Here is a 56,420-nt window from a genome sequence, read left to right on the forward strand (position 1 = left end):
GACGCCCTGCGACGTGGTGCTACTCGACATCGCCCTGCCCGGCCAGAGTGGCGTGGACGTGCTGCGGACGATCCGCCAGCACTACGACGCATTGGGGGTGCTGGTGCTGTCGGGCTTTCCCGAGGAGCGCTATGCGATTGCGATGCTGCGCAACGGGGCCGACGGGTATCTGTGCAAGGATTGCGACCACGAGGAGTTGGTGCGTGCGATCCGCACGGTCGCGTCCGGGCGACGCTATGTCTCGGCGCGGACGGCGGAGCTCCTCGCGGCCGAGGTGACGGGCGATGGCGCGGGGCTGCCGCACGAGCAGTTGTCAGAGCGGGAGCTGCAGGTCTTCCTGCGGCTCGCGAAGGGGGAATCCGTGTCCGATATCGCGGAATCGCTCGCGCTCAGCGTGAAGACCGTCAGCACCTACCGCTCGCGCGTCCTGGAAAAGCTCGACGTCGCGAGCAATGCGGAACTCGCGGCGTACGCGATCCATCACGGGCTCATCGTCGCGTAACGCACGGTCGCCGGCAGGCTCGCGACGATGCGTGTGCCGTCGCCGGGCATGCTGTCGACGTGGAGGTCGCCGCTCAGCATCTGCATGCGGTGGCGCATGCCGGCCATGCCGTGATGCCCCTTGGGGGCAGCCTCGGGTTCGAATCCGGTGCCGTCGTCCTCGATGATCAGACGCAGACTGTCGTGCAACGGCTGTAGCGCCAGCTTGACGTGGCGCGCGGCGGCATGGCGGCGGATATTGGTGAGCGCTTCCTGGGCGATGCGGAACAAGGCGAGCGCGGCGTCGGCGGGCAGGTCGAGGTCGGTGTCCGGCAGATCGAGCGTGACCTTCACGCCGGCGCCCTTGGCGAACTCGTCGCCGAGCGTGCGCAGCGCCGCGACGAGCCCCAGTTCCTGGAGCAAGGGCGGACGCAGGTCGTCGGTGATGCGGCGCTTGAGCGCGATGCCGCTTTCGATGGTGCTGATCAACCGGTCGAAGCGCTCGCGGTGCGGCACGAGGGCGGCCGGATCGAGCTTGCGCATGATCCATGCGATGTCCATCCGAGCGGCGGTCAGCAACGCGCCGAGTTCGTCGTGCAATTCACGCGCGAGATGCGCCTGTTCGGCTTCACGGGCGTTGGTGAGGTAGGTGGCGAGATCCGATAGCTCCGCCGTCCGCGCACGGACCAGGCTGTCGAGGCGCCGGTTCTCCTCGTGCAGCAACCCGGCGATCTGTTCGCGCAGGCGCACCTGCCGACGGAAGGTCACGAACAGGATCAGCAGCAGGACCAGCGCGCCGCCGGACAAGGTCGCGACGACCCAGCGCGTATGCTCGACGTGCTCGATCGACTCCTCCAGCGAACGCTGTCCGTGCGCGAGCGTGCGGCGCTTGACGTCCGCCAGCGTCTTGCGGATGCCATCCATGTAACGCCGGCCGTCCCCCGCCGCGGGCGCCTCGTCATCGACGCGTCCGCGCGCGACCTCGTCGGACATGATGCGCATCTTGAGCGCGATAAGTCCGGCGAGCTGGGCGAGGTCGCCTTCGCTGTGCTGCCAGGTCACCGGGTCCTGGCGCAGGTCCTCGAGGGTGTACTTCACGGTCGCGAGGCTGTTCAGGTAGGGCTCGAGGTAGGCGCGGTTGCGGGTAAGCAGGTAGCCGCGCACGCCGCTCTCGGCGTCGACGAGCTGGATCAGCATGCTGTCGAGCCGCCCGGTCCGTTCGGCCTGGAGCTGGAGTTCCTCCAGTGCATCGAGGCTGGCCCCTGCCTGCCCGAAACTCGATACGAGGAGCAGGACCACCAGCCCGCAGCCGAGCGCGAGCAAGGCGTGGCGGCCGTGGCGGGCGATGCGCTCGGCGAGGACGTCGGCACGAGTCGGTTTGATCAGTTTCATGACGAACCTCCGTGGCGGGCACGCTCCTCCCGCGTCTTCCTTGCAGGACTAGTCCTACACGCGATTCCGCCTCGTCCGACAGACGTCGGCCGTGCCGCTTCATACGATGAGTTTGGCTGACCGTGAATCACAAGGGATGCGAGGCAAAAGCCCGTCCCCGCCGCCGGCCCACCGAACACCATCTCATCTTCGTAGAGGAGAACCGTGATGAAAACCGCCCTCAGTATCGTTGCATTGGTACTCGCCGGTGCGCTGCCGCTCGGCGCAAACGGGGCCGATGCGACCAAGTCGGCACCGGCTACGGGTACCGGTTCCACGACCGGGCAAGTCACGCCGTCCCAGACCACGCCTTCCGCCACGACCCCCGCTGAACTGGGCAAGCCGGAAGTGCCGCCGCTGTTCAAGGAGTTGGACAAGAACAGGGACGGCCAGATCACCCGTGACGAGGCCAAGCGCTCGGCCGAAATCCTGAGCACCTTCGACTCGCTGGACACCGATCACAACGGAAAGGTTTCGCTGCTGGAATGGAATGCCGGTGAGATGCAGAAGCCGCATTCCAAGCAGTAAGCAATCGACAGAAGGAGCCCTTTCATGATCCGACAACTTCGAGCCGCATTAGTAAGCCTGCCGCTGCTGTTCTCGCCGCTTGCGTCGATGGCAGCCCAGGAGGCGCCGGATGCGCTGGTCAAGAACGTGACCGACGACGTGCTTTCGATCCTTAAGCAGGACAAGGACTTGCAGGCAGGCGACCATCGCAAGGCGATGTCGCTGATCGAGGACAAGGTCAGCCCGCACTTCGACTTCCCGCGCATGACGAGCCTGGCGGTCGGCCAAGGATGGCGGCAGGCGAACCCGGGCCAGCGTGAAGCGCTGACCCGCGAGTTCCGTACCTTGCTGGTCCGTACTTACGCGAACGCGCTGACGTCCTACCGCAACCAGACCGTCACGGTGAAGCCGTCGCCGGGCGCACCGAAGGACGGCGATACCTCGGTCCATACCGAGATCAACCAGCCCGGCACGAAGCCGATCGCGGTCGATTACCGGCTCGCCAAGAGCGGCGATACCTGGAAGGTCTTCGACGTCGCGATCGACAACGTCAGCCTGGTCACCAATTACCGCGGCAGCTTCGCCACGGAAATCTCCAAAGGCGGCCCTGACGGCCTGATCAAGAGCCTTCAGGACAAGAACCGCGGCGCACCGCCGCAACCCAGCAAGGGCTGAAGCACTTGATGCCCGAAGCTGAGCAGCAACAAGGAGGAAACATCATGCAAAGCATTACTCGAAGGTCTTTCGTGCTTGCCCTGCTCGCCACTGCCATGAGCACTGCCTGCAGCGCGGGCCCGACCAAGGAAAGCACCGGCGAATACCTCGATGACAGCGTGATCACGACCAAGGTCAAGAGTGCATTCGTCGCCGACAAGACCGTGAAGGCGATGGACATCAAGGTCGAGACCTTCAAGGGCGTCGTCCAGCTGTCCGGCTTTGCGAACTCGCAGACGGAAATCGACCGCGCCGTCGAAGTCGCGCGTGGCGTCAAGGGCGTGCAGTCGGTCAAGAACGATATCCGGCTGAAGAGCAGTCAGGGCTGAGGAGCATAGACCATGACATTCAAGACCATTCCCAGGGGCGTACTGGTCGCCCTGCTGACCATGCCGCTGCTCGCGGCGTGTGGCAAGGGCAAGGACGCGGGCATGTCGGCGCCGCCACCGCAAACGAGCACGCCGCCAGCCGCGTCCTCGCCGGCGACGCCGCCTCCGAGCACGACCGCACCGCCAGCCGAAGCGCCTTCGTCGACGGCACCTTCGACGACCGCCCCGTCGAGCAGTACCGAACAGGGGGGTTCAGCGCCCCGCTGACGACCGGCTGACGGCGCTGCGCCCCCCGATCCCGGATCGAACCGGAAGGAGGACATCATGAAACAGCTGATTTCCATTCTCGCGATTGTGACCGCTGCCTTTAGCGTCTCCGCCTGTTCCACCACCGGCGGCACCGTGCTCGGTGCCGCGGCCGGTGCGGGCGTAGGTAGCGCGGCGACCCACGGCTCCACCGCAGGCGCGGTGGGTGGCGCAGCCGTCGGCGGCATCATCGGTCACGAACTGAGCAAGTAAGGCTCAGTTCTCAACAACCGGACGCGCTCCTCGGAGCACGAGCCCCGGCCAGGCGCCGGGGCTTTTCTTTGGGCTGATTCGATACTTGAAGTATCGACAGAAACGATCTCTGCGGCAATTCATCCGGCCGGCATTCCTCCCTATCCTGCATCCAACCCCAATCAACGGCATCAGCCGAAACAGGAACAGGAGGAGACACCATGGCCCGCATGAGAGCAGTCGACGCCGCCGCAGCAGTGATGCGCAAGGAAGGCATCACGACGCTGTTCGGCATTCCCGGCGCAGCAATCAACCCGCTGTACTCCGCGATCCGCAAGGACGGCAGCTTCAAGCACTATCTCGCCCGCCACGTCGAGGGCGCCTCCCACATGGCCGAAGGCTACACCCGCACCAAGGCCGGCAACATCGGCGTGTGCATCGGCACCTCGGGCCCGGCGGGCACGGACATGATCACCGGCCTGTACTCCGCATCGGCCGATTCGATCCCCATCCTCTGCATCACCGGCCAGGCGCCGCGCGCCCGGCTCTACAAGGAGGACTTCCAGGCCGTCGATATCGAGTCGATCGCGAAGCCGGTGACCAAGTGGGCCGTGACCGTGCGCGAGCCGGCCCTGGTGCCGCGCGTCTTCCAGCAGGCCTTCCATCTGATGCGCTCCGGCCGCCCCGGCCCGGTGCTGATCGACCTGCCCTTCGACGTGCAGATGGCCGAGATCGAGTTCGACATCGACACCTACGAGCCGCTGCCGGTCTATAAGCCCGCCGCGACCCGTGCGCAGGCCGAGAAGGCGATCGCGATGATGAACGCCGCCGAACGCCCGCTGATCGTCTCGGGCGGCGGCGTGATCAACGCCGATGCCGCCGCGAAGTTGCAGCAGTTCGCCGAAATCATGGGCGTGCCGGTGATCCCGACGCTGATGGGCTGGGGCAGCATCCCCGACGACCATCCGCTGATGGTCGGCATGGTGGGCCTGCAGACGGCGCACCGCTACGGCAACGCGACGATGCTCGCCTCCGACTTCGTGATGGGCATCGGCAATCGCTGGGCGAACCGCCACACGGGCTCGGTCGAGGTCTATACGGAGGGGCGCAAGTTCGTGCATATCGACATCGAGCCGACGCAGATCGGCCGCGTGTTCGGGCCGGACTACGGCATCGTGTCGGACGCCGGCGCCGCACTCGACCGCCTGATCGAAGTGGCCCGCGAGATGAAGGCCGCGGGCCGCCTGCCGGACCGCCGCCAGTGGGTCGAGGAATGCCAGGGCCGCAAGCGCACGATGCTGCGCAAGACGCACTTCGAGGAAGTGCCGATGAAGCCGCAGCGCGTCTACGAAGAGATGAACAAGAGCTTCGGGAAGGACACCTGCTACGTCACCACGATCGGCCTGTCGCAGATCGCCGCCGCGCAGTTCCTGCATGTGTACAAGGAACGCCACTGGATCAACTGCGGCCAGGCCGGCCCGCTCGGCTGGACCGTGCCGGCAGCGCTTGGCGTGTGCGCAGCGGACCCGAAGCGCAAGGTCGTCGCGATCTCGGGCGACTACGACTTCCAGTTCATGATCGAGGAGCTGGCCGTGGGCGCGCAGTTCAAGCTGCCCTACATCCACGTCGTCGTGAATAACGCCTACCTCGGCCTGATCCGCCAGTCGCAGCGCGGCTTCGACATGGACTATTGCGTGCAGCTCGCGTTCGAGAACATCAACGCGCCGGAGACTGAAGGCTATGGCGTCGATCACATCGGTGTGGTCGAAGGCCTCGGCTGCAAGGCGATCCGTGTGCGCAAGCCCGAGGACATCCAGCCCGCGTTCGCCCAGGCCAAGGCGTGGATGGAGGAGTTCCGCGTGCCGGTGGTGGTCGAGATCATCCTCGAACGCGTCACCAACATCGCGATGGGCACCGAGATCAACGCGATCAATGAATTCGAGGCGCTTGCCGAAAGCCGCGACGACGCGCCGACCGCCATCGCCTTGCTCGACTGAATCCGGAGGAGACGAAAAAATGCCGAAGTTTGCTGCCAACCTGACGATGCTCTTCAACGAGGTCGCCTTCCTCGACCGCTTCGAGGCGGCCGCCGATGCCGGCTTCAAGGGCGTCGAATACCTCTTCCCCTACGCGTTCAAGAAGGAAGAACTCGCCGAGAAGCTGGAACGCTACGGCCTCACCCAGGTGCTGCACAACCTGCCGGCCGGCAACTGGGAAGCCGGTGAGCGCGGCATCGCCTGCGATCCGTCGCGCGTCGGCGAATTCCAAGACGGCGTCGGCCGCGCGATCGAGTATGCGCAGGCGCTCGGCTGCAAGCAGGTGAACTGCCTCGCCGGCAAGACGCCGGCCGGCATCGAGGCGGGGCGCGTCCGCGAGACCTTCATCGAGAACCTGCGCTTCGCCGCCGGCAAGCTGAAGGAAGCGGACATCCGCCTGCTGATGGAGCCGATCAACACCTACGACATCCCCGGTTTCTACCTGAACCGTACGGCGCAGGCGGCGGAGATCCTCGAAGCGGTCGGCTCGGACAACCTCTTTATCCAGTACGACATCTACCACGCGCAGCGCATGGAAGGCGAGCTCGCGAACACGATCGCGCGCTACCTGCCGCAGATCGCGCACATCCAGCTTGCGGACAACCCGGGCCGCAACGAGCCGGGCACGGGCGAGATCAACTACCGCTTCCTGTTCGACTTCATCGACCGCAGCAGCTACCAGGGCTGGATCGGCTGCGAGTACAAGCCGGCCGCCACTACCCGCGAAGGACTGGGCTGGATCGATGCGCTGACACGCTAAGCCCCCGCCCCGACAGAGACACCACGCATAAAGGAGAACACATCATGGCAAACATCGGATTCATCGGACTCGGCATCATGGGCGCGCCGATGGCCCAGCACCTCATCGACGGCGGCCACACGCTGTTCGTGAACACCCACGGCAAGATGCCGCGCCAGATCGTCGACGCCGGCGCGACCGTGTGCGAGACGGGCCGCGAAGTCGCCGAGAAGTCGGACTTCATCATACTGATGGTGCCCGACACGCCGAACGTCGAAGAGGCGCTGTTCGCCGCGAACGGCGTTGCTGCAGGCCTCACGCCGGGCAAGACCGTCATCGACATGAGCTCGATCAGCCCGGTCGCGACGAAGCAGTTCGCGCAGAAGATCAACGACCTCGGCTGCGAATACCTCGACGCGCCGGTCTCGGGCGGCCAGGTTGGCGCGAAGGCCGCGACGCTGTCGATCATGGTCGGCGGCAAGCACTCGACCTTCGAGAAGGCGCTGCCGATCCTGCAGTTGATGGGCAAGAACATCACGCTGGTCGGCAAGAACGGCGATGGCCAGACCTGCAAGGTCGCGAACCAGATCATCGTCGCGCTGAACATTGAGGCGGTCGCCGAGGCGCTCCTCTTCGCCGCGAAGAACGGCGCCGACCCGGCGCGCGTCCGCGAGGCGCTGATGGGTGGCTTCGCCTCGTCGCGCATCCTCGAAGTGCACGGCGAACGGATGATCAAGCGCGCCTTCGATCCGGGCTTCCGCATCGAGCTGCACCAGAAGGACCTCAACCTAGCGCTGAGCGTCGCGCGCCAGATCGGCATGTCGCTACCGAACACCGCGACCGCCCAGGAACTGTTCAATTCCTGCGCCGCCCACGGTGGCGCCGGCCGCGATCACTCGGCGATGGTGCAAGCGCTGGAGAAGATGGCGAACTTCGAGATTGGCCAGTAAGCATCTGCCTGGAAGGCAATACGCGTAATACCGGATGTTCCCCGCAGGGCTCGCGGGCGAACATCCGGCCCCGCTTTTCGCGGCGGACGAATGCCTTCCGGCCAGGTCAAACGAGTGCTCCAGTCCTTCGACCTCCCGTCATCCCATTTTCCGAACCGGATCCTGCCATGACCACTGAAGACGACATCCGCGCCCTGCTGCGCCAGATGTTCACCGCGGCGGTGGACGCCGCCCAGCCCGAGCGCTGCATTCCGCGCCACCTGCCGGCCCTGCCGAAAGGGCGGACGGTGGTCATCGGCGCCGGCAAGGCCTCGGCCGCGATGGCGCAGGCGCTGGAACGCCACTGGCCGGGCGACTTGTCCGGCCTCGTCGTGACCCGCTACGGCTACGCCGTGCCCTGCGAACGCATCACGATCGTCGAGGCCGCCCACCCGGTGCCCGACGCCGCGGGCCTTTCTGCGGCGCGCGCGATGCTGGAGACGGTGCAGGGACTCACCGAAGACGACCTCGTAATCTGCCTCATTTCGGGCGGCGGCTCGGCGCTGCTGCCGCTGCCCGCCAAAGGCATCACGCTCGAAGACAAGCAGGCGATCAACCGCGCGCTGCTGAAGTCCGGCGCGACGATCTCCGAGATGAACTGCGTGCGCCGCCACCTCTCGGCGATCAAGGGCGGACGCCTCGCCGCGGCCTGCCATCCGGCCCGCGTCGTCAATCTCCTGATCTCGGACGTGCCCGGCGACAACCCGATCGACATCGCCTCCGGCCCCACCGTCGGCGACCCGACGAGCTGCGCCGACGCGCTGGAGATCGTCGCGCGCTACGGCATCGACCTGCCGGAAGCCGCCCGCGCCATGCTCGAAAGCGGCGCCGGCGAAACCGTGAAACCCGGCGACGCCCGCCTCGCCCGCGTCACGACGACGCTCGTCGCGACCCCTCAAATGGCCCTCGAAGCAGCCGCGAAGATCGCCGCCTGCGCGGGCTACACGCCGGTCCTGCTCGGCGACAGCATCGAAGGCGAAGCGCGCGATGTCGGCAAGGTGATGGCCGGCATCGCGCTACAGGCCCGCCGCCACCGCCAGCCGGTCGCCGCGCCCTGCGTGCTGCTCTCCGGCGGCGAGACGACGGTAACCGTGCGCGGCAATGGCCGTGGCGGGCGCAACGTCGAGTTCCTGTTGTCGCTCGCAGTCGCGCTAGACGGCGAGCCGGGCGTGCATGCAGTCGCGGGCGACACCGACGGCGTGGACGGCCTCGAAGAGATCGCCGGCGCCTTCGTCACCCCCGACACCCTGAAGCGCGCATGGGCGCAGGGCATCCGCCCGCGCGATAGCCTCGCCAACAATGACGGTCACGGCTTCTTCGAAGCGCTCGGCGACTCGCTCGTGACCGGCCCGACGCTGACCAACGTCAACGATTTCCGCGCCATTCTCATTCGCTGAACGGCGCATTCTTCATCCATCCGGAGCCCATATGAAAACGATCAAAGCCCTCACCCTCGACGACGTCAAGCGCATCGCCGCCGCATCCGAAGCCGAGGCGGCCAATAACAAATGGGCCGTCAGCATTGCCGTCTGCGACGCCGGCGGTCACTTGCTGTGGCTGCAGCGCATGGACGGCGCTCCGGTGATGAGTGCGACGATCGCCCCCGACAAGGCCCGCGCGAGCGCCCTGTCGGGCAAACCCAGCAAGGCGCTCGAAGACATGGTCAATGGCGGCCGCTTCGCGGCGCTGCATATGCCGGTGGCGACACTCGAAGGCGCAGAACCGATTATCATCGACGGCACCGTGATCGGCGCGGTCGGCGTCTCGGGCGTCAAGGCGCCGGAAGACGCCCAGATTGCCCGCGCCGGCATCGCCGCCCTCGCCTAATCAATCTGCAACGTCGGGCGGACAATAATGATTCCCGCCCGACGAATCCCAAAGAACATCGAGGAGACACCCATGAGACGCCACCGCCAGTCGCGCATCCTCGCGACGCTCGGCCCATCGAGTTCCACCCCTGAACGCATCCGCGAACTGGTCGACGCCGGCGCGGACGTGTTCCGCCTCAACTTCAGCCACGGCAGCCATGCCGACCACGCCGAACGCCTGCGCCTGATCCGCGACATCGAGCGCGAGACCGGCCGCCCGATCGGCGTGCTGATGGACCTGCAGGGGCCGAAGCTGCGCATCGGCACGATGGCCGGCGGCAAAGTGACGCTCACGAACGGCAGCCGTTTCCGCCTCGACCTCGACCCCACGCCGGGCGATGCGACGCGCGCGACACTGCCCCACCCCGAGATCTTCGCCGCGCTCGAAACCGGTACCGAGCTGCTGCTCGACGACGGCAAGCTGCGCCTGCGCGTGGACGCCTTCGGCCCGGACTTCGCGGAAACGACGGTGCTCGTCGGCGGGCCGCTGTCGGATCGCAAGGGCGTCAATGTTCCGGGCGTCGTGCTGCCGATCTCGCCGCTGACCGCCAAGGACCGCGCCGACCTCGACTACGGCCTGTCGCTCGGCGTCGACTGGGTGGCGCTGTCCTTCGTGCAGCGCCCCGAGGATATCCGCGAGGCGCGAGAAATCGTCGGCGACCGCGCATGGATCATGGCCAAGCTCGAAAAACCCTCGGCGATCGACCGCCTCGACGATATCGTCGCGCTCGCCGACGGCGTGATGGTCGCGCGCGGCGACCTCGGCGTCGAACTGCCGCCCGAGCGCGTTCCGATGCTGCAAAAGCAGATCGTGCGCAGCGCCCGCAGCGCCGGCCGGCCGGTCGTCGTCGCGACCCAGATGCTCGAATCGATGATCTCGTCGCCCGTGCCGACACGTGCCGAAGCCTCCGACGTCGCGACCGCGATCTACGACGGCGCCGACGCGGTGATGCTCTCCGCAGAATCCGCGTCCGGCCAGTTCCCGGTCGAAGCCGTGACGATCATGGACCGCATCATCCGACAGGTCGAAGAGGATCCCGCCTGGCGGACAAGCCTCGAAGCGAGCCACGTCCCGCCCGAAGCCAATACGCCCGATGCGATCTGCTGCGCGCTGCGCCGCGTCACCGCCCTGCTCTCGCCGGCCGCGACCGTCGCCTACTCCAGCAGCGGCTTCAGCTGCCTGCGCGCGAGCCGCGAACGCCCCGCGACGCCGATCCTCGGCCTGACGCCGCATCTCGCCACCGCCCGCCGACTCGCGCTGGTGTGGGGCGTGCATCCCGTGCCCTTCGAGGACGTCCATGACGTCGGCGAAATGGTCGAGCACGCCCAGACCGCCGCCGTGACGCACGAGTTCGCGCAGCCCGGCGACGACATCGTCGTCATCGCCGGCCTCCCCTTCGGTCGCAGCGGCAGCACCAACCTGCTGCATATCGTGAAGATCCCGGATTGAGACTGCGGCCCGGGCGCACTCCGCGTCCGGGCACTAAGCAATCGCTGCTCCTGTCGACTACATCGGAAGTACACACTCCCGTTTCCGTCGCCAAGGAGAAAAAGATGAAAGACACGGCCACGCTCGCAGTCCGCCTGATGCTCGCGCTGATGTTCCTCATCGCCGGCTGGGGCAAACTCGGCGCCGGATACGCCGGCACGCAGCAGTACATGGCATCGGCGGGCCTTCCCGGCATGCTGCTGCCGCTCGTCATCTTCGCCGAACTCGGCGGCGGTCTCGCCGTCGTGATCGGTCTCTTCACCCGCCTCGCCGCGCTCGGCCTCGCCTTGTTCACCGTGCTCGCGGCACTCTTCTTCCACACCAATTTCGCCGACCCGATGCAGAGCATCATGTTCATGAAGAACATCGCGATCGCCGGCGGATTGCTCCTCCTGGCCGTCCACGGCCCCGGCAGTTACAGTATCGACGCCACGCTGCGACACCGGACCTAGCAACACCTCCGGTTCGCATGCCATCGCGCCCGCGAGGAGCGGTTGCGTCCGGCTGTCTGTAACATGCCCATGCATCCCTGCGACCCCATGGAGGAAATGACGCCGTGACGACGATCCGACTTCTCGCGATGCCCGGCAGCGCCCGCCGCGAATCCCTGAATCGCCGCCTGTTGAAGATTCTCGTCCGCGGAGCCGAACAGGCCGGCGCGACGGTGACGGTCTACGAGCCGCGCGACAACGAAATGCCGCTCTACGACGGCGACCTCGAAGCTGCCGAAGGCATCCCCGCCGCCGCGGCGCGCCTGCAGACCCTGTTCTCGGAACACCACGGCCTGCTGCTCGCCACGCCCGAGTACAACGGCTTCTTTCCCCCGCTCGTGAAGAACACCTTCGACTGGCTGTCGCGGCCGATTCCCGACGGCTCGGGCAAGCCCGGCACGATCCATGTGCGCGGCAAGCCTGCCGGCATGGTCGCGGCGTCCCCCGGCGCGCTCGGCGGCATCCGCTCGCTGCAGCACAGCCGGCAATACCTGTCGAACCTGGGCTTCCTCGTCGTGCCCGATCAGGTCGGTGTGCCGAAGGCCGATTCGGCGTTCGATGCCGAGGGCGAACTCATCGACGCGCGGGTCCGTGCTTCGGTCGAAGGCGTCGGCGCCTCGGTCGCGCGCCTCGCGGCCAAGCTCGCCGCAATGAGCGGCTGATCGACGGGCGCCGGCAGCGGCACGAATTCCGGCGCGGGCAGCGCCGGCGCGCCCCGCCAGCGCACGATCTCCATGCGGCCGTCGGCATGCTCGACGATCGCGCTGCAGCTATCGACCCAGTCGCCGCAGTTCATGTAACGCACGCCTTCGATCTCGTGGTCGGCGGCCCAGTGGATATGCCCGCAGACCACGCCGTCGAAGCCGCGGCGACGCGTCGCATGCGCAATTGACGACTCGAAGTCGAAGATGAAATTCACCGCCCGCTTGACCTTCTGCTTCGCGTAGCCCGCGAGCGACCAGTAGCCCGGCCGCCGCAGCACGCGACGCACGAAGGACAGCCAGTGGTTGATCCGCACCAGCGCGTTGTAGCCCACGTCGCCGAGTACCGCGACCCAGCGATGATGGCGCGTCACCTGGTCGTACTCGTCGCCATGCACCAGCCAATAGCGCCGCCCGTCGGCCGCCTCATGCACCCATTCGGACTCGACGCGGATGTCGCCGAAGGCGATGCCGTCGTACTGGCGCAGCGCCTCGTCGTGATTGCCGGGGATAAAGAACACCTTGCAGCCCTGCCGCGCGCGCCGCAGGACCTTCTGCACGACGGTGTTCTGCGCCGCCGACCACTGGATGCTGCGGTTCATCGCCCAGAAGTCGACGATGTCTCCCACCATGTACAGGTATTCCGACGGATGCTCGCGCAGGAATTCGAGCAGCGGTTCGGCTTGACAGGCGCGCGTACCGAGGTGCACGTCGGAGATGAATACGGAGCGGACCTGTGGCACGACCAGCCTCCTATCTCACCGTCGCCTTGAAGGACAGGAAATCACTTCCCCAGGCCGGCCCCTCGTTCACCACGCCTTGCAGCGCCGCCGCGAAGCGGTCGTGGATGCGTTCCCAATCGAGCATGCGGCTGCGCGTGCAGCCCGATTCCGCGAGCGCTCGGCGCAGCGCCGGGTCCTCGGCCGCGCGGCAGGCTTCGCGCACGAAAGCGGCTTCGTCGCCCGGCGGTGCGACCAGGCCGTCGCGCCCGGCGCGGATCACCTCGGCCGCCGCCGCGCAGTCGTACGCGACCACGCACAAGCCGCTCGCCATCGCCTCCAGCGTCACGTTGCCCCAGGTCTCGGAGAGGCTCGGGAACAGGAAGAGGTCGCCCGACGCATAGTGCGCCGCGAGATCCGCACCGGTGCGCATGCCCGCGAAGATCACGTCGGGACGGCTATCCTGCAGCGACTTGCGCAGCGGTCCGTCGCCGACGATCACGAGCCGCGCATCCGGCCGCTTGGTCCGGGTCGCGTCGAAGGCGGCGAGCACCAGCGGCAGATTCTTCTCCGGCGCGACGCGGCCGACATACACGGCCACGAGCCCGTCTTTTCCGACGCCCCAGGCTTCGCGCAACGCACGGCTGCGCCGCTCGGGGTTGAAGAGCAGGGTATCGACCCCGCGCGCAATCACTTCCACCCTGCGGTAGCCGCGCGCCCGCAGATCCTGCGCGATCGCCCGCGACGGCACGAAGGTCACGGCCGTGCGGTTGTGCATGCGCTTCAACCACGCCGCGACCGGGCGCTCCAGCCAGCCGACACCGTAGTGCGAGCTGTAGTTGTCGAATCGCGTGTGGAAATCAGAGGTGACGGGGATGCCGAGCCGCGCCGCCGCCGACACCGCGGACCAGCCGAGCGGCCCTTCGGTCGCGACATGCACCAGGTCGGGCCGCTGGCGCGACCACAGACGGAAGAGCCTCGCGCGCGCCGGCAAGCCGAAGCGCAGTCCGTCGTACTTGGGAATCTTCATCCCCGGCGACAAGACTTCCTGAAAGCCGGGCTGATCGGCCGCCTGGTCCGAGAGCGTTTGCTTCGGGCGCACGAGCTGCACGCGATGCCCGCGAGCGATCAGGCCATCGACCATCCGGCCGAGCGTCATCGCAACGCCGTTCACCTCCGGCGCCCAGGTTTCGGTCACCAGGGCGATCCGCAAGGAGGGCCGCAGGCAGCGTTCTTCGGTCACGAAATCGACGTCTTTCATGAACCCGAAGGCTAGAAGACGGATACGAAATATTCGTGACCGATCGGTGAAGCCTGTGTTACATCTTGGGCATGAAGATTTCAGCCCGCCTCTCCCTCACCGCCCTCACGCTCGCCGCCACGCTGGCTGCCGGATGCAGCCGCCTCACGGTCGAGAACTACGACAAGATCCGCGTCGGCATGCGCTACGACGAGGTCAAGCAAGTGCTCGGCGCGCCGGACAAGTGCAGCGACGTCCTCGCGGTCAAGACCTGCAAGTGGAGCGACGACAACCGCCACATCCAGGTGAACTTCGTCGCCGACCAGGTGGTGCTGTTCACCTCCGAGAACCTGCGCTAACGAGTCTCCGGGCACCCACCCGTGCCCCGGGGGTCGAGGCCGGGCGCCCGCGTGTCCGGCTGATGTAACTGTCGGTTCTGTGCCGATTGCACCGCCGGGTGCGGTCGTCTCCGGCCACGCATCCCCAGCGCGCTGATCGCCAGCAGCGCGACCGCGATCAACAGCATGCCGGTCCCTTCGGCCAGAGACGGGCGTTCGCCCAGCTCGATCCAGCCCGCCAGCACGCCGATCGCCGGCACGGCGAGCGACGACAGCCCCGCCATCCCCGCCGGCAGCCGATCGAGGACGTACAGCCACAGGAGCCACGCGAGGCCGGTGGCGAACAGCGCGCAGTAGACCAGCGCACCGACGAAATAGGGAGTTACCTCCACCGGACGCGACGGCACCAGCCACGCAACCGCACACAGCACGAGCGAACCGAGCAGCATCTGCCACGCAGTCAGCGACAGCAGATCGACCTCCGCCCCCGCACGCAGCCGTTTCGCGACCACCGCACTCGCTGCCCATGCAGAGCCCGCGACCACGCCGAGCACGGTGCTCATCGCACTTCCGTGCATCTCCCACGGCTCGAGCACGAGCAGCAGCCCTGCCAGCGCCACGCCGTTCGCCAACCACTGGGCACCGCGCATGCGCTCGCCGAGGAACATCCACGCCATCGGCATCAGCCAGAACGGCATCGTGTAGACGAGCACCGCCGTCTTGCCGGCCCCGCCGCTGACCAGCGCCCACTGGATCATTCCGGTGAAGGCCGCCGTCTGCAGCAGGCCCAGCCACAGCGTCGGCAGCGGCGCGACCAGGCGCAGCGAACGGCGTCGAACCGCCAGCACGGCGAAGAGCGCCAGCGCGCCGATCAGCGTGCGTAACGCGGAGAAATCGAAGGGACCGACGTAGCGCATCACCTGCTTCATGACGACCCAGTTGTAGCCCCAGATCACGGACATCAGGACCATGGCTGCGCTGGCGAGAAGCAGGCTTCGGTTGCGGTTCATCGGTGGGCGTCCGGCAATGGGTAAGCGAGGTTTGCGAGAGGGTTGGCGAAGAGCGGGCCGGGAAGCCGGCCACTGACATGTCAGCTAAAACATCATTGTAAGCAATTTACTCCATTTTTTGCCGACAAACCTTTTACAAACCGTAAATAACTCCATGTTGAGCTAATGCAGCCTATCGACCCTGTCGGCTGGCGGTCGTTCCGGTCAGGTCACCGGTCAACCCGCACGCACCGTTTCGAGGCTTTTCAAGGCCCCAACTTGGACACCAACGCACACTAACGGTGCGCATTGCACAGTCAAATGCACCACTACCGTGCCTCTCGCGCCGCATTTTCGTGCATTGATTTTGTAACTGATTGATTTTACGCACTACTAAATCTGGCACATCCGTTGCTTTTACGCACCAGTTCAGCCACTGGAGCACATTAATGGAGCAGTTCAAGACCTCTGCGGATGTCCTTTTCGTATTGCTGGGCGCCATCATGGTGCTCGCAATGCACGCAGGCTTCGCTTTCCTCGAAGTCGGGACCGTCCGCGACAAGAATCAAGTCAATGCGCTGGTAAAAATCCTCAGCGACTTCGCGATGTCGACCGTCGCTTACTTCGCCATAGGCTACGGCCTCGCCTACGGCACGACCTTCTTCGTCGGCGCCGACAAGTTGGTTGCAGACTCGGGCTACGAGCTGGTCAAGTTCTTCTTCCTGCTGACCTTTGCCGCGGCGATTCCCGCGATCATCTCGGGCGGCATCGCCGAGCGCGCGCGCTTCGTCCCCCAGCTCATCGCCACCTTCTTCATCGTCGGCTTCCTCTACCCCTTCTTCGAAGGCGTGATCTGGAACGGCAACTTCGGCTTCCAGGACTGGCTGGAATCGGCCTTCGGCGCCAAGTTCCACGACTTCGCCGGCAGCGTCGTCGTGCATTCCTTCGGCGGCTGGATCGCGCTGCCTGCGGTGCTCCTGCTCGGTGCCCGCCGCGGCCGCTACCACAAGAACGGCGCCATCGCTGCGCACCCGCCCTCAAGCATCCCCTTCCTCGCGCTCGGCGCGTGGATCCTCGCCGTGGGGTGGTTCGGCTTCAACGTGATGAGCGCGCAGCGTCTCGAAACCGCCAACGGCCTCGTCGCGATCAACTCGCTGATGGCGATGGTCGGCGGCACGCTTGCGGCGCTCGCCGCCGGACGCAACGACCCGGGCTTCGTCCATAACGGCCCGCTCGCCGGCCTCGTTGCAGTCTGCGCGGGCTCCGACCTGATGCACCCGATTGGTGCGCTCGTTGTCGGCGCGATCGCGGGCGTGCTCTTCGTCCAGTTCTTCACCTTCGCGCAGAACCGCCTGAAGATCGACGACGTACTCGGCGTGTGGCCGCTGCATGGGCTGTGCGGCACCTGGGGCGGCATCGCCGCCGGCATCTTCGGCAGCCAGTCGCTCGGCGGCATCGGCGGCGTGAGCCTCGGCGCGCAGACCGTCGGCACCCTCGCCGGCATCGTCATCGCGCTGATCGGCGGCGCTGTGATCTACGGCGTCATCCGCGCGACCGTCGGCATCCGCCTCGACCCCGAACAGGAATACATGGGCGCCGACCTCGCACTCCACAAGGTATCGGCGACGCCGGAACACGAAACCTCGTGGTAAGGCGTTTGCAAGACGCAATTAAGTGAAAATGGCGCGGCCGAGGTCGCGCCATTTTCTTTGCGCAATACCCCGTCCGGTCTCGTCGCGGAGGGTCGCGCCGCTGTGGCTGAAAAACGCCTATCATTCGCGCACGCTGCCCAGACGCCCAACGGCCCGCTTCATGCAACTCGATCTGTTCGCCGACAGCCGCGGCGCCATCCTCCGCACCAAGCTCCTCGACGCACTGCGTGCCCGCGACCGCGCGGCCGGGCGCAAGGCGTGCGCGCGGCTCGCCGCCGAGTCTCCGCAGGACGCGCTGCTCGCCCCTGCGACGCTGCTGCTCGACCAGCTCGGGCGCCGTCTCCGGCCTTTCAACGACGCGCCCGCCGCTCAACGGGCGATCGACCGCATCGAGCGTGAAGTCGCTCCGGCCGCCCTGCAGGTGTTCGGTCCGGCGAAGGCCGACGAGTGGTTGGCTCCGCTCTGGCTGGCGCTCGCCGACGCGATGGCGGCGCTGCCCTTCGATCCCGAGGCCCCCGACGCGCACGCCGCGGGCGTCCTTGTCCGCATGCGCCAATGGCAGCGGGCGCGCGCGGCCGCCGAAACGATCGCCTCCTGGCGCAGCTTCCCGCGGCCGCTGTCGTGGATGAGCCGCATCACGTTCGAGCTCGACGGCCTGGAAGCCGCCTGGCCGCTGCTCGCCGAGCTCGCCTGGCTCGATCCGGCGGGCTTCGCCGCCCTCGCCCGCGGTATCGCGGCGCCTTCGCTGGCGCGTCTGCTGCGCGAGTTCGACCGCGACTTCGTCGCCGGCGACGACACCGATTTCGCCTGGTTTCCCGCGTGGGCGCAACTCGCCGACCCGGGGCTCGCATCCGCCCTGCGCGACGCGCGGACTTGCGAGAACGGAGCGCCCGAGCAGGCCGCGCGGACGGTCATGCAGCTGCTGAACCTCGAACGCCAGGGCCGCCAGTATGAAGCCGCCGCCAAGCAGAAGGCGCTGCGCGGCCTGCACGAAGAATTGTTCGCACGCTACATGGCGACGCGAGGCTGACGTCGATCTGTCGGCTTGCCCCGACCTCATTCGAAAACTATCCTGAAAGCATAGAGAGCGTCGTCATCCATCTGGAATCGGCCATGCGCGCAATGCTTCTGGATGCCTCCCATTCGCCGCTGCGGCTCGCGGAGCTCGCCCGCCCCCAGCCGGGCGCCGGCGAAATTCTGCTGAAAGTCGAGGCCTGCGGCGTGTGCCGCACGGACCTTCACCTGGTCGATGGCGAGCTGCCGAACCCGCGGCTGCCCATCGTGCCGGGCCACGAGATCGTCGGGCGGGTGGTCGCGCTTGGCGAAGGTGTGCACGACGTCGCCATCGGGCAGCGCGTCGGCGTCCCCTGGCTCGGCTGGACCTGCGCGAGCTGCGAATATTGCCGCCGCGGCCAGGAAAACCTCTGCGACTCGGCGCGCTTCACCGGTTATCAGATCAACGGCGGCTATGCGGAATACACCGTCGCCGACCATCGCTTCTGCTTTCCCCTTCCCGAATCGCAATCCGCAGCGGAGCTCGCGCCGCTGCTCTGCGCCGGGCTGATCGGCTACCGCGCCTTGCGCATGGCGGGCGACGCGCGCCGAATCGGCATCTACGGCTTCGGCGCGGCCGCCCATATCCTCGCCCAGGTGCTCGCTTTTCAAGGCCGAGAGTTCTTCGCGTTTACCCGGGCGGGCGACACCGAGAGCCAGGATTTCGCGCGGCAACTCGGTGCCGCGTGGGCAGGACGCTGGGACGAGCCTCCTCCGGCCTTGCTGGACGCCGCCCTCATCTTCGCGCCGGCCGGCGAACTCGTCCCCGCGGCGCTGCTCCGCGTCAGGAAGGGCGGAACGGTCGTCTGTGCCGGGATCCACATGAGCGACATTCCGTCCTTCCCCTACAGCCAGTTGTGGGGCGAACGGGTCCTGAGATCGGTCGCAAACCTGACGCGCGAGGACGGCCAGCTTTTTTTGAGTATTGCTGCGCAGGCGCCGATCCACACACACATCCAGCCCTTTGCGCTCGAGCACGCCAACGAAGCGCTCGATGCACTCCGCAAGGGGAAGATCCAGGGAGCCGCGGTGCTGGTGCCGACTTGAATCGGGGCGCACACTCTTCTTCGTCGGAGGCCAAAATCAAGCATGCCCTGGAACCCGGAACGCTATCCCCCGGCAATGCAGCATCTCTCCCCGCCGGTGCGGCAGAAGGCCATCGAGATTGCCAATGCATTGCTCGAACAGGGCTACGACGAGGGGAAGGCCATCCGGATCGCGATCGCGAAGGCCAAGGAATGGGCATGGCACCACCGCGCAGGAGGTCCTTGAATCTCCGGGCGTCGCGAGCGCGGCACTGACAAGCATCAATGCGGGCCGGCGCGTCCGGAGCTAATCTGAAAATGTGATGGGCGGCTCGGAGACTGTCATGAACGTCACCTTCTTTGGGGCAACCCGTGAAGTCACCGGCTCCTGTTTTCTCGTACAGACCGGACACTGGCGGATACTCGTCGATTGCGGCCTGATCCAGGGCAGCCGCGAACACGAGCGTCACAACCGCGCGCCCTTCCCCTTCTCGCCCCGGGATCTCGACGCAGTGGTCCTTACGCATGCCCACCTGGACCACTCCGGACGACTCCCCCTCCTCGTAAAGCAAGGCTTCGACGGGCCGATCTTCACCCAACGCGCCACCGTCGACCTGTGCGCGATCATGCTGGAGGATGCGGCCTACCTGCAGGAGAGGGAAGCCGAGTGGGAGAATCGAAAACGGAAGAATCCGCAACAGCGGGAGATCGAGCCGCTCTACGACACTGACGACGCGCGGCGAACCCTGAAGTCTTTCGTTCCCCTCGAATACCGGACACCGACCGAGATCCTCGGCGGCGTAGTGCTGACGCTCCGCGATGCGGGTCACATTCTGGGTTCCAGCATTGCCGAGTTGTCGCTCCGCGACGGCAATTCGTCCCGCACGGTGGTTTTTACGGGCGACCTGGGCCACCGCGACGCGCCGATCCTGTGCGACCCCGAACCGGTCGACAAGGCCGATCTGGTGGTCATGGAAAGCACCTACGGCGACCGCCTTCACCGCCCCTGGAACGAAACCTGGGCAGAGATCGGCGAGATCGTTCGCCGCGCCGACAGCGGGCGCGGCAACATCCTCGTTCCGGCCTTCGCCGTCGGCCGTACCCAGGAGCTGCTTTATACCTTCCATCAACATTTCGACGAATGGAAGCTCGGGAAATGGCAGATCTTTCTCGACAGCCCGCTGGCGATCCAGGCAACGGAGGTCTACGCCCGTCACGACAAGCTCTACGACGTCGATGCGCGACGGTGGCAGGCCAGGGGCGCGCAACCGTTTCACCTGCCCAACCTGAAAATCAGCCGCAGTACCGAGGACTCGATGCGGATCAACGAGATCGATTCGGGCGCCATCATCATTGCCGGAAGCGGAATGTGCACGGGAGGCCGAATCAGGTATCACCTGAAGTACAACCTCTGGCGGGAGAGCGCTCACGTCATGATCATCGGCTTCCAGGCCGCCGGCACGCTCGGGCGCGCACTGGTCGACGGGGCGCGGCACGTTCATCTATGGGGCGAGGAGGTCGAGGTGAAAGCGCACATCCACACGATCGGCGGCCTCTCCGCCCACGCCGACCAGGACGGGCTCGTCCAATGGTACGGTCGGATCAAGGGACACCCGCCGGTCGTCCTCGTGCATGGCGAGCCGCAGGCGATGGACACGCTGCAGCAGCGACTGCAGGCGACGTTTCATTCACCGGTGACCGCCGCCAGCTTCATGCAGGTCGTTCCCCTGTAAGCAGCAGCCGGGCGAGCTAGCGCCACATCGCCCGCATGCGGGCGGCGAGATCGACGGCGGCGACCGGCGCGGCGGCGGCCCCGTCCTCGCCGGCCTTCGGCGGCGGCCAGGCCATGCTCTCGAAGTGCGACACGATCGAATTCGGGATGAAGCGGCTGCGGCTGCCATACACGTGACGGTCGCCCATGCGCGATTGGCCGGAGGTGTAGAAGCGCTGCGGCACGATGAGGTCGAGGTGGTCCTTCGCGCGCGTCATCGCGACGTAGAGCAGGCGCCGCTCTTCCTCGATCTCTTCGCTGCTGCCGGTCGCGAGATCCGACGGCAGGCAGCCGTCGACGACGTTGAGGATCGTCACCGCGGGCCACTCCTTGCCCTTTGCCGAATGGATCGTCGACAGGATCAGGTAGTCCTCGTCGAGGAGCGGCACGCCGGCCTGATCGCTCGTTGCATCGGGCGGATCGAGCGTGAGTTCGGTGAGGAAGCGTTCGAGGCCCGGGTAGGTCGCGGCGATGCGCGCGAGCTGGTCGATGTCGCCCTGGCGGATCGCGGCGTCGTCGTAGATCCGCGAAAGGGGTTCCTCGTACCAGCGGCACACGGCCTCGAAGCTCGCGGGCCAGGGCGCGCCACGCTGGGCGAGGTTTTCGACAAGCGTCACGAGTTCCTGCCAGCCTTGGGCGGCGCCTTCCGGGACCGGCTGCTCGGCGAGCAGCGCGCAGCCGGCGGGCGCGGCGACGACGTTGTCGAGGACGCGTGCCGCGGTCTTCGGGCCGATGCCGGCGAGGAGCTGCAGCGCACGGAAGCCGGCGACGCGGTCGCGCGGATTCTGCGCCCAGCGCAGCACCGCCAGCACGTCCTTGACGTGTGCGGCTTCGAGGAACTTCAGGCCGCCAAACTTCACGTAGGGGATGTTGCGGCGGGTCAGCTCTACCTCCAGCCGCGCGCTGTGATGCGAGGCGCGGAAAAGCACGGCCTGGGACTTGAGCTTGATGCCCGCTTCGCGCCGCTCCAGCGCCTGCTCGACGATGAAGTTCGCCTGCTCGGCGTCTTCCTTCACCGTCACGAGGCGGGGACGCTGCGAGGAGGTGCGCTCGCTCCACAAGTCCTTGCTGAAGCGTTCCTTCGCGCGGGCGATGACGGCGTTGGCGGCGGCGAGGATGGGTTGCGTCGAACGATAGTTGCGGTCCAGCGTCACTTGGCGCGCGGGCGGCGTGAAGTGGCTGGGAAAGTCGAGGATGTTGCGCACCGTCGCGCCGCGGAAGGCGTAAATCGACTGAGCATCGTCGCCGACGACCGTCAGCCCGCGCCCGTCGGGTTTGAGCGCGTGCAGGATCGACGCCTGCAGACGGTTGGTGTCCTGGTATTCGTCGACGAGGATGTGCGTGAAGCGCTCGCCGAGCTCCTGCGCGAGCGAGGGCTCGGCGACCATCTGCGACCAGTAGAGCAGCAGGTCGTCGTAATCGAGCACCTGCTGCGCCTGCTTGGCCTCGACGTAGCCGAGGAAGAGGCGCTGCAGGTCGGCCTGCCACATCGCGCACCACGGAAAGGACTGCAGCAGCAGCGCGGCCATCTCGGCCTGGGTGTTCACGGCGGCCGAATAGATCGAAAGACAGGTGCCCTTCATCGGGAAGCGCTTGGTCTTCGCCGAAAAGCCGAACTCGTGGCGGACGATGTTCATCAGGTCGGCCGAGTCCTCGCGGTCGTGGATCGTGAAGCCGGGATCGAGCCCGATGCGCCCCGCGTAGTCGCGCAGCAGCTTCGCGCCGACGCTGTGGAAGGTGCCCGCCCAGGGCAGCTCGACCTCCCCCATCCCGGGCCGGCCTGCGGTCGCCTGGCGGACGATGCGCGTGACGCGGCGGATCATCTCGTCGGCCGCGCGCCGCGAGAAGGTCAGCAACAGGATGCGGCTCGGGTCCGCGCCATTGACGATCAGGTGTGCGACGCGGTGCGCGAGCGTGTTGGTCTTGCCCGAGCCGGCACCCGCAATCACCAGCAGCGCGCCGTCCTCCGGCCCTGCGGTGTCGCCGATCCCGAAGCGCACCGCCTCCCGCTGGGCGTCGTTGAGGCGGGACAGGTAATGGCCGGCTTCGGCCTGGTCGGAACTGGACATGGATTAAGAGAAACGGGCTGGGAGGCGCTGCGCGAACGAGCGGGAGGAATCGTATATTTATATACAGTCAACCCGCAGGGAGCAAGCGCTTGTGTCGGGGCAGGCCCGGTGTCGAATGTCACAGAACGTGAAAACTTTGAGAGCCCATCTCCGCTCGGACTATGCATAGTCATTGGTTGGGAGCTGACCATGAACTCATTCAACAGGCAAACGGCGGTACGGATTGCGGTCGTCAGCGCGCTGCTCGCGGCTCTGGCCAGTCCTGTCGCCTGGTTCGTCACGTACAAGCGTGCCGAGGATGGAACGGTATGGCTTGCAATCGACGAGTCACGCCGCCTGCTGCATCATTTCGGCGCTCATGACCTGACCGGCCCGGATGCAGGCGACAACGCCCGCAAGGCGGCGGATGTCCTTGCGGGGGGACTCTTCGACATTGCCGAAATCTACGACCAGGAGGGACTGAAGCTCGCTCACGCAATGACCGAGGAGGGCGAAGCGGTTGAACAACAACTGCCCTCGCACGCTCGCCCCACTTACCTTGCGGGTTTTCACGAGAGCTTCAGACTCGACGACAAGCGTTGGGTATTGCGGGTTTTCGTACCGCTGCGAGGGGCCGTCGACGTGGATCGGATCACTGGATACTTCGAAGGCGTTCGCGTCGTTCCCCCGTGGCTGCGCGAGCAACTGCGTGCCAATGCGTTCAGCGCTGCCCTGATGGTCGGGCTCGCCTCGCTGCTGTGCGGCAGCGCAATTTATCCCGTCGTCGTTCGCCTGTCGACCGAAAACGAGCGCAAGGCCCGCGAAATCCTCGATTCGCACCTCTCGATGATGGAAGCGCTCGGGCGCGCTATCGCGATGCGGGATTCCGATACCGGCGCCCACAATTTTCGGGTTGCCTGGATTGCCGCATGCATCGGCGAACAGCTCGGCCTGCGCGGCAGGGCGATGCAGTCCTTGATCGTCGGCAGCTTTCTGCACGACATCGGCAAGATCAGCATTCCCGATGCGATTCTGCTCAAACCGGGCAAGCTCGCCCCCGAAGAGAGCGAAATCATGCATACGCACGTGGCGCGCGGCGAGGAGATTGTTTCCGGCATCGGATGGCTGGAGGACGCCAACGCGGTTGTCGCGGCCCATCACGAAAAGTGGGACGGTTCGGGTTACCCGCGCAGACTGTCGGGCGACGACATCCCGCTTGCCGCGCGCATATTTGCCGTGGCGGACGTCTTCGATGCGCTCAGTTCCAGACGACCCTACAAAGAGCCGATGAGCTTCGAGACCACGATGTCGATCCTGGAGGCGGACACCGGGAGCCATTTCGACCCGCATGTGATGGCTGCCTTCCGCCCCCTCTCCCGCAAAGTGTTCAACACCCTTGACCAGTGTGACGAGGGGGATGTCCGGCGGCTGCTGGAAGATCGGGTTCGGTTTCATTTCGGCATCTAATGCCAGAAGCGAGAAGAACCGACAGTCCTCCAAAACCTTAACCGGACGGTCAGCGCCCGTCCTCGTTCTCCGCCGGATCATAGGGGATGACGTTTTCCTGTTCGGCCGGATCGTTTCGGGCCACGATCGCACGCGCGGGCATGCTGTCGCTGAGGTTGATCGCCTGGTGCGGCACATCCGGCGGGATGAAAAGGAACTCGCCGGCACTGCTGACGACGCGTTCGGTCAGTCCCGGCCCGTAGCGCGTCTCGACGCTGCCTTCGAGCACGTAGATGCCGGTCTCGTAGCCGCGATGGCTGTGCGCGGCCGCGACGCCACCGGGCGGGATCACGACCATGTGCATCGACAGGCCGCGACTGCCGACCGTCTCCCCGGAAATCCCGACGAAATACGGCAGGCGCTGGCGGGTGACGATTTCGCGGTCGGGGCGCACCGCGACGACGGTCGGTGATGAGGGCGTGTTGTCACTCGGCATGGGAATCTCCTGCCCGACACTGCGGCGGATCGGCCGCGACTCCATCAGCCTAGTTCGCGGACAGCGCCGCGTCGAGATGAGAAAGAAAGCCGGCTCGGTGGATCGCTTGATACTCAATCACCAAGCCGGACAAGACTCCGGCGATCAGAGGAGGAGGGAGAGAGCTCGCTGGCGCCGAAGAGGGAGGAGATGAATCAAGTGACGGACGGCTCAGACGCGTTCGAGCACGAGCGCGAGCCCCTGCCCCACGCCGATGCACAGGCTGACCACCGCGTAGCGGCCGTTGCGACGCTGCAGTTCGCGCGCGGCGGTGAGCACGAGGCGCGCACCGGAGGCGCCGAGCGGATGCCCGAGCGCGATCGCGCCGCCATTGGGATTCACGCGCGGGTCGTCGTACGCGACCTTCATCAGCTTCAGGCAGGCGAGCATCTGCGACGCGAAGGCTTCGTTGATCTCGATGAGGTCGAGGTCGGCGAGCTTGAGCCCGGCGCGTTCGAGCGCCTTGGGAATCGCGAAGGCCGGGCCGACGCCCATGATGCGCGGCTCGACGCCCGCGGCCGCCCCGGCGAGGATGCGCGCGATCGGCTTCACACCGACGCGCTCGCCGACGGCGGCGTTGCCGAGGAGCAGCGCCGCGGCCCCGTCGTTGATGCCCGAGGCGTTGGCGGCGGTGACGACGCCACCGTCGAAGAGCGGCCGCATTTTCGCTAGCGTCTCATAGGTCGTCTCGGGGCGCGGATGTTCGTCCTCGGCGACGACGACGGGCGGGGTCTTGCGGCCGGTCGGGACGCTGATCGGCAGGATCTCGTCTTCGAAGAAACGGGCTTCGCGCGCGGCGGCGTACTTCATCTGCGAGGCGGCGGCGAAGCGGTCGCACTCCTCGCGCGAGATGCCGAACTCGGCCGCGACGTTGTCGCCGGTCTCGGGCATCGTGTCGTTGCCGTATTGCTCGATGACTTGCGGATTCGGGAAACGTGCGCCGATCGTCGAATCGAAGACCTTGAACTCGCGGCTGTAGGGCGACTCGGCCTTGCCGACGACGAAGGGCGCGCGGCTCATGCTCTCGACGCCGCCGGCGAGGTACAGCTCGCCTTCTCCGCAGCTGATCGCGCGGGCGCTGTCGAGCACCGCGGCGAGGCCGCTCGCGCACAGGCGGTTGACGGTCTGGCCCGGCACCGTGGGCGGCAGGCCCGCGGCGAGCAGCGCGTTGCGCGCGACGTTGCGGCTGTCCTCGCCGGCCTGGGAGGTGCAGCCGAGGATCACGTCCTCGATCTGCTCGGCGCGGAAGGGCGAGCGCGCGACGAGTTCGCGCATCACGGTGGCGATGAGGTCGTCGGGACGGACGGCGGCGAGCTTGCCGGCATGGCGGCCGAAGGGCGAGCGCAGGCCATCGTAGATATAGGCGTCGAGCATGGTGTCTCCTCTGTTATGGACGCAGGGTCATTCTTCGGGCGTCAGCAGCGACACGCCGAGGCGGGCGCGGCGGACGAGCCAGGGACTGGGGCGGTAGCGGGGATCGCGATAGAAGTCGTGCATCGCATCGAGGATCGCGAGCACGGTCGACGCGCCCAGGGCGTCACCCATCGCGAGCGGCCCTTTCGGGTAGCCGAGGCCGAGCGTGACGGCACGGTCGATGTCTTCCGGCGTCGCGACCCGCTGCTGAGCGATGTCGCAGCCGATATTGACGATGGTCGCGAGCACGCGCTGCACGACGAAGCCGGGGCTGTCGTTGATCACCGTGACCGGCGTGCCGTCGGCGGCGAAAAGGCCACGGGCGGCGTCCGCGGCGTCGCGGGTGGTGAGCGGCGTGCGCATCAACGTGCGGCGGCCGTCGAGGGCGAGCGGATCGAGCGCGAGCGTGCGTGCGGGGTCCAGCCCTTCGGCGAGTGCCGCGGTCGTGGCATCCTCGCCGAGCGGCAGCACGATGCACAGCGAATCCGCGCCGGGACGCTCGCCGCGGTCGCGCGGTGCGCCGAGCCGGTCGAGTAGCGCCTCCGCACGTTCGGCGGCGGGCTCGTTGCGACGGCTCAGCCAGATCGGCGTCGCCGTCTTCGGTGGTAGAGCCTCCTCGGCCACCGACTCGGCCTTGCCGTCCCGATAGACGTAGAAGCCCCGCCCGCTCTTGCGTCCAAGGAGCCCGGCGGCAAGACGCTGGCGCGTGATCGGCGATGGCCGGAAGCGCGGTTCCTGGTAGTACTGGTCGTAGATCGACTCCATCACGGGGTGCGACACATCGAGCCCGGTAAGGTCGAGCAGTTCGAACGGCCCCATGCGGAAGCCCGCGGCTTCGCGGAGGATGCGGTCGATGTCGGCGAAACCGGCGATACCTTCGCCGAGGATGCGCAGCGCTTCGGTGCCGAAACCGCGTCCGGCGTGGTTCACGATGAAACCCGGCGAGTCCTTCGCGCGCACGGGCGTGTGGCCCATGCGTCGCGCAAGCGCCATCAGCGCGTCGCCGGCCGACGGCTCGCTCAGCGCGCCGTCGATGACCTCGACGATCTTCATCAGCGGCACCGGGCTGAAGAAATGGAAGCCCGCGACACGCTCTGGGATGCGGCAGGCCGCCGCGATCGCCGTCACCGACAACGACGAGGTGTTCGTCGCAAGGATGCAGCGCTCGCCGACCACCTCCTCCAGACGCTGGAAAAGCCCGCACTTGGCTTCGAGGTTCTCGCTGATGGCCTCGACGACGACGTTGCAGTCCGCCAGCGCGTCGAGCGACTCGGCGATTCCGAGGCGCGCGGTCGCCGCATGCGCATCGTCAGTGGAAATTTTTCCCTTCCCGGCAAGTGTCGCGAGCGTTTGCGCGATCGCATCGCGCGCTTCGCCCGCAGCTTCCGGCCGCACATCATGCAGCAGCACACGCATGCCACCCTGCACCGCGATCTGCGCGATGCCACGCCCCATCAGGCCGGTGCCGACGACACCGAGCAGGAGATCGTTACGGTTCGCATCGAACATTGTCATTGCCCCACATATTCCGGTTTGCGCTTGTCGAGGAAGGCGCGCATGCCTTCCTTCTGGTCCGAGCTGGCAAAGAGCAACTGGAATGCCTTGCGTTCGAGGGCCAACGCACTGTCGAGCGACGCGTCCTGGCCGGCGAGCACGACTTCCTTGATCTGCATGACGGCGAGCGGCGGCAGCGCGGCGATCTCGGCGGCGAGTTCCAGCGCGCGGGCCTGCACCTGTTCATCGGCGACGACCTCGCTCGCAAGCCCCATCTCGAGCGCTTCGCGCGCGCCGACCGGCTGCCCCGTGAGCACCATCTTCATCGCGCGGAACTTGCCCACCGCGCGCGTCAGCCGCTGCGTTCCGCCGGCGCCAGGCATGATGCCGATGCGCACCTCGGGCTGGCCGAAGGCCGCGCCCTCGCCCGCGACGATGATGTCCGCGTGCATCGCGAGCTCGCAGCCGCCGCCGAGCGCAAGGCCGTTGACCGCGGCGATCACGGGCTTCGGACAGTCGGCGATGGCCTGCCACAGGCGATGCGTGTTACGCAGCATCATCTCGACGGCGCTGCGTTCGGACAGGTCGCGAATGTCCGCACCGGCCGCGAACACCTTATCGGAGCCCGTCAATACCACGCAACGCACCTCCGGATCCGCCCCGAGCTGGTCGAAGGCGGCCGCGAGCTGCATGCGCGTTTCCTGATTCAGCGCATTACGTGCCTCCGGCCGATTCAGCCGGATCAGCGCGATCCGTTCCAAAGGCCGCTCAATGACCACACTCATCGCGATTACTCCCATCCTGGACGCCCGATACGAGGGCACGCTTCCAAGATAGCAAGACCTCAATATTTAAGTCAATATATTTACTTATTTAGCCAGAAAGCCGATCCGCGACATTGCCGGAATCAGCGAAAACTCACGGGATACTCCATCGCCGGCACCCGGCCCTTGACGCGGCCATTTATATCAATACTATGACCTATTAGAGCGAAAGATTGGGCGCCCTGCAGCCTCACTTGCGAAAGCATACGCCCAATTTGTTCTAAATCAAATTTTTTGCCCTACATCGTTCGCCACGGAGACCGCCATGAACCCACCCCGCGTATTTGCCATCGACGGCGTCGTGCCGGTCGTCCATCCGAGCGCCTATGTCCACCCGTCGGCCGTGCTGATCGGCGATGTCATCGTCGGCCCCGGCTGCTACGTCGGCCCCTGCGCGAGCCTGCGCGGGGACTTCGGCCGGCTGATCCTCGAAGCCGGCGTCAACGTCCAGGACACTTGCGTGATCCACAGCTTTCCCGAGCACGACACGGTCGTGCATGAGAACGGCCACATCGGTCATGGCGCCGTGCTGCACTGCTGCACGATCGAGCGCAACGCACTGGTCGGCATGAACGCGGTCGTGATGGACAACGCGGTGATCGGCGAGAACTCCTTCGTTGCGGCCTGCAGCTTCGTCAAGGCGGGCATGGTCGTGCCGTCGAATTCGCTCGTCGCGGGCGTGCCGGCGAAAGTCGTGCGCGCCCTGACCGAGCAGGAGATGGCGTGGAAGGTCCAGGGCACGGGCATCTACCAGAACCTCGCGGTGCGCTGCCTGGAGACGATGGTCGAGACCGATGCGCTCGTCGCGGTCGAAACGAACCGCAAGCGCATCGTGATGCCGCAGATCGTGCCGCTGAGCGAACAGAAGCGGCGAACGTAAAAAAGCCGGCCTGATGCGTGAGCATCAGGCCGGAGCAAACACCGGCGGGCGAGGGAGAAAGCGGAGATGCCCGCCGGAGGCGCGTCCGATCAGCGCAACGCGCCGTCCGGACCCGCAGAAGACGGATGGAACACGGCGAACTCGGGGAGCGGCGCGCGTTCCGTGACGGCGGCCCGCATGCCGGGCCGGATCGCTCAGCGCCGGATCATGCGCAGCGCGTTCATTCGCCCGCATCCCGGATCATGTTGCGCGCGATCACGAGTTGCTGGATCTGGCTCGTGCCTTCGAAGATGCGGAACAGGCGCACGTCGCGGTAGAAGCGTTCGATGCCGTATTCGGCGAGGTAGCCGGCGCCGCCGAAGATCTGCACCGCACGATCGGCGACGCGGCAGCACATCTCGGAGGCGAAGAGCTTGGCGCACGCGGCTTCTGTGCCGACGTCCTGCCCTTCGTCGCGACGCCGGGCGGCATCCACGACCATGCTTCGCGCAGCGTAGATCTCGGCCTTGCTGTCGGCGAGCATCGCCTGGATCAGCTGGAACTCGGCGATCGGCTTGCCGAACTGCTTGCGCTCCATCGCGTAACGCAGCGCATCGCCGAGCATGCGTTCGGCGACGCCGACGCAGATCGCAGCGATGTTGATGCGGCCCTTGTCGAGCACCTTCATCGCGGTCTTGAAGCCGACCTCCTCGCGCCCGCCGATCAGGTTGACGGCCGGCACGCGGCAGTCCTCGAAGATCACGTCGCAGGTATGGGCGCCCTTCTGGCCCATCTTCTTGTCGATCTGGCCGAGCGACAGGCCCGGCGTACCCTTCTCGACGATGAACGCGGAGATGCCATGAGCCCCTTTCGCGTTGGGATTCGTGCGCGCCATCACCGTGAAGATGCCCGCTTCGGGCGCGTTGGTGATGTAGCGCTTGGTGCCGTTCAGCACGTAATGGTCGCCGTCGCGGCGCGCCGTCGTGCGCAGGCTGCCGGCATCGGAACCGGCGTCCGGCTCGGTGAGCGCGAAGGAGCCGATGATCTCGCCGGACGCGAGACGCGGCAGATAGTCGCGCTTCTGCTCGGGCGTGCCGTCGATGACGATGCCCTGCGCGCCGATGCCGTTGTTGGTCGCGAACAGCGAACGGAAGCACGGCGAGGTCTGGCCGATCTCGAAGGTCGCGAGGACCTCCTCCTCCATCGTCAGCCCCATGCCGCCGAATTCCTCGGGAATCGACAAGCCGAACAGGCCCAGTTCCTTCATCTCGTCGACCAGTGCCGGCGGAATCTGGTCGGTCTCGGCGACGTGCGCCTCCTGCGGCACGAGGCGCTCGCGCACGAAGCGCGAAATCGTGTCGAGAAGAATGTTGAGTGTCTCCTGGTCGCGGATCATGTCGTTTCCCTCTCCGGTGTTGCGATTGCGTGTGCTCTTGGGTTCCCCGCTCCGCCGCCCGGCGATCACCACCGGGCGACGGAGTCGGAAGGTGCTTACTTCACGTGCTTGCGGAACTCGGGCTTCCTCTTCTCGCGGAACGCATTGCCGCCCTCGGCCGATTCGGCCGTCTCGTAATAGAGCTTGAGCGCGTGCATCGCGAGACCGCCCATGCCGCGGATCATCTCGGTGTCGACGTTGAAGGACTTCTTCGCCAGTGCGATCGCGGTCGGGCTCTTCTCGACGATCTCGTCGCACCACTTCTTCACTTCGGCGTCGAGCTGGTCGTGCGGCACGACGGCATTCACGAGGCCCATCGCGAGCGCTTCCTGCGCGGTGTAGCGGCGGCACAGGTACCAGATCTCGCGCGCCTTCTTCTCGCCGACGACGCGCGCCAGCAGCGCGGTGCCGAAGCCGGGGTCGACCGAACCGACACGCGGGCCAGCCTGGCCGAGCTGGGCGCGGTCGGATGCGATCGCGAGGTCGCAGATCGTCACGAGCACGTTGCCGCCGCCGATGGCGTAGCCATTCACGCGGGCGATCACCGGCTTGGAAATGTCGCGGATCGCGCTCTGCACTTCCTCGATCGGCAGGCCGATCACGCCGCGGCCGCCGTAGCCGCCGTCCTGCGTGCCCTGGTCGCCACCGGTGCAAAAGGCCTTGTCGCCGGCGCCGGTCAGCACGACTACGCCGATGCTGCGGTCGAAGTCCGCGTCCTTCAGCGCGTGGATCATCTCCTCGCAGGTCTGGGCGCGGAAAGCGTTGTATTGGGCCGGACGGTTGATCGTGATGGTCGCGATGCCGTCTTCCTTGGTGTAGAGAATGTCCTGGTATTCCATGATTTTTCCTCCTGGATGTCTTGAAAGTCGTGGTCAGCCGGCCATCGTCAGACCGCCTGACACGCTGATCACCTGACCGGTGATGAACGCGGCGTCGTCGCTGGCGAGGAAGGCCACCGCGCCCGGCAGGTCGCCCGGCTGGCCGAGGCGGCCGAAGGGCACCGCGCGAGTGAAGGCGGTGCGCAGCTTCTCGCCACGCTCGCCTTCGCCGCAGATGTCATCGAGCAGCGGCGTGTCGGTCGGGCCGGGACACACGACGTTGATGTTGATCTGCTGACGGGCGACTTCGCGGGCCAGCGTCTTCGAGAACGAGATCAGGCCGCCCTTGCAGAACGAATACACGGCCTCGCCCGACGAACCGACGCGGCCGGCATCCGACGCGACGTTGATGACGCGACCGTGACCACGCTCGCGCATGCCCTTCACCACCGCGTGGTGCATGTACAGCGCGCCGTAGAGGTTGATCGCGACGATCTTGTCCCACAGCGGCTTTTCCGTATCGAGGAAATTGCCGACCTTGTCCCAGCCGGCGTTGTTCACCAGCACATCGACCGGGCCGACTTCGGCTTCGACCGCCGTCACCGCCGTGATCACCGAGTCCTGGCTCGTCAGATCCACCGCGAACGCGCGCGCCTTGCCGCCCTTCGCCTGGATCTCCGCGGCGACGGCGGCAGCCGCTTCGCGATTGATATCGAGCACCGCGACTGCCGCGCCGTCCTCGCCGAAGCGACGGCAGATCGCCGAGCCGATGCCGCCGGCGCCGCCGGTGACGATCACCACTTTTCCGTTGATTCCTCTCATGCTGCTTTCCTCCTGTTGGATGACATCAAACTGTTGGCCCATTGCATTCGGGCCGTGCTTTGAGATTCAATGAGGCCCCTTTCAACCGCTCCGACGCCTCGATGACCGACCTTCCCGACGATCAGGACGCTGCATCCATCGAGATCGCCAACCGGCTGTTCTTCCGTTTCTTCCAGGCCGCCAACACGCTGCACACCAAGGGCACGCAGGCGCTCGACGCGTTCGGCGTGACGACGCAGCAGTGGTCCGTACTCGGCGCGCTGTCTCGCGAACAGGTCACCGGCGGCATGGGCATCGGCGAGCTGTCGCGCTTCCTGCTGATGAGCCGCCAGAACCTCACCGGCCTGCTCACCCGCCTCGAACGCGACGGGCTGATCGAGCGCGCGACGAGCACCGAAGACCGCCGCTCGCGCAAGATCCGGCTCAGCCCGAAGGGCCGCGAGCTGTGGGTCGCGCTGCAGAAGCCGATCCATGATTTCTACGACGGTGCACTGAAGGGCTTCTCCTTCGACGACCGCCTGCAGTTCATCCATTACGTGAGCCTCCTGCAGCGGAACATGGCCAAGCTCTAGATCTGATGGGCCGCGAGCTTTTCGCGGCCGATGATCATCTTCATGATGTTCGCGGTGCCGTCGCCGATCTGCAGCCCCATGACATCTCGATAGCGCTGACCGAAGGCGTAGTCGCTCGCGTAGCCGCCGTGGCCGTGCGTGAGCAGGCACTGGTGGATGATTTCGCACGCGAGCTTGGGCGCCCACCACTTGCACATCGCGGCTTCCGCCGTATGCGGCAATCCCTGGTCCTTGAGCCACAGCGTCTTCAGGCATAGCGCGCGGCAGGCTTCGTACATCGTCTCGGCCTCCGCGAGCGGGAAGGTGACGCCCTGGAACGCGGCGATCTGCTTGCCGAAGGCTTCGCGCTCCTGCACGTAGCGCCAGGCCTCGTCGAGCGAGGCGCGCGCGACCCCCATGCACTGCAGGCCGATCAGCGCGCGGCTGTAGTCGAAGCCCTGCATCACCTGCACGAAACCCTGCCCCTCGTCGCCGAGCATCATCTCGGCGGACACCCGCACGTCGTCGAAGAAGATCGAGCCGCGCCCGACGGGCCGCGTGCCGATGTCGTCGAACGCGGTGCGCGTGATGCCGGGGAGGTCCATCGGGACGAGGAAGGCGCTGATGCCGCGGGCGCGGTCCTCGTCGGAGCCGGTGCGCGCGAAGACCACCGCGACGTCCGACTGCGTCGCCATCGAGATCGACGTCTTCTCGCCGTTCAGCACGAAGTCCTTGCCGTCGCGCGTCGCCTTGAGCTTGAGGCGCGCGGCGTCCGAGCCTGCGCTCGGCTCGGTCAGCGCGATCGCGATCGTCTTGCGCCCCGCGATCACCTGGCCGAGCCATTCCTTCGCGATATCCGGCCGCGCATGCCCGGCGACGATCTGGCCGCATAGCGAGGTCAGGAGATTGACGTACGACACGTTGAAGTCACCGTACGAGATCTGTTCGAGCAGCAGGCCGCTCGTGACGCAATCGACCCCCAGGCCGCCGTGCTCTTCGGGCAACTCCGGTCCGAGCAGACCCATTTCGCCCATCTCGCGGATCACTTCCCGCTCGATGCGCTCGGCCTTCTCACGCGCCTGATAGCCCGGCGCGAGGCGATTCTTCGCGAATTTTCCGGCAGTTTCGACAAGCGCCGACTGCTCGGGGCTGAGACTGAAATCCATCGCTGCACCTCCTTCGTATGCGATGGATCCATTCTAGAAAGCCCTTGGATAATTTGTCAATATATTGCTATATATTCCCATAGAGGGCTCGGCGGACGAAGGTCTCCGCCAGACGCAAAACGGCACTATCTCCCACATATATCGTCGCAACCCATCAGAACCATCGTCGCCGGATCGACTTGACTTAGGCTTTTTTAGACAATATGTTTACCAAAATACCGAACCCCCACCCAATGAGCGAGACACACGCAGCCGCCAGGCCGGCCTTTCCGGCGGCGCTGTTAACAGGAGGAAACTGATGAACTTCGACCCCGTACTGCTGCAGTCGCGCATGGCACCGATGAAGATCGCGGGCCTGTGGCGCGACGAGACGATCAAGGTCTTCATCGACCAGGCCCTCGCCCGATGCCCGGACAAGATCGCCGTCGTCGATTACCGCAAGGACGTCGCCGAGCCGCAGCGGCTCAGCTACCGCGAGCTCGCCGCCCGCGCCGACCGCATCGCGCGCAATCTCGCGGCGATGGGCGTCGGGCGCGGCGACGTCGTGACCTTCCAGTTGCCGAACTCGTGGGAATTCATCGCGCTGGCGCTCGCCTGCGCGCGCATCGGCGCCGCAGCGAACCCGGTGATGCCGATCTTCCGCCAGCACGAACTGAGCTTCATGCTCAACTTCGGCGAATCCAAAGTCTTCGTCGTGCCGAAGACCTTCCGCGGCTTCGACTACGAGGCGATGGCGCGCGAGCTGCTGCCGGCGCTGCCGCATCTGCGCCGCCTCGTCGTGGTCGGCGGTGACGGCGAGGATGGCTTCGAGCAGGCGCTGCTGCGCGACGAAGCGCCCCCGCTCACCGACCGTGGCATCGCGCCCGACGACGTACTGCTGCTGATGTACACCTCGGGCACGACCGGCGAGCCGAAGGGCGTAATGCACACCTCGAACACCCTCTTCTCGAACCTGCACGCCTACATCGAGCAGATGGAACTGACGAGTGCCGACATCGTGCTCGGCGCCTCACCGATGGCCCACCTCACCGGTTACGGCTATCTCGCGATGATCCCGCTGATCCTGAACTCGACGACCGTGCTGATGGACGTGTGGGACGCGAAACGCGCGCTCGAGATCGTCCGCCGCGAAGGCGTCACCTTCAGCATGGCCTCATCGGCCTTCGTCGCCGACATGTGCCTCGCGGTCGAGAACGGCGAAGCCACCTCACCGACCTTCACGAAGTTCAACTGCGCCGGCGCGCCGATCCCGCCGGTGCTGATCGAACGCGCCCACCGCGTGATGGGCCTCAAGATCAGCTCGGCCTGGGGCATGACCGAGTGCGGTGCGGTCACCGTCACGGAGCCCGCGCGCGCGCTCGAAAAATCCGGCGTCTCCGACGGCCGCCCCCTCACCGGCATCCAGCTGAAGATCGTCGATGCGGCCGGCGCGGAAGTGCCGCGCGGGGAAACCGGTTCGCTGCGGATCCGCGGCGCCTCGCTCTTCGCCGGCTACCTGAAGCGCCCTCAGCTCAATGCGACCTCCGACGACGGCTGGTTCGACACCGGCGATCTCGCCTTCGTCGACGACGAGGGCTACATGCGCATCAATGGCCGCGCGAAGGACATCGTGATCCGCGGTGGCGAAAACATCCCGGTGATGGAGATCGAGAACCTCCTCTACCAGCACCCTTCCGTGATGACTTGCGCGGTGGTCGGCTATCCCGACGCACGCCTCGGCGAACGCGCCTGCGCCTTCGTCTCGCTCAAGCCGGGAATGGCACTCACGCTCGACGACGTGCGCGCCTTCTTCGACGAACGCAAGGTCGCCCGTCAGTACTGGCCGGAACGGCTCGAACTCATCGACGACCTTCCCGCGACGCCGAGCGGCAAGGTGCAGAAATTCCGCCTACGCGAAATGGCGCGTCAATTCGCCGAAAAAGTATGAGCAAGGAACAAAGCATGACTACGACCAACGTCATCCTGACCGAGACGCACGACCGCGTCGCACTGATCCGCCTCAACCGCCCGCAGGTCTTCAACGCTCTCAACGATGAGGTGATGGACGCCCTCGGCGCCGCGCTCGACGCCTACTCCGCCGACGACAGCATCGCCTGCGTCGTCATCACCGGCAACGACAAGGCCTTCGCCGCCGGGGCCGACATTGCGGCGATGAAGTACTGGAGCTACATGGACGTCTACAAGACGGACTTCATCACCCGCAACTGGGAACGCCTCAAGAGCTTCCGCAAACCGGTGATCGCTGCCGTCTCCGGCCTCGCGCTCGGCGGCGGCTGCGAGCTCGCGATGATGTGCGACATCGTCTACGCCGCGACCGACGCGCGCTTCGCGCTGCCGGAGGTCAAGCTCGCCACCGTCCCCGGCTGCGGCGGCACACAGCGCTTGCCGCGCGCCGTCGGCAAGGCGAAGGCGATGGAGATGTGCCTCACCGGCCGCATGATGGACGCGGCCGAAGCCGAGCGCAGCGGCCTCGTGTCGCGCACTTTCCCCGCCGAGCAGTTGCTCGAGGAAGCGCTCGCCACCGCAAGACTGATCTCCGGCTACTCGCTGCCCGTCCTGATGATGATGAAGGAAGCCGTCAATCGCGCCTTCGAGGCTCCGCTCAGCGAGGGACTGCTCTTCGAACGACGCACGCTGCATGCCTCCTTCGCTCTGGAGGACCAGAAGGAAGGGATGGCGGCCTTCACCGAAAAGCGTCAGCCCGCGTTCGGCCACCGTTAAGTACGTTGTCAATTCTGCCGGTCGCTGCAGCCCGCCACCGTATGCTAGCGACCTAAACGACAACGGGCGCCGCGAAGTGCACAATCTATGCTTTTAGTCATAGCGTAGAACATCAGGGATCGCTTACCATGCGTCATCGTTACGCGGCGATCCGATAGTGAGCAAATACAGCATCCGCAGGCGTCTAGGCCTCCAGGCGCTCTTCACCGGCGCGGTCATGCTGTGCCTCGCACTCGCGTTCGTCTGGTCGCAGCGTGAGACCGACCGGGCGCTCGAACACATCTTCCGCGATGAACTGGCGCCGGCTGCTGAGTTGCGGCAGATGGACTCGCTGTTACAGGCGATCCACGTACGGATGCAGTCCGTCCTTCTCACGCAGGCATCGTCACTCGGCGCACTCGAGCTTCTGCGCAAGGAGCGCAGCCTGTTGCAGGAATCCTGGTCCAACTTCCGCCGCGATCATCGGAACTGGCTCGAAGATCCCAACGAGGACCGGCTCATCGACGACGTCGAGGACGCATTGCCGGCGTTGTGGCAGTTTCTCGACGCGACCGAAGCCGCGTACCGGATCTATGATCCCGTGCAGCTGACGCAACTGGTCGACACCGACTGGTACCAGTTGCAGCAGGCGCTGATCTTCAACCTGCGTACGCTGCTGGAATTCCAGGAACGCCATGCCCATGCGGCCACGGTCGCTCTCGACGAGTCGATCCGCAAGACACGCATCGTCGTCGGCTCGCTGCTGGTCGGCGGCCTGCTGTTCCTCGGCATCTTCTCGATCCGACTCGGCCGCTACATCATGCGGCGCATCGTCGACATCGAAGAGACGCTGGAAGCGATCGCCGGCGGCAACCAGACCGTGACCGTCCCTTACCGCGACGGCGAAACCGAGATGGCGCGGATCGCAACGGCCATCAACCGCACCGTCGCCCAGATCGCGGACGACCGTGCCGCAATCGATCGCCTCAGGCACCGCCAGCAGGCGATCCTCGAATCGGCGGCCGAGGGCATCTACGGCATCGACGTGCGCGGCGAGATCATCTTCATGAACCAGGCCGCGCTCGCGATGCTCGGTTACGAGGAGATCGACATCCTCGGGCGCCCGTCCCACGATCTGCTGCATCACCACCACGCCGACGGCAGCCCTTACCCGATCGCCGAATGTGCGATCGCCCGCGCCCGGCGCGACGGGCGAATCATCCATCGCGACGACGAAGTCTTCTTTCGCCGCAACGGCGAGAGCTTTCCGGTCGAATACACGGCCGCGCCACTCGTCGATAGCGACCAGTCGGTCGGCGGCGTCGTGGTGTTCCGCGACGTCACGAAACGCCGTGAGCAGGAGAGCTTGCTGCGCGAAACGATCGTCCAGCTGCGGGAAACCAACGCCCGCCTCGCCGACACGCAGATGCAACTCGTGCAGACCGAGAAGCTCGTCGGCCTCGGCGGGCTTGCGGCCGGCGTCGCCCACGAGATCAACAACCCGATCGGCTTCGTCAGCTCCAATTTCGCGGTGCTCGCCAACTACGTGCAGGATCTGTTGGAGCTGATCGAGCGCTACGAAGCGCTGCTGGCGGACACGTCCGACCTACAGACACAGACCGTCGTCCGGCGCCTGCATGACGAGGCCGACATCGATTTCGTGCGCGAGGACGCGCAGGCCCTGATCGCGGAGACACGCGACGGCCTGCAACGCGTGATCCGCATCGTCGCCGACCTGCGCGAATTCTCGCGCGTCGACGCCTCCACCGACTGGGGCACTGTCGATATCCATCAGGCCATCGAGATGACGCTGCGCGTCGTTGCCCCGACCCTCGCGGGCAAGGCGACGGTCGTGCGCGAAGAGGCTGCGCTGCCGTCGATACGCGGCAACGCGGCACAGCTCAATCAGGTCCTGATGAACCTGCTGCTCAACGCCGCGCATGCGATCGAGCAGCAGGGCAAGATCACGATCCGCAGCTCCCGCTCGGACGATGAAATCTGCATCGAAGTCGAGGACGACGGCTGCGGCATGGCGCCGAACGTGCGCGAGCGGATGTTCGACCCCTTCTACACCACCCGCCCGGTGGGACAAGGCACCGGCCTGGGCCTGTCGGTCGCCTACAGCATCGCGCGAGCGCATGGCGGGCGCTTCGAAGTCGACAGCGTAGCCGGACAGGGTACGGCGGTACGCCTGTGGCTGCCACTGGCGGCCGAACCGCATACCGCTCCGCAGATCACCGAGATCGCGCCATAAGGGCGCAGACCGGGGGTATTACTCCGCCGCCGCACCGGGCATCCTGCCGTTCGCATTCGGCTGGACCACGGCTTCGTAATAGCTGAAGGCATCGCGCAGGTGGCCGCGCAGCACCTCGTCGTCCCAGGGCTTGGTCAGGAACTTGTAGAGCGCGCCGCTATTGACCGCCTGCATGATCGACTCGAGTTCGGTATAGCCCGACAGCACGATCCGGACCGTCTCCGGGTGCAGCACCTTCACTCGGGAGAGGAACTCCGTGCCGTTCATTTCGGGCATGCGCTGGTCGGACAGGATCACCTGCACCGGTTGGCTCGCGAGGATCTCCAGGCCCTCGCGCGCGCTCCCCGCGGTGAGCACCCGATAGCCTTCACCGCGCAGCAGCCGCCGGATCGCCGACAAGATGTTCGGCTCGTCGTCGACCACCAGCAAGGTGCGCGTCACGGACAACTGCGCCATTCCGGGCAGCGCCTTGTCCTGGCGCAACTGCTCGCAGAACTCGTCCGCCGTCACCGGCTTGCTGAACAGGTAGCCCTGCATCTTGTCGCAGCGGTTCTTGCGCAGATAGCCGAGCTGCGGCTCGGTCTCGACGCCTTCGGCCACGACCTCGATGCCCATGCGGTGCGCGAGCCCGATCACGGAGGTCGCGATGATCGCCGAACTCGGATCGGACACGATGTCGGTGACGAAGGAGCGGTCGATCTTCAGCTGATCGATCGGAAAACGGCTCAAGTAGCCGAGGCTCGAATACCCGGTTCCGAAGTCGTCCAGCGACAGCCGCACGCCGAGGCGCTTCAGGGCCACGAGGTGCTGCACGGCCTCTTCCGGCCGTTCCATCAGGATGCTCTCGGTCAGTTCGAGCATCAGGCGCCCCGGTTCGACTTCATGGCGCTTGAGGGCCGCCGCGACCGTCCCTTCGAGGTCGCCGCTGCGGAACTGCCGCGCGGACACGTTGACCGCGACGTTGACGTGCACCATCCCGTCATCCATCCAGGCGCGCAACTGCCGACAAGCCTCGTCGACGACCCAGGCGCCGATCGGCACGATCAAGCCGCAGCGCTCGGCCAGCGGAATGAACTTCAGCGGCGGCACCAGGCCCAGTCCCGGGCGTTCCCATCGGATCAGGGCTTCGGCGCCGCTGATGCGGCCGGTAACGAGGTCGACCTTCGGCTGGTAATACAGCACGAATTCACCGCGTTCCAGCGCGCGGCGCAATGCGACTTCCAGCTCCAGCGTGGTCAGCGCCTGACTGTTGAGCTCGCCGGTGTAATAGCTCAGCTGTCCGCCGCCCATCTCCTTCGCACGGTGGGCGGCGGTGTTCGCCTTGTCGAGCAGCACCTGCGCGGTATCGCCGTCCTCGGGACACACGCTGATCCCTACGCTGGAACTCACGTAGGCCTCGCGCGCCCCCGGCAGCGTGAAGGGCTCATCGAGCAGCGTCTGCAGCTCGCGCGCCATGCGCTCGGCGTCGCGAAAATCCGCCAGCCCCTCCATCACGACGACGAACTGGTCGCCGACGAGGCGCGCGAGCGTATCCTCGCTGCGCAGCCGGCTGCGCAGCCGCTCGGCGACCGCCTGCAGCACCGCGTCGCCGGCCGAGTGGCCGAGGCTGTCGTTGATGGTCTTGAACCGGTCGAGATCGAAAACCATCACCGCGACCCCGTGCCCCAGCCCATGCCGGCGCGCGCGCTCGAGCGCATGTTCGAGCCGTACTTCGAGCAGCACGCGGTTCGGCAGGTCGGTGAGCAGGTCGAAATGCGCGAGGTGGCGCAGCTTTTCCTCGCTGTGCTTGAGCTGCGACAAATCACTGGCGAGGGCGACATAGTGGCTCGGGTCGCCGGCCTCGTCGCGCACCGTGTGGATCGACAACCACTGGGGGAACACTTCGCCGTCCTTGCGCCGGTTCCACACTTCGCCCTCCCAGAAACCGACTGTCTTGATGCTCTCCCACATCGTGCGGAAGAAGGCCGGCTCCTGGCGTCCGGAGCGCAGGATGTTCGGGTTCTGCCCCAGCGCTTCGGCCTCGGTGTACCCGGTCAGGCGCGTAAAGGCCGGATTGACGGCAAGGATGCGCGGCGTCAGGTCGGTGATGATGACCGCCTCGCGGCTGCTTTCGAGCGCAACGCCATACAGGCGCAGCCGCTCGCCGAGTTCCTGTTCCCGCACATGCTCGCGCTGCAGCAGGACCTCCTGATGCACCTTTTCGAGGACCGCCGGCAGGCGGTCGAGATAGGTTTCGTTCTTCTCGAGATACTCGCTCACACCCAGGCGCTTCGCGGCGAACACCAAGTCCTCATCGTCCTGCTCGCTGACGAGCACGACCGGAACGTCGAGGCTACGCTCGATGCGCACGACCTTCATGACCTCGAACGCGTCCTCGCCCGCGAGCCGGTCGTCGAGCAGGACCACGTCGCAGGGCAAGACCCCGTCAGGCGAGACGGGCAGCCGCGCCAGCACCTCAACTCCGCTGGCGACCACGTCGAGCGTGATCTGCGGCGCATGCCGGGCCAGGTGGCGGCGCACCCGGTCGACGTGGATCTCGTTCTGCTCGGCAAACAGCACGCGCACCGGATGGCGATGAATTGTACGGCGCGCGCGCTGGCGAGCCGCGGCAGCGGCGAGGCTCGGCCCCAGGCGATCGACGTAGCGGCCGCGCTTGGAGACATAATCGTCGGCGCCGGCCTTGAGCGCCGCCAGCGCCGTTGTCTGGTCACCCGAAGCCGTCAGCATCACGACCGGCAAGTGCAGATCGCGCTCATGGATGTCCGCCAGCAGCTCGAAGCCGCTGCCGTCGGGCAGCTGCAGATCGACAAGCACGACGTCGTAGTCCCGAGCCTTCTCCGCCAGCCGGCCACGCGCCTCGGCCACCGTTCCGACAATGTCGAGCCGCAGCCCCGGCAACTGGCGCTCCAGCGCACGTCGCACGAGGTCGGCATCGAGCGCGTTGTCCTCAACATAGAGCACGCGCAACGAAGGGCTCGGATGCTCGGTCATGATATTTAAATACCTTCTTCTTGTTCGGGATGGCAGAGACTAACCGCCATTTTCCGGCAATCCGGCGATCGGCAGGACCAATCGGAACGTCGTTCCCTCCCCGACGGTGCTGGATACCTCCAGCTTGCCGCCATGCCGCTGGACGATATCGCGCGAAATCGACAGTCCGAGTCCGGTGCCCTTCCCCACCGGCTTGGTCGTGAAGAAGGGGTCGAAGATCCGCGCTTGAACCTCGGGCGGAATACCCTTGCCGGTATCGCTGATTTCAACCCACGCGCACACCTCGTCCGCACCGGTGCGCAGCGTGATCCGTCCCATCGTCTCGATGGCCTGGGCGGCGTTCGACAGCAGGTTCATGAACACCTGGTTGATCTGCGCCGGGACGCAATTGACGAGCGGCAGGTCGCCGAACTCGCGGATCACCTCGGCCTTGTACTTGATCTCGTTGCGGATCACGTTGAGCGTGCTTTCGAGTCCGCGATGCAGGTCGGCCTCCTGACGGTGGCCGTCGTCGACGCGCGAGAAGTCCTTCAGATCGTTGATGATCTCCTTGACGCGCGTGAGCCCGTCGAGCGATTCGGTCAGGAGGTCCGGGATGTCCTGCCGCAGGTAGTCGAACTCGGCCGCGGCGCGCGCGTCGGCGATTTCGATCCGCGCAGGATGGTCCGACTGCAGCGCGGATTCGATCTTCTCGTAGGCAGCGATCACGGCGAACACGCGATCGATGTAGGTCCTCAGCGAACCGAGGTTCGAGCTGATGAAACCGACCGGATTATTGATCTCGTGCGCCACGCCGGCAGCGATCTGCCCCACGGCGGCCATCTTTTCCAGCTGCAGGAGCCGACTTTCCGCCTGCGCGAGACGTTCGCGCAGCTCTTGCACCTCGTCGCCGGCACCGTCGCCTTCAATGGTCGATTGACGGTTCAATGCGTCCATTTCCCCTTTCTCCTATTCCGGTTCCGGGCCGAGCACGCGCAGCACTTCACCAAGCGTCGTGTCGCCCCGCGTGACCTTCGTCCAGGCGTCGTCCCACAATGATTCATGACCGGTGGAGCGGGCGTGGGCGAGGAGCTCTTTCAAGCTTGCGCCGCGCGCGATCAGATCGCGCATCAGTTCGTCAGGCAGCAGGATTTCGTACAGGCCGAGTCGGCCGCGATAACCGGTGCCGTCGCACTCCGCGCAGCCCGCGCCCACGAATCCCGACGGCGGCGCGTTGCGGAAGCGCGGACCGAGGCGCGTGGCCTGCGCCGGGTCGGGCGCGACCTCCTGCCTGCAGTGACGGCAGATGCGCCGCACCAGGCGCTGGGCGATCACGCCTTCGAGGGCGCTCGCGATGATGAACGGCTTCATCCCGAGGTCGAGCAGCCGGGCGATCGTCGCCATCGCCGAATTGGTATGCAGCGTCGACAGCACCTGGTGCCCGGTCAGCGCCGCGTGGAAGGCGACTTCGGCCGTCTCGTAGTCGCGGATCTCGCCAATCAGCAGCACGTCGGGGTCCTGCCGCAGGATCGCGCGCAGCACCGCCGGGAAGGTCAGGCCGATCTTTTCCTTCACCAGCACCTGACCCGCGCTGTCGAGGTAGTACTCGACCGGGTCCTCGATCGTGATGTAGTTCTTGGCAGGGCTCGCGTTGGCCTGCAGCAGCGAATACAGGGTCGTGGTCTTGCCGCTGCCGGTGGGTCCTGTCGCAAGCAACAGGCCTTGTGGCTTGTCGACCATCACACGCACCTTCGCGAGTCCGGTTTCGCCGAAACCGAGCCCGGCGAGACTCAGCACGGACGCATTGCGGTCGAGGATGCGCATCACGACCTTTTCGCCGTTGATCGTCGGCAGCGTGGAGATGCGCAGGTCGACGATGCGCATCGGCGATTTCACGGTCAGGCGGCCGTCCTGCGGACGGCGGCGCTCCGAGATGTCGAGCTCGGCCATGATCTTGAGCCGCGACACCAGCGGGCTGTGCAGCGCGTGCGGGATCTGGATCTTGTCCTGCAGCACCCCGTCGATGCGCAGGCGCACGACGACGTTCTTGGTGCGCGGCTGGATGTGGATGTCGGACGCGCCCAGGCGCATCGCCTCGAGGATGATCGCGTTGGCGAGACGGATCGCCGGCGGCTCGTTGGTCGATGCGAGGAGTTCGTCGAGCGGGACCGTGTCCTCGTCCTCGATGACGATCTCGATGCCCTCATAGGGGTCGGCAGTGCCGGCGATCGTCTGCAGCTCGCGGAAATCCACGCCCTCGCCGGTGCCGTACACCTCCTTGATCTTCGCGCGGATCGCCTCGATGTCCGCCATCACCACCTTGAGGTCGAGGCCCGCGGTGAAGCGCACGTCGTCGATCAAGCCGGCGTCCATCGGGTCGGCGACCGCGAGCATCAGCCGCCGGCCTTCGAGCTTCAGCGGAATCACCAGCTGACGCTCACAGAAACCGCGCGGAATCAGCTCCGCGACCGCCGCATCGACACGGAATTCCCCGAGCGACACCTCCTCGACCAGCAACTCCTCGCGCAGGATCTTGCGCAGCGGCTTCTCGGTGACCCAGCCGCGCTCGAACAGCAGCTTGACCATCGGCTCCTTGTGGATGCCCTGCAGCCTCGTCAGCTCCTGCAACTGGTTGCTGGTGATCAGGTTCTTCTTGTGCAGCATCATCCCGAGCTGGCTGCGGTTCGATACCGCGAGCCGCGACAGCGCGGAGATTTCCTTCGACTTCTTTGCGTTCTCCTGGCTCAGCACGCGGTTCTTCTGGACGAGATCGAACTGCTCCAGCGCGAGCGACACCGTCACCCGCAGATCGTCGTCGTTCCACGGCTTGAGGATGAACTTGTAGACCGCCCCCTCGTTGATCGCGCCCATCACCGCGCCCGTGTCGGCATGCCCCGTGAGCATGATGCGGATCGTATCCGGGTAGAGCGATTTGACCTTCTTCAGCAACTCGGCGCCGTTCATGCCCGGCATCATGTAGTCGCTGATGATCACGTGCGCCGGCGCCTCCTGCAGGCGCGCCAACGCTTCGCTGCCGTTGCCGGCGGTCACCACCTCGTAGGCCTCGGAGCGGAAAGTCCGAGTCAGGGCCTTCAGGATCGACGGTTCGTCATCGACGATCAGCAGCCGATACCGCGTCGGCGTCGACTCCGCGGTTTCCGCGGCGGGCGCGCTCTGACCGGTGAAGAAGGCGGCGTAGTTCGTCATGGCCACTCAGAGGGGAAGCTTGATGGTGACGGAAGTGCCGCCATGCGGCGGGCAGATCAGCGACACCGAGCCGCCGTGCGCGAGCACGATGTCGCGCGCGACGGTCAGACCGAGACCGGTGCCGCTGCCGACCTCGCGCGTCGTGAAGAAGGGATCGAATACGCGCTGCTGGACGTCGGGCGGAATCCCCGGCCCGGTGTCCGCGATCTCCACCGTGATCGCCTCGCCGACGCTGCGCGTGCGCACCGCCACCTCTCCGCCGCCCGCAACCGCCTGCAGCGCGTTCTGCAGAATGTTGAAGAAGGCCTGGTTGAGGTGTCCGGGCAGGCAGAGCAGGCGCGGCAGCGGCTGCAGATCGGGGATCACGGTAACCCCAGCCGGCTTCTGCCCCTCGATCACCGCCAGCAGCGATTCGAGCTGCAGGTTGAGGTCGACCATCTGTTCCTCGGGCTGATCCACGCTCGAAAAGCCCTTCAGGTCCCGCACGATGCGCGCGATGCGTTCGATGCCGCCGCGCGAATCGTGCAATAGCTCGCCGAAATCCTCGAACACGAAATCCAGGTCGCGCACTTTCCACGCTTCGGCAGGGATCACGTCGCGCAAATCCGCGAGGCCGGCGAGGTAGCGTTCGGCCGACGACAGGTTGCTGCTGATGAAGCCGAGCGGATTGTTGATCTCGTGCGCGACGCCGGCCGCGAGCTGCCCGATCGACGCGAGACGCTCGGCCTGGTAGAGCTGGCGCTGGCGCTCGTCGATGATCTTGATCTGCTCCTTCACCTGCGCATCGAGCGTCGCCGCGAGCTCGCGATATTTCGTCTCGGATGCCTTCAAGGCCTCGTTCTGCTGCTGCAGCTTGGCGTAATCGGCGCGCACCGCCTCGAGGTGCAGGTCCGACACCATGCGCACCCGCGCCCGCGACACCAGCCCCCAGCGCACGAGGCGGGCCGCTTCCTTGAGCTTTTCCTGCGCACACGCGGCTGCGAGGTAGCCGATCGGTTCGAGTTCGAGGATCAGCGGCGCGCGCTCGGCGTCCGACGGCGGGACGGTGCTGCCGAAGGGGGCGCCGGCGGCGTCGAGCAGTGCCACCGGGCAGTCGAGCAGATTGCCCAGTGCGCGACAGAGTTCGTCGGCATCGCGTAGCCCCAGCAACTCGCCGAGCGTGAAGTCGCGGTCGAAGCCGTTCGCGTCGCTCATGACGGCAGTCCTCCGGCGGCGGTGACGAAGCGCTCCTCGGTCAGGCCATGCTCTCCGGCCAGATCCAGCTCCTCCGCATAACGTTGCCAGACGCCGTGCAGCAGCGCGCTGAAGGTCTCGCGCACGCCGCTCCCTTCGGTCGCCGTCGCGAAGAACAGCGGCCATGGCGCCCCGGCGTACCGTTCGCGGACTTCATCCTCGGACAGGATGTCGGGCAGGTCGCGCTTGTTGAACTGCACGACGAGCGGCAGGTGTTGCAGGTCGAGCCCGACGCGCCCCACGTTCTCGGCGAGGTTCTGGAAGGATTCGCCGTTGTTGGTCGCCTGCAGGCGCTGGGAGTCGGCGACGAACACGATGCCGTCGGCGCGAGACAGCACCGCCTTGCGCGTACCGTCGTGCGCGACCTGGCCGGGGACGGTGAACAGCCGGAAGCGGATCGTCAGGCCCGAGGCCGCGCGAAACCCGAGCGGCAGCAGGTCGAAGAACAGCGTCCGGTCGTGCTGGGTTTCGAGCGTCATCAGCTCCCCTTTCATCTGCGCGTCCGCGATGTCGTGCAAACACATCAGGTTGGTCGTCTTCCCGCCTTGCGCCGGCCCGTAATACACCAGCTTGAAGGTGAGCCGATTGGCCTCCCGCTCCAATTCGGGCATCAGATCTTCCCCAGGTCGCCGTCGTCGAGCAGGGACTCGTCGATCATCACCGAGCCGTCCGGCCCCCAGATCACGCTGGTGATGCCCGGTTCCTGGGCTTCGAGGCGCTTGCGCTCGATTTCCTCGGGCGAGACCTGGCCCATCGACAGCCGCGCCAGGTCGGCAAGGCGCTGGTTTTCCATCGTGAGCTCACGCAGCGCGAGCGCCTGCCCGATCGCCGAGAGCAGCTCGTAGTCGTTCCACGGCTTGGACAGGAAGCGGTTGATGCCCGCGTCGTTGATCGCACCGATCAGGCCGTTGAGGTCGGCATAGCCCGACAGGATCAGGCGCGCGCACTCGGGCTGCAGCTCGCGAAACGCCTTGAGGAAGGCGACGCCGTCCATGCGCGGCATCCGGTAATCGGACAGCACCAGGTCGTAGGCCGTATGGCGGGCCTTCTCCAGCGCGGCCTCGGGCGAGGCGAAACAGTCCACGGTGAGCTTGTAGGTCTTGTCGCCGACCGTACAAGGCGTCAGGGTCAGCAGGCGGCGCAGCGCCTTCAGGATGGATTCTTCGTCATCGACGATCAGTATGCGGTTCATACGCCTCCCGAACCTCTATCAGGACGAGCCCGGACCAGCGCCAGGACCCATACGTTTGTCGTTACGGATGTGCAGACTCAGGGATACCCCTTCGCGCCGGGCATAATCCTGGATCTGCTTCACGAGACTGGCATCGAGAATGTAGTCGCCCGCCAGCAGCAACACGCCGTCGCGGCCGACCAGGTCGCGCGCGAGGACCATCCCTGGCTGAAGGTCGGCGGCCCGCACTTCGAGGTCCCGGCCGGTCTCCTGCTTCGGTCGCCCGAGCAGCTCCAGGAAGGCATCGACGACCTGCGGGTCGTAACGCTTGCCGCGCGACTGGGCGATCATCGCCTTCGCCTCGTCCGGGCTCATGCGCTTGCCCGCCAGCGTGCCGTTCTGCAGCCCGTCGTAATCGCTGGCGACGGCCAGAATCCTGGCGCCGAGCGGAATGCCCAGCCCGACCAGTCCGTCCGGGAAACCCTGCCCATCGAAGCGCTCATGATGCGAGCGTACGAGGCGCGCGGCCTCCTTCAACTCGTCGAGCGGCATCAACGCGGATTCGCCGACCAGCGGGTGCTTGCGATACAGCCCCAGTTCCTCGCCGGTCATTTTCACGACCGGCCGCGCCAGCATCGCGTCGGGGAAGCCGATCTTACCGATGTCGTGCAGCAGCGCCGCGAGGAAGATGTCCTGCTGTCCCTTGGTGTCGAGCTCGAAATGGATCGCGAGCTTGCGTGCGAGATCCGCAACGCGCCGCGAATGGCCCGCAATGACCCCGCCGCGCAATTCGATCAAGCCCGTGAACATCTTGATCGAGATGAGGAAATTCTGTTTGAGCTTGTCGTTGGCGAGGTTGAGGAAGCTGTTGACCTGCTCGAGTTCGGCGGTGCGTTCGCGCACCTTCTGCTCGAGGTTCGCATTGAGCTCGCGCAGGGCCTCGTTCTGCTCCTGAGTCAGGGCCAGCAGCCGCGCGTTCTCCTCCCGCAGCCGGCGGTGCTCCAGTGCATCGCCGATGATCTGCAGCAGTTCGTCGTCGTCCCAGGGCTTGGCGATGTAGCGGTAGATCTGGCCGCGGTTGATCGCGGCGATCGTGGACGTGATGTCCGCATAGCCCGTCAGCAGCAGCCGTGTGACGCCGGGCCAGCGCTGGCGCACCTGTTCGAGAAACTGCGCGCCGTCCATTTCCGGCATGCGCATGTCGGAGATGACAAGGTCGATCTTCTCGCGTTCGAGCACTTCCAGACCGGCGCGGCCGCTGTCGGCAAGGTGGATCGTATGGCCCGTCGGACGGAGCAGGCGCCGCAACGCGGAAAGGATTCCCGCCTCGTCATCGACCAGGAGAAGCGTAGCGGGCGGATGGGCCGTTTCGTTCATGATTCCTCATGCGGCTGTGTCGTCACCATGACAGCGGAGGCCTTCGGCAGTGTGATTCCCCGGATGCCGCACCGGCCCTTGGGGAGCGACCCGAGACATGACATCCGATCCAGATATTACTCCTTTGACAAGTCACGGGGATACCGTCGAACGGGCTACTGTCGCCATTCATCGACTGTCGCGAGGAAAGCGGGCGCGGGCGCGCTTGGCATAGCGAGTTTGAGCGTTCCCGACGGCAAAGAATCCCCGGTACCCCCGTTAGCCCAGAACGCCCACTGCGTCCTTGGTCGACAGCAGGCGAATATGTAACGGACGCTTACATCGACGGGATTCCACTACCAGTTATGGGGGAGTAAAATTTTCACGTGGGAAAACAACCCACATACAAATCAACCTCAGACAATGCGCGCGACGCCTGTCGCCCCGGTCACCGGCGGCAGATCAGGTCGGCCAGCGATCGGACACCTCGCACTACAATTGCGGACACCGGTCGGAACGATCAACAACATTCAACGGGAGCCGCAACATGGCAAGCATCACCACCAGTCTGAACCACAATCAGGTCGAAGACCTGGTTGGCGACATCAGCGCCGCCCAACTCGTTTCCGCCTCCACGACCGACCTGACCTACGCGCTCACCTACTCCGGCGACGACCAGCCGCATGCGAGCACGCTGCACGTCAGCGGCAGCTTCACGCTCTCTGGCAGCAATGTGACCGGCGGAACGGTCTCCAGCTTCGATTTCCTGAGCGGAACCGGTGCGTCGCTGCTGCTCGTCGGCGGCGTGTCGCTTGACTTCTCGCAGGCGAGCGGCCTGCTGAGCAATCCCGACACCTTCGGAGACTTCGTCGAGCACCTCGGCGAGGCGAATGATGACGATCTCGAGATCGGCGACGACGGCGACGACGACATGCACGGCGGCCAAGGCGACGACGACATGCTCGGCGGCGGCGGCGACGATCACATGCACGGAGGTCAGGGCAACGACCACGTCTCGGGCGGCGACGGCGACGACGACCTCTCAGGCGGCCTGGGCGACGATCACCTCGACGGCGGACATGGCAGCCACGACAGCGTGTCCTTTGATTCCGCGAAAAAGATCGTCGTCGACCTCTCGGCCGGAACGGCCAAGGGCGAAGGCAATGACACCCTCGTCGGCATCGAGGACGTCGCCGGTACGCACGGCAGCGACGTGATCGTCGGCGACGCGAACGCGAATGAACTGCTCGGCGACGGCGGCAACGACAAGCTGACCGGCCTGGACGGCGACGACCACCTCGTCGGCGACGACGGCAACGACAAGCTCGATGGCGGCGACGGCAACGACATCCTCGAAGCCGGCCGCGGCAACGACCACCTCGACGGCGGCAACGGCAGCGACATCCTCGACGGCGGCGACGGCAACGACAAGCTCAGCGGCGGCGCAGGTGACGACGACATCGACGGCGGCAACGGCAACGACAACATCAGCACCGGGGACGGCCTGAACATCGTCCTGGCCGGCGCGGGCAACGACAAGGTCCTCGGCGGCAACGACGCCGACAACATTAGCGGCGGCGACGGCAACGACACGATCATGACCGCAGGCGGCGACGACCTGATCGACGGCGGCGCGGGCAAGGACAATATCAAGGCCGGCGACGGCAACGACCGCATCGACGGCGGCGACGGCGACGACAAGATGGCCGGCGGCGCGGGCGACGACACGTACTTCGTGTCGAGCGCCAAGGACAAGATCATGGAGATGGCGGGCGAAGGCAACGACACGGTCGTCTCGTCCGCCTCGTTCAGCCTGGCGAAGCTCGCCAACGTCGAGAACATCGAGCTCACGGGCATTGCGAATGTCGACGCCACCGGCAACACCGCGGACAACATCCTCACCGGCAACGACGGCAACAATGCCCTCGACGGCGGTGCGGGCAACGACGTCCTGATCGGCGGCGCCGGTGCCGACACGCTCACGGGCGGCGCGGGCAACGACACCTTCATCTTCGACAACCTCGCCGTCGGCGGCGTCGACACGGTCAAGGACTTCACGCACGGCAGCGACGTGCTCGCCCTCGATGCGGACGTGTTCACGGCGCTCGCGGGCAGCGTGGACCTCAACGCCAATGTCGCCATCGGCACGGCGGCGGCCGACGCCAACGACTTCCTCGTGTTCGACAGCACGACCGGCGCGCTGTACTACGACCAGGACGGCAACGGCGCCGGCGCCGCGGTGCAGATCGCCACACTGACGGGCGTGACGACGGTCAACGGCTCGGACTTCACGATCGTCTAAGCACGCTCCGTCCGCTCTCCGCACGCGACGCCCCCGCAGCCTGGCTGCGGGGGCGTCTTTCTTTATTGGTCCGGGCGTGGCAGCGACGCCACGGTTTTCCGACCGCCCATTGCGCACCGCACAACAAGCACTCTGCAACGGCACCGACTTCGAGTAACCTTCGCGCTAGCCGAATTTTCGCGGCGCGAAGGCCTCCCGAAGAACAAATCAGCCTCACCCCGTTAGGTGCCTCATGCACGCCCGTCAAGCCCTACCGGCGCTCGTCGTCAGCGCCATCGGCGTCGTTTTCGGTGACATCGGAACGAGCCCCCTTTACGCCCTGAAGGAAATCTTCAGCGGCCATCACCCCATTCCAGTGACGCCGGAGAACATCCTCGGGGTGCTGTCGCTGGTGTTCTGGTCGATCATGATGCTGGTGTCGATCAAGTACGTCGCGGTGATCATGCGTGCGGACAACCGAGGCGAAGGCGGCTCGCTCGCGCTGCTCGCGCTGATCACCGAGCGCGCGAAAAACGCCGGCATGGCACGCGTCGTCACATTGCTCGGGATCTTCGCCGCCGCCCTTTTCTACGGCGACAGCATGATCACGCCGGCGATCTCGGTGCTCTCCGCGGTCGAGGGCCTGGAGCTCATCACGCCGGCACTCGAAAGCTACGTGCTGCCGCTGACCGCCATCGTGCTGACCGCGCTGTTCTTCGTGCAGAAGCGCGGCACCGGCGCTGTCGGCATGTACTTCGGACCGATCATGATCGTCTGGTTCGCCGTGCTCGGCACCTTCGGAGTCCTCGAAATCGCCGAAAACCCGCAGGTGCTGCTCGCGATCAACCCGCTCTATGCGATCCGTTTTGTCGCGACCCATCCCTGGCTCGCCTTTCTCGCGCTCGGCTCGGTCGTTCTCGCGGTGACCGGCGGCGAAGCGCTGTACACGGACATGGGCCACTTCGGCCGCCGCCCGATCCGCTACGCGTGGTTCGGCTTCGTCCTCCCCGCGCTGGTCCTCAACTACTTCGGCCAGGGCGCGCTGCTGCTCAACAACCCGGAAGCGATCGAAAGCCCCTTCTACCATCTCGCCCCCGACTGGGCGCTGGTCCCGCTCGTCGTGCTTGCAACACTGGCCACCGTGATCGCGTCGCAGGCGGTGATCTCGGGCGCATTCTCGGTCGCACGCCAGGCCGTCCAGATGGGCCTGCTGCCGCGCATGCTGATCGTGCATACCTCGGGCGCCTCGGAAGGCCAGATCTACGTGCCCTTCACCAACTGGACGCTCTACTTCGCCGTGATGGCGCTGGTGCTCGGGTTCAAGAATTCGTCCAACCTCGCCGCCGCTTACGGCATCGCCGTGACCGGCACGATGATGATCGACACGGTGCTGATCGCCTTCGTGATGCTGCTGCTGTGGCGCTGGAATGCGCTGCTCGTCGCGCTCGTCGCCGGTGGCATGTTCCTGATCGACCTCGCCTTCTTTTCCGCCAACGCGATCAAGATCCCCGAAGGCGGCTGGTTCCCGATCGCGGCGGGCCTCGTGTCCTTCACGGTGCTCACCACCTGGCGGCAGGGGCGGCGGCTGCTCGGCCAGGAGATCTCAAAGCTCAGCATCCCGATGGACGCGTTCCTCGAATCGGTCGGCAAGGACGTGCTGCGCGTTTCGGGCACGGCGGTGTTCATGACCAGCACGAAAGAAGGCGTCCCCTCCGCGCTGCTGCATAACCTCAAGCACAACCAGATCCTGCACGAGCGCGTCGTGCTCGTGACGGTGCAGACCACCGATTCACCGACCGTGAATGAGCTGGACCGCCTCTACCTGCATCCGATGGGCAAAGGCTTCTTCCGCCTGATCGTGCGCTACGGCTTCATGGAAGATCCGGACATTCCCAGCGCGCTCGCGCAATGCAAGCGCTTCGGCGAATCCTTCGACATGATGGAGACCTCGTTCTACCTGTCGCGCGAAACCATCGTGCCAACGTCGGGACACGGCATGGTCGGCTGGCGGGCGCGCCTCTTCGCAACGATGTCGAAGAACGCCACGAGCGCCACCGACTTCTTCAAGATCCCGAGCAACCGCGTCGTCGAGCTCGGCACGCAACTCGTGATCTGACCGCGCCGGTCAGGCGAGTTCGGTCGGACGCACGGCCACTGCCTCCCCGGCCGCGGGCAGCACGACTTCCACCGCCAGGCCCGGCCACGCATGCTGGGCCGACGCGCTGCCGCCATGAGCCTCGGCGATCCCCTTCACGAGCGCCAAGCCGACGCCGGCACCGTCCGGTGCACTGCGGCTCGCATCGGCTCGATAGAAGCGCTCGAAAAGCCTCGGCAGATCCGAATCAGCGACTCCATTGCCATGGTCGCGCACCCGCAGGACAACCTGCCGTGTCGCGTCCGTACCGACGCTGACCTCGATCGTCCCCGCGCCGTACTTGAGCGCGTTCTCGATCAGGTTCTGCAGCACCTGGAACAAGAGGTCCGGGTCGCCCCGCACCGCCGCCGGCCCGCAGCGACCGACGAGTTCGCGCCCTTGGGCGTCGGCCACCGGCTCGTACAGGTCGATCGCGTCGTGCACGATCGCGGAGAGGTCCACTTCCTGCATCTTCGGCCCGTGCGCGCCGGCCTCGATGCGCGCGAGGCTCAGCAACGCGGCGAAGGTCCGCAGCAGCTCGTCGGTATGCGCGCCCAGTTGTTTGAGTCGTGCCCGAAACCTGGGATCGGTGTCCCCCTCCTCGCTCGCCTGGTCGACGGCCTGGCGCAGCGCAATCAGCGGGCGCCGCATGTCGTGCGCGATCGCGGAAGAAACGTGTTTGGCGGCGTCGACGAGCCTTTCGATCTCGTCAAAGGCGGTATTGAAGCGCCGTGCAAGCACGTCGAGTTCGTCATCGCGCGGACTCAGGCTCAGACGTTGCGACAGGTGCCCCTCCTGGATCCGGCCCGCTTCGAGCGCGAGCCGTTCGAGGCGGCGATGCAGGTGCTGCATGAAGAACCACCCGATCACGCCGGCGACGAGGATGATCAGCACTGCCGAGCCCCACATCCGCCACGCCATGCGCTGCTGGAAGGATTCGAGCGGCGAGTGCCGGCCGACGAGCAGACGGTCTCCGCCGTACAGGAGGAACACCTGCCCCTCGAGAATGCTGCCGTCGGCCTCGCGCACATGGAACCAGCTCTCGTCCGCCACGCGGGCACCGGCCGGCCACTCCGGCAGGTTGCCGATCACGGGCTTGCCATCGCGGTCGGTGAGCAGGTAGACCGCGTCCTGGTCGGCCGCCGCATCGATGCGCCGCTGCAGCACCTCGCGCAGGCCGGGCAGCCCGCGTTCGTGGTAATGCTCTTCGAGGCCGCTGATCTCGAGCGCGATGGCCGCACGCACTTCATCGCGGATATGCCCTTCGGCTTCGCGGAACAAGGGGTAGAACAAGGCCCCGACGATCAGCGCGATCGCCGCCGGCAGGACCACGGCAAAGCGATGGAAGGGGCTGTTGAGCCAGGCGCGCAGACGCGCGCCGAGCGGCCTAGGCGGCATCGGCACCAAGCCGGTAACCGGCGCCGCGTACCGTGTGGATCAGCGGAGGCAGCCCGGGCAGGTCGATCTTCGCGCGCAGGTTCGAGATGTGCACGTCGATCACGTTCGTCTGCGGGTCGAAATGGTAATTCCATACCGCTTCGAGCAGCATCGCCCGCGTGACGACCTGGTCCGAATGGCGCAGCAGGAATTCCAGCAGCTGGAACTCCTTCGGTTTCAGCTCGATGCGCCGGCCGCCCCGCGACACGCCGCGGCGCAGGAGATCCATTTCGAGATCGGCCACGACCAGCCGCGTGCGCTCGGCGCTCTCGCGCGCCGCGGGCGTGCCACGCCGCTGCAAGGCTTCGAGCCGGGCAAGCAGCTCGATCAACGAAAACGGTTTGACGAGGTAATCGTCGCCCCCGGCCCGCAGGCCCGCGACGCGATCATCGACCTCGCCCAGCGCACTGAGGATCACGACCGGCGTCGTGATGTCCGACGCTCGCAGCGTACGCAATACCGTCAGGCCATCGACGCGCGGCAGCATCCGGTCGAGCACCAGCGCGTCGTAGGTTTCAGTGGTGGCGAGAAACAGCCCCTCGCGTCCGTCGCCGGCGACGTCGACCGTGTGGCCGCCCTCCTGCAATCCCTTGCAGATGTAACGGGCCTGCTGCGGATCGTCTTCGACGAGGAGTATTTTCATCGGGGCTTGCGTTGCGGCGGGGCTTCCTGGATGAGGCGGATGGCGTTCGCCGCGGCGGGAGTGATCGAACTGGCTCGCAGTTTATTCCGGTCGGCCCGCACAAGGCTATCGATCACGCACGCGCCGGACGGAAACTGCAGGCGGTCGCGACCGGGCACGAGGTGCGAGTCGCGCAGAGCGAGCGCAGTGGGAATCGACTGATCCTGCTCACGGCAGTCGCCGCGCACCTTCAGTACGTAAGGCTCATCGACACCGAGCCAGATGATCGCGGTACGCGGTTCGAGAGATCGCCAGCCGTAGATGCGGAACACGCGGACCGAGCGCATCGGTGCGGCATTCGGGGCTGCGAAGGGTACCGCGACAGGGGAGACGGGGGAAGGAGCGTTCCCTCCCGACGCTTGCGCACCGGCCGCGATGGCGACGGCTGCCATCGATAAGCAGGCCGTCAGGGCGCAAAGGCGCATCCGGACGGCGACCGCAGCTCGCGACCACGACGATTGGAAGAACGGGGCCATGTTGGGTTCCCGTGGTCCACGTCAGGCGTGCGGTTGGCGGTCGCCGTCC

At 66.2% G+C, this 56,420-nt stretch carries 50 protein-coding genes and 1 pseudogene (1 of these 51 running past the window's edge); 27 read left to right on the forward strand and 24 right to left on the reverse strand.

All coding sequences use genetic code 11. The annotated features are described in order from the left end of the window. Positions 1-502: the 3' portion of a response regulator transcription factor gene (locus AZKH_RS16755; RefSeq protein WP_015436979.1), read on the forward strand. 134 nt of this gene lie to the left of the window's left edge; the window shows 502 of its 636 coding nt (coding positions 135-636); the start codon falls outside the window, past its left edge; the stop codon is at positions 500-502. Here the strand turns inward: AZKH_RS16755 and AZKH_RS16760 are convergent. Beyond that, positions 481-1,872: a CHASE3 domain-containing protein gene (locus AZKH_RS16760; RefSeq protein WP_015436980.1), complete on the reverse strand. Its 1,392-nt coding sequence runs from the start codon at positions 1,870-1,872 to the stop codon at positions 481-483. The two genes, AZKH_RS16755 and AZKH_RS16760, sit on opposite strands and share 22 nt — an antisense overlap. A 207-nt stretch (positions 1,873-2,079) precedes the next feature. Here AZKH_RS16760 and AZKH_RS16765 point away from each other — a divergent pair, with 207 nt between their 5' ends. Genes AZKH_RS16765 through AZKH_RS16775 form a run of 3 tightly spaced genes read left to right on the forward strand, consistent with a single transcriptional unit; the run spans position 2,080 to position 3,461 of the window. Then, positions 2,080-2,439, forward strand: a complete 360-nt coding sequence (locus tag AZKH_RS16765) for an EF-hand domain-containing protein (RefSeq protein WP_015436981.1) — start codon at positions 2,080-2,082, stop codon at positions 2,437-2,439. Positions 2,440-2,463: 24 nt separating this feature from the next. Beyond that, positions 2,464-3,093 carry a phospholipid-binding protein MlaC gene (locus AZKH_RS16770; RefSeq protein WP_015436982.1) on the forward strand — a complete coding sequence of 210 codons (630 nt, stop codon included), beginning with the start codon at positions 2,464-2,466 and terminating at the stop codon, positions 3,091-3,093. Positions 3,094-3,137: 44 nt separating this feature from the next. Further along, a complete protein-coding gene (locus tag AZKH_RS16775) occupies positions 3,138-3,461 on the forward strand; it encodes a BON domain-containing protein (protein WP_015436983.1) in 324 nt (107 codons plus the stop codon). Here the strand turns inward: AZKH_RS16775 and AZKH_RS16780 are convergent. Further along, positions 3,452-3,787: a hypothetical protein gene (locus AZKH_RS16780; protein ID WP_041656314.1), complete on the reverse strand. Its 336-nt coding sequence runs from the start codon at positions 3,785-3,787 to the stop codon at positions 3,452-3,454. The genes AZKH_RS16775 and AZKH_RS16780 overlap by 10 nt on opposite strands. Between AZKH_RS16780 and AZKH_RS16785 the strand changes: the two genes are divergently transcribed. The 9 genes and pseudogenes from AZKH_RS16785 to AZKH_RS27700 all read left to right on the forward strand — a co-directional run. Further along, positions 3,786-3,980, forward strand: a complete 195-nt coding sequence (locus AZKH_RS16785; protein ID WP_041656316.1) for a glycine zipper 2TM domain-containing protein — start codon at positions 3,786-3,788, stop codon at positions 3,978-3,980. The genes AZKH_RS16780 and AZKH_RS16785 overlap by 2 nt on opposite strands. A 200-nt stretch (positions 3,981-4,180) precedes the next feature. Beyond that, entirely contained in the window at positions 4,181-5,956 is a 1,776-nt protein-coding gene (gcl, locus tag AZKH_RS16790; RefSeq protein ID WP_015436984.1) for a glyoxylate carboligase, read from the forward strand. Positions 5,957-5,975: 19 nt separating this feature from the next. Continuing rightward, positions 5,976-6,755: a hydroxypyruvate isomerase gene (gene hyi, locus AZKH_RS16795; RefSeq protein ID WP_015436985.1), complete on the forward strand. Its 780-nt coding sequence runs from the start codon at positions 5,976-5,978 to the stop codon at positions 6,753-6,755. Between the two features lie 44 nt (positions 6,756-6,799). Continuing rightward, entirely contained in the window at positions 6,800-7,684 is an 885-nt protein-coding gene (locus tag AZKH_RS16800; RefSeq protein WP_015436986.1) for a 2-hydroxy-3-oxopropionate reductase, read from the forward strand. 167 nt (positions 7,685-7,851) lie between these two features. Further along, the gene (locus AZKH_RS16805; protein ID WP_015436987.1) at positions 7,852-9,120 is read left to right on the forward strand and encodes a glycerate kinase; all 1,269 of its coding nucleotides are present in this window, start codon (positions 7,852-7,854) and stop codon (positions 9,118-9,120) included. A gap of 31 nt (positions 9,121-9,151) precedes the next feature. Next, the gene (locus tag AZKH_RS16810; RefSeq protein ID WP_015436988.1) at positions 9,152-9,550 is read left to right on the forward strand and encodes a heme-binding protein; all 399 of its coding nucleotides are present in this window, start codon (positions 9,152-9,154) and stop codon (positions 9,548-9,550) included. Between the two features lie 72 nt (positions 9,551-9,622). Then, positions 9,623-11,041 carry a pyruvate kinase gene (gene pyk, locus AZKH_RS16815; RefSeq protein WP_015436989.1) on the forward strand — a complete coding sequence of 473 codons (1,419 nt, stop codon included), beginning with the start codon at positions 9,623-9,625 and terminating at the stop codon, positions 11,039-11,041. Positions 11,042-11,145: 104 nt separating this feature from the next. Next, entirely contained in the window at positions 11,146-11,532 is a 387-nt protein-coding gene (locus AZKH_RS16820) for a DoxX family protein (RefSeq protein ID WP_015436990.1), read from the forward strand. 128 nt (positions 11,533-11,660) lie between these two features. Beyond that, a pseudogene (locus AZKH_RS27700) lies at positions 11,661-12,056 on the forward strand (NADPH-dependent FMN reductase); the annotation flags it as partial. Positions 12,057-12,094: 38 nt separating this feature from the next. Here the strand turns inward: AZKH_RS27700 and AZKH_RS16825 are convergent. Both AZKH_RS16825 and AZKH_RS16830 read right to left on the reverse strand, forming a co-directional pair. Further along, positions 12,095-13,015, reverse strand: coding sequence for a UDP-2,3-diacylglucosamine diphosphatase (locus AZKH_RS16825; protein ID WP_015436991.1), 921 nt, complete (start codon positions 13,013-13,015; stop codon positions 12,095-12,097). A gap of 10 nt (positions 13,016-13,025) precedes the next feature. Beyond that, positions 13,026-14,252, reverse strand: coding sequence for a glycosyltransferase family 1 protein (locus AZKH_RS16830; RefSeq protein ID WP_015436992.1), 1,227 nt, complete (start codon positions 14,250-14,252; stop codon positions 13,026-13,028). Positions 14,253-14,323: 71 nt separating this feature from the next. Here AZKH_RS16830 and AZKH_RS16835 point away from each other — a divergent pair, with 71 nt between their 5' ends. Next, complete coding sequence (locus tag AZKH_RS16835) at positions 14,324-14,590, forward strand: lipoprotein (RefSeq protein ID WP_041656317.1); 267 nt, start codon at positions 14,324-14,326, stop codon at positions 14,588-14,590. Here AZKH_RS16835 and AZKH_RS16840 read toward each other — a convergent pair. After that, entirely contained in the window at positions 14,587-15,579 is a 993-nt protein-coding gene (locus AZKH_RS16840; RefSeq protein WP_015436994.1) for a DMT family transporter, read from the reverse strand. The two genes, AZKH_RS16835 and AZKH_RS16840, sit on opposite strands and share 4 nt — an antisense overlap. A gap of 428 nt (positions 15,580-16,007) precedes the next feature. On the opposite strand from AZKH_RS16840, the gene AZKH_RS16845 reads away from it, so the two are divergent. The 5 genes from AZKH_RS16845 to AZKH_RS16865 all read left to right on the forward strand — a co-directional run bounded on the left by AZKH_RS16845 (position 16,008) and on the right by AZKH_RS16865 (position 21,021). Then, positions 16,008-17,210 (forward strand): ammonium transporter, encoded by a 1,203-nt coding sequence (locus AZKH_RS16845; protein WP_015436995.1) that lies wholly within the window; start codon positions 16,008-16,010, stop codon positions 17,208-17,210. A gap of 160 nt (positions 17,211-17,370) precedes the next feature. Beyond that, positions 17,371-18,240 carry a hypothetical protein gene (locus tag AZKH_RS16850; RefSeq protein ID WP_015436996.1) on the forward strand — a complete coding sequence of 290 codons (870 nt, stop codon included), beginning with the start codon at positions 17,371-17,373 and terminating at the stop codon, positions 18,238-18,240. Positions 18,241-18,323: 83 nt separating this feature from the next. Further along, positions 18,324-19,310, forward strand: coding sequence for a zinc-dependent alcohol dehydrogenase family protein (locus AZKH_RS16855; RefSeq protein ID WP_015436997.1), 987 nt, complete (start codon positions 18,324-18,326; stop codon positions 19,308-19,310). Positions 19,311-19,352: 42 nt separating this feature from the next. Further along, positions 19,353-19,535 carry a hypothetical protein gene (locus AZKH_RS16860; protein WP_015436998.1) on the forward strand — a complete coding sequence of 61 codons (183 nt, stop codon included), beginning with the start codon at positions 19,353-19,355 and terminating at the stop codon, positions 19,533-19,535. Between the two features lie 97 nt (positions 19,536-19,632). Beyond that, positions 19,633-21,021, forward strand: a complete 1,389-nt coding sequence (locus AZKH_RS16865) for an MBL fold metallo-hydrolase RNA specificity domain-containing protein (protein WP_041657462.1) — start codon at positions 19,633-19,635, stop codon at positions 21,019-21,021. A 16-nt stretch (positions 21,022-21,037) separates the two neighbouring features. Here the strand turns inward: AZKH_RS16865 and AZKH_RS16870 are convergent, their stop codons facing one another. After that, a complete protein-coding gene (locus AZKH_RS16870) occupies positions 21,038-23,128 on the reverse strand; it encodes an ATP-dependent helicase (protein WP_015437000.1) in 2,091 nt (696 codons plus the stop codon). Here AZKH_RS16870 and AZKH_RS16875 point away from each other — a divergent pair. Next, positions 23,096-24,574 carry an HD-GYP domain-containing protein gene (locus tag AZKH_RS16875; RefSeq protein WP_231874422.1) on the forward strand — a complete coding sequence of 493 codons (1,479 nt, stop codon included), beginning with the start codon at positions 23,096-23,098 and terminating at the stop codon, positions 24,572-24,574. The two genes, AZKH_RS16870 and AZKH_RS16875, sit on opposite strands and share 33 nt — an antisense overlap. Before the next feature lie 49 nt (positions 24,575-24,623). Here AZKH_RS16875 and AZKH_RS16880 read toward each other — a convergent pair whose 3' ends face one another. From AZKH_RS16880 to AZKH_RS16895, 4 genes are all read right to left on the reverse strand, one after another. Next, positions 24,624-25,049: a cupin domain-containing protein gene (locus tag AZKH_RS16880; RefSeq protein WP_041656318.1), complete on the reverse strand. Its 426-nt coding sequence runs from the start codon at positions 25,047-25,049 to the stop codon at positions 24,624-24,626. Between the two features lie 210 nt (positions 25,050-25,259). Further along, positions 25,260-26,462, reverse strand: coding sequence for a 3-oxoadipyl-CoA thiolase (locus tag AZKH_RS16885; protein ID WP_015437003.1), 1,203 nt, complete (start codon positions 26,460-26,462; stop codon positions 25,260-25,262). 27 nt (positions 26,463-26,489) lie between these two features. Continuing rightward, entirely contained in the window at positions 26,490-28,016 is a 1,527-nt protein-coding gene (locus tag AZKH_RS16890; protein WP_015437004.1) for a 3-hydroxyacyl-CoA dehydrogenase, read from the reverse strand. Beyond that, entirely contained in the window at positions 28,013-28,780 is a 768-nt protein-coding gene (locus tag AZKH_RS16895) for an enoyl-CoA hydratase (protein WP_156822122.1), read from the reverse strand. Before AZKH_RS16895 ends, AZKH_RS16890 begins: the two co-directional genes overlap by 4 nt. A 304-nt stretch (positions 28,781-29,084) precedes the next feature. Here AZKH_RS16895 and AZKH_RS16900 point away from each other — a divergent pair, with 304 nt between their 5' ends. Next, on the forward strand, positions 29,085-29,699 hold the full coding sequence (locus AZKH_RS16900) for a transferase hexapeptide repeat family protein (protein WP_015437006.1): 615 nt from the start codon (positions 29,085-29,087) through the stop codon (positions 29,697-29,699). A gap of 220 nt (positions 29,700-29,919) precedes the next feature. Here AZKH_RS16900 and AZKH_RS16905 read toward each other — a convergent pair whose 3' ends face one another. The 3 genes from AZKH_RS16905 to badH form a co-directional block, all read right to left on the reverse strand. Next, complete coding sequence (locus tag AZKH_RS16905; RefSeq protein ID WP_041656321.1) at positions 29,920-31,074, reverse strand: acyl-CoA dehydrogenase family protein; 1,155 nt, start codon at positions 31,072-31,074, stop codon at positions 29,920-29,922. Positions 31,075-31,169: 95 nt separating this feature from the next. Continuing rightward, positions 31,170-31,952, reverse strand: a complete 783-nt coding sequence (gene badI, locus AZKH_RS16910) for a 2-ketocyclohexanecarboxyl-CoA hydrolase (protein WP_015437008.1) — start codon at positions 31,950-31,952, stop codon at positions 31,170-31,172. A 33-nt stretch (positions 31,953-31,985) separates the two neighbouring features. After that, on the reverse strand, positions 31,986-32,753 hold the full coding sequence (gene badH / locus AZKH_RS16915; RefSeq protein WP_041656323.1) for a 2-hydroxycyclohexanecarboxyl-CoA dehydrogenase: 768 nt from the start codon (positions 32,751-32,753) through the stop codon (positions 31,986-31,988). Positions 32,754-32,854: 101 nt separating this feature from the next. Between badH and AZKH_RS16920 the strand changes: the two genes are divergently transcribed. Beyond that, positions 32,855-33,325, forward strand: a complete 471-nt coding sequence (locus AZKH_RS16920; RefSeq protein WP_041656325.1) for a MarR family winged helix-turn-helix transcriptional regulator — start codon at positions 32,855-32,857, stop codon at positions 33,323-33,325. Here the strand turns inward: AZKH_RS16920 and aliB are convergent. After that, complete coding sequence (aliB, locus tag AZKH_RS16925) at positions 33,322-34,470, reverse strand: cyclohexanecarboxyl-CoA dehydrogenase (RefSeq protein WP_015437011.1); 1,149 nt, start codon at positions 34,468-34,470, stop codon at positions 33,322-33,324. The genes AZKH_RS16920 and aliB overlap by 4 nt on opposite strands. A gap of 298 nt (positions 34,471-34,768) precedes the next feature. On the opposite strand from aliB, the gene aliA reads away from it, so the two are divergent. The 3 genes from aliA (at position 34,769) to AZKH_RS16940 (ending at position 39,424) form a co-directional block, all read left to right on the forward strand. Then, the gene (aliA, locus tag AZKH_RS16930; protein WP_015437012.1) at positions 34,769-36,397 is read left to right on the forward strand and encodes a cyclohexanecarboxylate-CoA ligase; all 1,629 of its coding nucleotides are present in this window, start codon (positions 34,769-34,771) and stop codon (positions 36,395-36,397) included. A gap of 14 nt (positions 36,398-36,411) precedes the next feature. Continuing rightward, the gene (locus AZKH_RS16935; RefSeq protein WP_041656327.1) at positions 36,412-37,191 is read left to right on the forward strand and encodes an enoyl-CoA hydratase; all 780 of its coding nucleotides are present in this window, start codon (positions 36,412-36,414) and stop codon (positions 37,189-37,191) included. 157 nt (positions 37,192-37,348) lie between these two features. Further along, the gene (locus AZKH_RS16940; RefSeq protein ID WP_015437014.1) at positions 37,349-39,424 is read left to right on the forward strand and encodes an ATP-binding protein; all 2,076 of its coding nucleotides are present in this window, start codon (positions 37,349-37,351) and stop codon (positions 39,422-39,424) included. Positions 39,425-39,442: 18 nt separating this feature from the next. Here the strand turns inward: AZKH_RS16940 and AZKH_RS16945 are convergent, their stop codons facing one another. From AZKH_RS16945 to AZKH_RS16975, 7 genes are read right to left on the reverse strand one after another with little or no spacing between them, the layout of a single operon-like run. Then, positions 39,443-42,415, reverse strand: a complete 2,973-nt coding sequence (locus AZKH_RS16945; protein WP_015437015.1) for an EAL domain-containing protein — start codon at positions 42,413-42,415, stop codon at positions 39,443-39,445. A 39-nt stretch (positions 42,416-42,454) separates the two neighbouring features. Next, entirely contained in the window at positions 42,455-43,351 is an 897-nt protein-coding gene (locus tag AZKH_RS16950) for an ATP-binding protein (protein WP_015437016.1), read from the reverse strand. Positions 43,352-43,363: 12 nt separating this feature from the next. Next, the gene (locus tag AZKH_RS16955) at positions 43,364-45,601 is read right to left on the reverse strand and encodes an ATPase, T2SS/T4P/T4SS family (protein ID WP_015437017.1); all 2,238 of its coding nucleotides are present in this window, start codon (positions 45,599-45,601) and stop codon (positions 43,364-43,366) included. 6 nt (positions 45,602-45,607) lie between these two features. After that, positions 45,608-46,795, reverse strand: a complete 1,188-nt coding sequence (locus tag AZKH_RS16960; RefSeq protein WP_015437018.1) for a sensor histidine kinase — start codon at positions 46,793-46,795, stop codon at positions 45,608-45,610. Beyond that, positions 46,792-47,445, reverse strand: coding sequence for an ATP/GTP-binding protein (locus AZKH_RS16965; protein ID WP_015437019.1), 654 nt, complete (start codon positions 47,443-47,445; stop codon positions 46,792-46,794). The genes AZKH_RS16960 and AZKH_RS16965 overlap by 4 nt, the downstream gene beginning before the upstream one ends. Beyond that, complete coding sequence (locus AZKH_RS16970; RefSeq protein WP_015437020.1) at positions 47,445-48,026, reverse strand: response regulator; 582 nt, start codon at positions 48,024-48,026, stop codon at positions 47,445-47,447. Before AZKH_RS16970 ends, AZKH_RS16965 begins: the two co-directional genes overlap by 1 nt. A gap of 18 nt (positions 48,027-48,044) precedes the next feature. Continuing rightward, on the reverse strand, positions 48,045-49,382 hold the full coding sequence (locus tag AZKH_RS16975; RefSeq protein ID WP_015437021.1) for an HD domain-containing phosphohydrolase: 1,338 nt from the start codon (positions 49,380-49,382) through the stop codon (positions 48,045-48,047). A gap of 526 nt (positions 49,383-49,908) precedes the next feature. Between AZKH_RS16975 and AZKH_RS27915 the strand changes: the two genes are divergently transcribed. Together AZKH_RS27915 and AZKH_RS16985 are read left to right on the forward strand one after the other, a co-directional pair. Continuing rightward, the gene (locus AZKH_RS27915; protein WP_015437022.1) at positions 49,909-51,663 is read left to right on the forward strand and encodes a calcium-binding protein; all 1,755 of its coding nucleotides are present in this window, start codon (positions 49,909-49,911) and stop codon (positions 51,661-51,663) included. A gap of 232 nt (positions 51,664-51,895) precedes the next feature. Then, the gene (locus AZKH_RS16985; protein WP_015437023.1) at positions 51,896-53,758 is read left to right on the forward strand and encodes a potassium transporter Kup; all 1,863 of its coding nucleotides are present in this window, start codon (positions 51,896-51,898) and stop codon (positions 53,756-53,758) included. Positions 53,759-53,767: 9 nt separating this feature from the next. On the opposite strand, the gene AZKH_RS16990 is transcribed toward AZKH_RS16985, so the two are convergent. The 3 genes from AZKH_RS16990 to AZKH_RS17000 are packed head-to-tail and all read right to left on the reverse strand — an operon-like array spanning position 53,768 to position 56,371. Next, the gene (locus AZKH_RS16990; protein WP_015437024.1) at positions 53,768-55,174 is read right to left on the reverse strand and encodes a cell wall metabolism sensor histidine kinase WalK; all 1,407 of its coding nucleotides are present in this window, start codon (positions 55,172-55,174) and stop codon (positions 53,768-53,770) included. Beyond that, complete coding sequence (locus tag AZKH_RS16995) at positions 55,164-55,856, reverse strand: response regulator transcription factor (protein WP_015437025.1); 693 nt, start codon at positions 55,854-55,856, stop codon at positions 55,164-55,166. The genes AZKH_RS16990 and AZKH_RS16995 overlap by 11 nt, the downstream gene beginning before the upstream one ends. Beyond that, positions 55,853-56,371: a DUF6491 family protein gene (locus AZKH_RS17000; protein ID WP_369795067.1), complete on the reverse strand. Its 519-nt coding sequence runs from the start codon at positions 56,369-56,371 to the stop codon at positions 55,853-55,855. The genes AZKH_RS16995 and AZKH_RS17000 overlap by 4 nt, the downstream gene beginning before the upstream one ends. Positions 56,372-56,420: the final 49 nt, after the last annotated feature.

The sequence above is a fragment of the Azoarcus sp. KH32C genome (assembly GCF_000349945.1).
Lineage (GTDB): Bacteria > Pseudomonadota > Gammaproteobacteria > Burkholderiales > Rhodocyclaceae > Aromatoleum.

Bases quoted from the DNA above. Each gene is read 5' to 3' on its own strand.
- AZKH_RS16760 (WP_015436980.1), bottom strand. From the start codon at position 1,872: ATGAAACTGATCAAACCGACTCGTGCCGACGTCCTCGCCGAGCGCATC.
- AZKH_RS16765 (WP_015436981.1), top strand. From the start codon at position 2,080: ATGAAAACCGCCCTCAGTATCGTTGCATTGGTACTCGCCGGTGCGCTG.
- AZKH_RS16770 (WP_015436982.1), top strand. From the start codon at position 2,464: ATGATCCGACAACTTCGAGCCGCATTAGTAAGCCTGCCGCTGCTGTTC.
- AZKH_RS16775 (WP_015436983.1), top strand. From the start codon at position 3,138: ATGCAAAGCATTACTCGAAGGTCTTTCGTGCTTGCCCTGCTCGCCACT.
- AZKH_RS16785 (WP_041656316.1), top strand. From the start codon at position 3,786: ATGAAACAGCTGATTTCCATTCTCGCGATTGTGACCGCTGCCTTTAGC.
- AZKH_RS16780 (WP_041656314.1), bottom strand. From the start codon at position 3,787: ATGATGTCCTCCTTCCGGTTCGATCCGGGATCGGGGGGCGCAGCGCCG.
- gcl (WP_015436984.1), top strand. From the start codon at position 4,181: ATGGCCCGCATGAGAGCAGTCGACGCCGCCGCAGCAGTGATGCGCAAG.
- hyi (WP_015436985.1), top strand. From the start codon at position 5,976: ATGCCGAAGTTTGCTGCCAACCTGACGATGCTCTTCAACGAGGTCGCC.
- AZKH_RS16800 (WP_015436986.1), top strand. From the start codon at position 6,800: ATGGCAAACATCGGATTCATCGGACTCGGCATCATGGGCGCGCCGATG.
- AZKH_RS16805 (WP_015436987.1), top strand. From the start codon at position 7,852: ATGACCACTGAAGACGACATCCGCGCCCTGCTGCGCCAGATGTTCACC.
- AZKH_RS16810 (WP_015436988.1), top strand. From the start codon at position 9,152: ATGAAAACGATCAAAGCCCTCACCCTCGACGACGTCAAGCGCATCGCC.
- pyk (WP_015436989.1), top strand. From the start codon at position 9,623: ATGAGACGCCACCGCCAGTCGCGCATCCTCGCGACGCTCGGCCCATCG.
- AZKH_RS16820 (WP_015436990.1), top strand. From the start codon at position 11,146: ATGAAAGACACGGCCACGCTCGCAGTCCGCCTGATGCTCGCGCTGATG.
- AZKH_RS16830 (WP_015436992.1), bottom strand. From the start codon at position 14,252: ATGAAAGACGTCGATTTCGTGACCGAAGAACGCTGCCTGCGGCCCTCC.
- AZKH_RS16835 (WP_041656317.1), top strand. From the start codon at position 14,324: ATGAAGATTTCAGCCCGCCTCTCCCTCACCGCCCTCACGCTCGCCGCC.
- AZKH_RS16840 (WP_015436994.1), bottom strand. From the start codon at position 15,579: ATGAACCGCAACCGAAGCCTGCTTCTCGCCAGCGCAGCCATGGTCCTG.
- AZKH_RS16845 (WP_015436995.1), top strand. From the start codon at position 16,008: ATGGAGCAGTTCAAGACCTCTGCGGATGTCCTTTTCGTATTGCTGGGC.
- AZKH_RS16850 (WP_015436996.1), top strand. From the start codon at position 17,371: ATGCAACTCGATCTGTTCGCCGACAGCCGCGGCGCCATCCTCCGCACC.
- AZKH_RS16855 (WP_015436997.1), top strand. From the start codon at position 18,324: ATGCGCGCAATGCTTCTGGATGCCTCCCATTCGCCGCTGCGGCTCGCG.
- AZKH_RS16860 (WP_015436998.1), top strand. From the start codon at position 19,353: ATGCCCTGGAACCCGGAACGCTATCCCCCGGCAATGCAGCATCTCTCC.
- AZKH_RS16865 (WP_041657462.1), top strand. From the start codon at position 19,633: ATGAACGTCACCTTCTTTGGGGCAACCCGTGAAGTCACCGGCTCCTGT.
- AZKH_RS16875 (WP_231874422.1), top strand. From the start codon at position 23,096: ATGGCCGGCTTCGGCCTGGTCGGAACTGGACATGGATTAAGAGAAACG.
- AZKH_RS16870 (WP_015437000.1), bottom strand. From the start codon at position 23,128: ATGTCCAGTTCCGACCAGGCCGAAGCCGGCCATTACCTGTCCCGCCTC.
- AZKH_RS16880 (WP_041656318.1), bottom strand. From the start codon at position 25,049: ATGCCGAGTGACAACACGCCCTCATCACCGACCGTCGTCGCGGTGCGC.
- AZKH_RS16885 (WP_015437003.1), bottom strand. From the start codon at position 26,462: ATGCTCGACGCCTATATCTACGATGGCCTGCGCTCGCCCTTCGGCCGC.
- AZKH_RS16890 (WP_015437004.1), bottom strand. From the start codon at position 28,016: ATGACAATGTTCGATGCGAACCGTAACGATCTCCTGCTCGGTGTCGTC.
- AZKH_RS16895 (WP_156822122.1), bottom strand. From the start codon at position 28,780: ATGAGTGTGGTCATTGAGCGGCCTTTGGAACGGATCGCGCTGATCCGG.
- AZKH_RS16900 (WP_015437006.1), top strand. From the start codon at position 29,085: ATGAACCCACCCCGCGTATTTGCCATCGACGGCGTCGTGCCGGTCGTC.
- AZKH_RS16905 (WP_041656321.1), bottom strand. From the start codon at position 31,074: ATGATCCGCGACCAGGAGACACTCAACATTCTTCTCGACACGATTTCG.
- badI (WP_015437008.1), bottom strand. From the start codon at position 31,952: ATGGAATACCAGGACATTCTCTACACCAAGGAAGACGGCATCGCGACC.
- badH (WP_041656323.1), bottom strand. From the start codon at position 32,753: ATGAGAGGAATCAACGGAAAAGTGGTGATCGTCACCGGCGGCGCCGGC.
- AZKH_RS16920 (WP_041656325.1), top strand. From the start codon at position 32,855: ATGACCGACCTTCCCGACGATCAGGACGCTGCATCCATCGAGATCGCC.
- aliB (WP_015437011.1), bottom strand. From the start codon at position 34,470: ATGGATTTCAGTCTCAGCCCCGAGCAGTCGGCGCTTGTCGAAACTGCC.
- aliA (WP_015437012.1), top strand. From the start codon at position 34,769: ATGAACTTCGACCCCGTACTGCTGCAGTCGCGCATGGCACCGATGAAG.
- AZKH_RS16935 (WP_041656327.1), top strand. From the start codon at position 36,412: ATGACTACGACCAACGTCATCCTGACCGAGACGCACGACCGCGTCGCA.
- AZKH_RS16945 (WP_015437015.1), bottom strand. From the start codon at position 42,415: ATGACCGAGCATCCGAGCCCTTCGTTGCGCGTGCTCTATGTTGAGGAC.
- AZKH_RS16950 (WP_015437016.1), bottom strand. From the start codon at position 43,351: ATGGACGCATTGAACCGTCAATCGACCATTGAAGGCGACGGTGCCGGC.
- AZKH_RS16955 (WP_015437017.1), bottom strand. From the start codon at position 45,601: ATGACGAACTACGCCGCCTTCTTCACCGGTCAGAGCGCGCCCGCCGCG.
- AZKH_RS16960 (WP_015437018.1), bottom strand. From the start codon at position 46,795: ATGAGCGACGCGAACGGCTTCGACCGCGACTTCACGCTCGGCGAGTTG.
- AZKH_RS16965 (WP_015437019.1), bottom strand. From the start codon at position 47,445: ATGCCCGAATTGGAGCGGGAGGCCAATCGGCTCACCTTCAAGCTGGTG.
- AZKH_RS16970 (WP_015437020.1), bottom strand. From the start codon at position 48,026: ATGAACCGCATACTGATCGTCGATGACGAAGAATCCATCCTGAAGGCG.
- AZKH_RS16975 (WP_015437021.1), bottom strand. From the start codon at position 49,382: ATGAACGAAACGGCCCATCCGCCCGCTACGCTTCTCCTGGTCGATGAC.
- AZKH_RS27915 (WP_015437022.1), top strand. From the start codon at position 49,909: ATGGCAAGCATCACCACCAGTCTGAACCACAATCAGGTCGAAGACCTG.
- AZKH_RS16985 (WP_015437023.1), top strand. From the start codon at position 51,896: ATGCACGCCCGTCAAGCCCTACCGGCGCTCGTCGTCAGCGCCATCGGC.
- AZKH_RS16990 (WP_015437024.1), bottom strand. From the start codon at position 55,174: ATGCCGCCTAGGCCGCTCGGCGCGCGTCTGCGCGCCTGGCTCAACAGC.
- AZKH_RS16995 (WP_015437025.1), bottom strand. From the start codon at position 55,856: ATGAAAATACTCCTCGTCGAAGACGATCCGCAGCAGGCCCGTTACATC.
- AZKH_RS17000 (WP_369795067.1), bottom strand. From the start codon at position 56,371: ATGGCCCCGTTCTTCCAATCGTCGTGGTCGCGAGCTGCGGTCGCCGTC.